The 57,671-nt window shown below is 39.4% G+C and carries 56 protein-coding genes and 1 tRNA gene (1 of these 57 running past the window's edge); 36 read left to right on the top strand and 21 right to left on the bottom strand.

Going from position 1 to position 57,671, the window contains the following annotated elements; all coding sequences use genetic code 11:
- From B3E92_RS23710 to B3E92_RS23690, 5 genes are all read left to right on the top strand, one after another.
- Nucleotides 1-185, top strand: partial view of a YicC/YloC family endoribonuclease gene (locus B3E92_RS23710; protein ID WP_112375171.1) — the end only. It extends 691 nt beyond the left edge of the window; the window shows 185 of its 876 coding nt (coding positions 692-876); its start codon lies beyond the left edge, outside the window; it ends in the stop codon at nucleotides 183-185.
- Between the two features lie 2 nt (nucleotides 186-187).
- Nucleotides 188-757, top strand: coding sequence for a guanylate kinase (gene gmk / locus B3E92_RS23705; RefSeq protein ID WP_070562620.1), 570 nt, complete (start codon nucleotides 188-190; stop codon nucleotides 755-757).
- 4 nt (nucleotides 758-761) lie between these two features.
- A complete protein-coding gene (gene nadD / locus B3E92_RS23700; protein WP_070562618.1) occupies nucleotides 762-1,337 on the top strand; it encodes a nicotinate (nicotinamide) nucleotide adenylyltransferase in 576 nt (191 codons plus the stop codon).
- Between the two features lie 301 nt (nucleotides 1,338-1,638).
- Nucleotides 1,639-2,394 carry a hypothetical protein gene (locus B3E92_RS23695; RefSeq protein WP_286898474.1) on the top strand — a complete coding sequence of 252 codons (756 nt, stop codon included), beginning with the start codon at nucleotides 1,639-1,641 and terminating at the stop codon, nucleotides 2,392-2,394.
- Nucleotides 2,395-2,454: 60 nt separating this feature from the next.
- A complete protein-coding gene (locus B3E92_RS23690; RefSeq protein ID WP_083295818.1) occupies nucleotides 2,455-3,294 on the top strand; it encodes an SUMF1/EgtB/PvdO family nonheme iron enzyme in 840 nt (279 codons plus the stop codon).
- 26 nt (nucleotides 3,295-3,320) lie between these two features.
- Here the strand turns inward: B3E92_RS23690 and B3E92_RS23685 are convergent, their stop codons facing one another.
- From B3E92_RS23685 to kduI, 3 genes are read right to left on the bottom strand one after another with little or no spacing between them, the layout of a single operon-like run.
- Nucleotides 3,321-4,085: an SDR family oxidoreductase gene (locus B3E92_RS23685; RefSeq protein ID WP_172462444.1), complete on the bottom strand. Its 765-nt coding sequence runs from the start codon at nucleotides 4,083-4,085 to the stop codon at nucleotides 3,321-3,323.
- 5 nt (nucleotides 4,086-4,090) lie between these two features.
- Nucleotides 4,091-5,212, bottom strand: coding sequence for a DUF4861 family protein (locus B3E92_RS23680; RefSeq protein WP_112375174.1), 1,122 nt, complete (start codon nucleotides 5,210-5,212; stop codon nucleotides 4,091-4,093).
- Between the two features lies 1 nt (nucleotide 5,213).
- Nucleotides 5,214-6,059, bottom strand: a complete 846-nt coding sequence (gene kduI, locus B3E92_RS23675) for a 5-dehydro-4-deoxy-D-glucuronate isomerase (protein WP_070562607.1) — start codon at nucleotides 6,057-6,059, stop codon at nucleotides 5,214-5,216.
- Nucleotides 6,060-6,644: 585 nt separating this feature from the next.
- Here kduI and surE point away from each other — a divergent pair.
- The 8 genes from surE (at nucleotide 6,645) to B3E92_RS23635 (ending at nucleotide 14,912) form a co-directional block, all read left to right on the top strand.
- Nucleotides 6,645-7,445, top strand: coding sequence for a 5'/3'-nucleotidase SurE (gene surE, locus B3E92_RS23670; protein WP_046672576.1), 801 nt, complete (start codon nucleotides 6,645-6,647; stop codon nucleotides 7,443-7,445).
- Nucleotides 7,435-7,695: a hypothetical protein gene (locus tag B3E92_RS23665; RefSeq protein WP_046672577.1), complete on the top strand. Its 261-nt coding sequence runs from the start codon at nucleotides 7,435-7,437 to the stop codon at nucleotides 7,693-7,695. Before surE ends, B3E92_RS23665 begins: the two co-directional genes overlap by 11 nt.
- Before the next feature lie 48 nt (nucleotides 7,696-7,743).
- Nucleotides 7,744-8,613, top strand: coding sequence for a menaquinone biosynthesis family protein (locus tag B3E92_RS23660; protein WP_070562601.1), 870 nt, complete (start codon nucleotides 7,744-7,746; stop codon nucleotides 8,611-8,613).
- Between the two features lie 257 nt (nucleotides 8,614-8,870).
- Nucleotides 8,871-12,158 (top strand): preprotein translocase subunit SecA, encoded by a 3,288-nt coding sequence (secA, locus tag B3E92_RS23655; RefSeq protein ID WP_286898472.1) that lies wholly within the window; start codon nucleotides 8,871-8,873, stop codon nucleotides 12,156-12,158.
- A gap of 20 nt (nucleotides 12,159-12,178) precedes the next feature.
- Nucleotides 12,179-12,637, top strand: a complete 459-nt coding sequence (locus B3E92_RS23650) for an SPOR domain-containing protein (protein WP_088159759.1) — start codon at nucleotides 12,179-12,181, stop codon at nucleotides 12,635-12,637.
- A gap of 13 nt (nucleotides 12,638-12,650) precedes the next feature.
- Entirely contained in the window at nucleotides 12,651-13,841 is a 1,191-nt protein-coding gene (locus B3E92_RS23645) for a M20 metallopeptidase family protein (protein ID WP_112375450.1), read from the top strand.
- A 7-nt stretch (nucleotides 13,842-13,848) separates the two neighbouring features.
- On the top strand, nucleotides 13,849-14,427 hold the full coding sequence (locus B3E92_RS23640; RefSeq protein ID WP_070562597.1) for a hypothetical protein: 579 nt from the start codon (nucleotides 13,849-13,851) through the stop codon (nucleotides 14,425-14,427).
- The gene (locus tag B3E92_RS23635) at nucleotides 14,424-14,912 is read left to right on the top strand and encodes a GNAT family N-acetyltransferase (protein WP_070562594.1); all 489 of its coding nucleotides are present in this window, start codon (nucleotides 14,424-14,426) and stop codon (nucleotides 14,910-14,912) included. Before B3E92_RS23640 ends, B3E92_RS23635 begins: the two co-directional genes overlap by 4 nt.
- A 9-nt stretch (nucleotides 14,913-14,921) precedes the next feature.
- Here B3E92_RS23635 and B3E92_RS23630 read toward each other — a convergent pair whose 3' ends face one another.
- On the bottom strand, nucleotides 14,922-16,226 hold the full coding sequence (locus tag B3E92_RS23630) for a M20/M25/M40 family metallo-hydrolase (RefSeq protein WP_286779524.1): 1,305 nt from the start codon (nucleotides 16,224-16,226) through the stop codon (nucleotides 14,922-14,924).
- Between the two features lie 247 nt (nucleotides 16,227-16,473).
- Here B3E92_RS23630 and B3E92_RS23625 point away from each other — a divergent pair, with 247 nt between their 5' ends.
- The 3 genes from B3E92_RS23625 to B3E92_RS23615 are packed head-to-tail and all read left to right on the top strand — an operon-like array spanning nucleotide 16,474 to nucleotide 17,321.
- Nucleotides 16,474-16,788: a rhodanese-like domain-containing protein gene (locus B3E92_RS23625; RefSeq protein WP_070562591.1), complete on the top strand. Its 315-nt coding sequence runs from the start codon at nucleotides 16,474-16,476 to the stop codon at nucleotides 16,786-16,788.
- 1 nt (nucleotide 16,789) lies between these two features.
- Complete coding sequence (locus B3E92_RS23620; protein WP_046672585.1) at nucleotides 16,790-17,089, top strand: hypothetical protein; 300 nt, start codon at nucleotides 16,790-16,792, stop codon at nucleotides 17,087-17,089.
- Nucleotide 17,090: 1 nt separating this feature from the next.
- The gene (locus B3E92_RS23615) at nucleotides 17,091-17,321 is read left to right on the top strand and encodes a DUF6358 family protein (RefSeq protein ID WP_070562589.1); all 231 of its coding nucleotides are present in this window, start codon (nucleotides 17,091-17,093) and stop codon (nucleotides 17,319-17,321) included.
- Between the two features lie 33 nt (nucleotides 17,322-17,354).
- On the opposite strand, the gene gcvT is transcribed toward B3E92_RS23615, so the two are convergent.
- From gcvT to B3E92_RS23585, 6 genes are all read right to left on the bottom strand, one after another.
- Nucleotides 17,355-18,437 (bottom strand): glycine cleavage system aminomethyltransferase GcvT, encoded by a 1,083-nt coding sequence (gene gcvT, locus B3E92_RS23610; RefSeq protein WP_070562585.1) that lies wholly within the window; start codon nucleotides 18,435-18,437, stop codon nucleotides 17,355-17,357.
- An 80-nt stretch (nucleotides 18,438-18,517) separates the two neighbouring features.
- The gene (locus B3E92_RS23605) at nucleotides 18,518-19,336 is read right to left on the bottom strand and encodes a DUF6929 family protein (RefSeq protein ID WP_046672588.1); all 819 of its coding nucleotides are present in this window, start codon (nucleotides 19,334-19,336) and stop codon (nucleotides 18,518-18,520) included.
- Nucleotides 19,330-20,022, bottom strand: coding sequence for a pseudouridine synthase (locus tag B3E92_RS23600; RefSeq protein ID WP_070562582.1), 693 nt, complete (start codon nucleotides 20,020-20,022; stop codon nucleotides 19,330-19,332). Before B3E92_RS23600 ends, B3E92_RS23605 begins: the two co-directional genes overlap by 7 nt.
- Nucleotide 20,023: 1 nt before the next feature.
- Nucleotides 20,024-20,392 carry a DUF4359 domain-containing protein gene (locus tag B3E92_RS23595; protein ID WP_070562579.1) on the bottom strand — a complete coding sequence of 123 codons (369 nt, stop codon included), beginning with the start codon at nucleotides 20,390-20,392 and terminating at the stop codon, nucleotides 20,024-20,026.
- Nucleotides 20,393-20,532: 140 nt separating this feature from the next.
- Nucleotides 20,533-21,030: a DUF4112 domain-containing protein gene (locus B3E92_RS23590; protein ID WP_070562577.1), complete on the bottom strand. Its 498-nt coding sequence runs from the start codon at nucleotides 21,028-21,030 to the stop codon at nucleotides 20,533-20,535.
- Between the two features lie 2 nt (nucleotides 21,031-21,032).
- Nucleotides 21,033-21,749 (bottom strand): SIMPL domain-containing protein, encoded by a 717-nt coding sequence (locus B3E92_RS23585; protein ID WP_046672592.1) that lies wholly within the window; start codon nucleotides 21,747-21,749, stop codon nucleotides 21,033-21,035.
- Between the two features lie 162 nt (nucleotides 21,750-21,911).
- Between B3E92_RS23585 and B3E92_RS23580 the strand changes: the two genes are divergently transcribed.
- Together B3E92_RS23580 and B3E92_RS23575 are read left to right on the top strand one after the other, a co-directional pair.
- Entirely contained in the window at nucleotides 21,912-22,103 is a 192-nt protein-coding gene (locus B3E92_RS23580) for a cold-shock protein (protein WP_046672593.1), read from the top strand.
- Nucleotides 22,104-22,278: 175 nt separating this feature from the next.
- Nucleotides 22,279-22,473, top strand: a complete 195-nt coding sequence (locus B3E92_RS23575) for a hypothetical protein (protein ID WP_046672594.1) — start codon at nucleotides 22,279-22,281, stop codon at nucleotides 22,471-22,473.
- 151 nt (nucleotides 22,474-22,624) lie between these two features.
- Here the strand turns inward: B3E92_RS23575 and B3E92_RS23570 are convergent, their stop codons facing one another.
- The 3 genes from B3E92_RS23570 to B3E92_RS23560 all read right to left on the bottom strand — a co-directional run bounded on the left by B3E92_RS23570 (nucleotide 22,625) and on the right by B3E92_RS23560 (nucleotide 24,303).
- Entirely contained in the window at nucleotides 22,625-23,113 is a 489-nt protein-coding gene (locus tag B3E92_RS23570; protein ID WP_070562574.1) for a DUF805 domain-containing protein, read from the bottom strand.
- Nucleotides 23,114-23,345: 232 nt separating this feature from the next.
- The gene (gene recO / locus B3E92_RS23565; protein ID WP_070562569.1) at nucleotides 23,346-24,068 is read right to left on the bottom strand and encodes a DNA repair protein RecO; all 723 of its coding nucleotides are present in this window, start codon (nucleotides 24,066-24,068) and stop codon (nucleotides 23,346-23,348) included.
- Nucleotides 24,052-24,303, bottom strand: coding sequence for a hypothetical protein (locus B3E92_RS23560; RefSeq protein ID WP_046672596.1), 252 nt, complete (start codon nucleotides 24,301-24,303; stop codon nucleotides 24,052-24,054). The genes recO and B3E92_RS23560 overlap by 17 nt, the downstream gene beginning before the upstream one ends.
- Nucleotides 24,304-24,520: 217 nt before the next feature.
- On the opposite strand from B3E92_RS23560, the gene rpmB reads away from it, so the two are divergent.
- From rpmB to B3E92_RS23520, 8 genes are all read left to right on the top strand, one after another.
- A complete protein-coding gene (gene rpmB / locus B3E92_RS23555; RefSeq protein ID WP_046672597.1) occupies nucleotides 24,521-24,754 on the top strand; it encodes a 50S ribosomal protein L28 in 234 nt (77 codons plus the stop codon).
- 76 nt (nucleotides 24,755-24,830) lie between these two features.
- Nucleotides 24,831-25,013, top strand: a complete 183-nt coding sequence (gene rpmG / locus B3E92_RS23550; protein ID WP_002998409.1) for a 50S ribosomal protein L33 — start codon at nucleotides 24,831-24,833, stop codon at nucleotides 25,011-25,013.
- Nucleotides 25,014-25,064: 51 nt separating this feature from the next.
- A complete protein-coding gene (locus tag B3E92_RS23545) occupies nucleotides 25,065-25,226 on the top strand; it encodes a DUF4295 domain-containing protein (RefSeq protein ID WP_070562566.1) in 162 nt (53 codons plus the stop codon).
- Between the two features lie 139 nt (nucleotides 25,227-25,365).
- On the top strand, nucleotides 25,366-26,328 hold the full coding sequence (gene ftsY, locus B3E92_RS23540; protein WP_046672598.1) for a signal recognition particle-docking protein FtsY: 963 nt from the start codon (nucleotides 25,366-25,368) through the stop codon (nucleotides 26,326-26,328).
- 18 nt (nucleotides 26,329-26,346) lie between these two features.
- Nucleotides 26,347-27,684, top strand: a complete 1,338-nt coding sequence (gene rimO / locus B3E92_RS23535) for a 30S ribosomal protein S12 methylthiotransferase RimO (RefSeq protein ID WP_070562563.1) — start codon at nucleotides 26,347-26,349, stop codon at nucleotides 27,682-27,684.
- Nucleotides 27,685-28,046: 362 nt separating this feature from the next.
- Nucleotides 28,047-29,636 (top strand): bacillithiol biosynthesis cysteine-adding enzyme BshC, encoded by a 1,590-nt coding sequence (bshC, locus tag B3E92_RS23530; RefSeq protein ID WP_286898469.1) that lies wholly within the window; start codon nucleotides 28,047-28,049, stop codon nucleotides 29,634-29,636.
- A 340-nt stretch (nucleotides 29,637-29,976) separates the two neighbouring features.
- Nucleotides 29,977-30,270 carry a carboxypeptidase-like regulatory domain-containing protein gene (locus tag B3E92_RS23525; protein WP_254667657.1) on the top strand — a complete coding sequence of 98 codons (294 nt, stop codon included), beginning with the start codon at nucleotides 29,977-29,979 and terminating at the stop codon, nucleotides 30,268-30,270.
- A 123-nt stretch (nucleotides 30,271-30,393) separates the two neighbouring features.
- Complete coding sequence (locus B3E92_RS23520) at nucleotides 30,394-33,114, top strand: TonB-dependent receptor (RefSeq protein WP_236586145.1); 2,721 nt, start codon at nucleotides 30,394-30,396, stop codon at nucleotides 33,112-33,114.
- A gap of 151 nt (nucleotides 33,115-33,265) precedes the next feature.
- Here the strand turns inward: B3E92_RS23520 and ctlX are convergent, their stop codons facing one another.
- Nucleotides 33,266-34,216, bottom strand: a complete 951-nt coding sequence (gene ctlX, locus B3E92_RS23515; protein ID WP_286898468.1) for a citrulline utilization hydrolase CtlX — start codon at nucleotides 34,214-34,216, stop codon at nucleotides 33,266-33,268.
- Nucleotides 34,217-34,791: 575 nt separating this feature from the next.
- Here ctlX and gcvP point away from each other — a divergent pair.
- From gcvP to B3E92_RS23500, 3 genes are all read left to right on the top strand, one after another.
- Nucleotides 34,792-37,665 (top strand): aminomethyl-transferring glycine dehydrogenase, encoded by a 2,874-nt coding sequence (gcvP, locus tag B3E92_RS23510; protein WP_286898467.1) that lies wholly within the window; start codon nucleotides 34,792-34,794, stop codon nucleotides 37,663-37,665.
- Between the two features lie 205 nt (nucleotides 37,666-37,870).
- Nucleotides 37,871-38,359, top strand: coding sequence for a hypothetical protein (locus tag B3E92_RS23505; RefSeq protein WP_286898465.1), 489 nt, complete (start codon nucleotides 37,871-37,873; stop codon nucleotides 38,357-38,359).
- Between the two features lie 394 nt (nucleotides 38,360-38,753).
- A complete protein-coding gene (locus tag B3E92_RS23500) occupies nucleotides 38,754-39,581 on the top strand; it encodes an N-acetylmuramoyl-L-alanine amidase (protein WP_286709764.1) in 828 nt (275 codons plus the stop codon).
- Between the two features lie 72 nt (nucleotides 39,582-39,653).
- On the opposite strand, the gene idi is transcribed toward B3E92_RS23500, so the two are convergent.
- The 7 genes from idi to B3E92_RS23465 form a co-directional block, all read right to left on the bottom strand.
- Complete coding sequence (idi, locus tag B3E92_RS23495) at nucleotides 39,654-40,193, bottom strand: isopentenyl-diphosphate Delta-isomerase (protein ID WP_286709763.1); 540 nt, start codon at nucleotides 40,191-40,193, stop codon at nucleotides 39,654-39,656.
- A gap of 76 nt (nucleotides 40,194-40,269) precedes the next feature.
- The gene (locus B3E92_RS23490) at nucleotides 40,270-41,583 is read right to left on the bottom strand and encodes a nicotinamide mononucleotide adenylyltransferase (RefSeq protein ID WP_201639933.1); all 1,314 of its coding nucleotides are present in this window, start codon (nucleotides 41,581-41,583) and stop codon (nucleotides 40,270-40,272) included.
- Between the two features lie 79 nt (nucleotides 41,584-41,662).
- The gene (locus B3E92_RS23485) at nucleotides 41,663-42,205 is read right to left on the bottom strand and encodes an NUDIX hydrolase (RefSeq protein ID WP_201639932.1); all 543 of its coding nucleotides are present in this window, start codon (nucleotides 42,203-42,205) and stop codon (nucleotides 41,663-41,665) included.
- On the bottom strand, nucleotides 42,205-43,941 hold the full coding sequence (locus B3E92_RS23480; RefSeq protein WP_286803597.1) for a phospho-sugar mutase: 1,737 nt from the start codon (nucleotides 43,939-43,941) through the stop codon (nucleotides 42,205-42,207). The genes B3E92_RS23485 and B3E92_RS23480 overlap by 1 nt, the downstream gene beginning before the upstream one ends.
- 32 nt (nucleotides 43,942-43,973) lie before the next feature.
- Complete coding sequence (locus B3E92_RS23475) at nucleotides 43,974-44,657, bottom strand: hypothetical protein (RefSeq protein ID WP_286767693.1); 684 nt, start codon at nucleotides 44,655-44,657, stop codon at nucleotides 43,974-43,976.
- Nucleotides 44,658-44,674: 17 nt separating this feature from the next.
- Nucleotides 44,675-45,439 carry an enoyl-CoA hydratase/isomerase family protein gene (locus B3E92_RS23470; protein ID WP_286803595.1) on the bottom strand — a complete coding sequence of 255 codons (765 nt, stop codon included), beginning with the start codon at nucleotides 45,437-45,439 and terminating at the stop codon, nucleotides 44,675-44,677.
- A gap of 36 nt (nucleotides 45,440-45,475) precedes the next feature.
- Entirely contained in the window at nucleotides 45,476-48,148 is a 2,673-nt protein-coding gene (locus tag B3E92_RS23465; protein WP_286803593.1) for a carboxypeptidase-like regulatory domain-containing protein, read from the bottom strand.
- 124 nt (nucleotides 48,149-48,272) lie between these two features.
- Between B3E92_RS23465 and purD the strand changes: the two genes are divergently transcribed.
- The 7 genes from purD to B3E92_RS23430 all read left to right on the top strand — a co-directional run bounded on the left by purD (nucleotide 48,273) and on the right by B3E92_RS23430 (nucleotide 57,029).
- Nucleotides 48,273-49,547, top strand: a complete 1,275-nt coding sequence (purD, locus tag B3E92_RS23460) for a phosphoribosylamine--glycine ligase (protein ID WP_286898464.1) — start codon at nucleotides 48,273-48,275, stop codon at nucleotides 49,545-49,547.
- 88 nt (nucleotides 49,548-49,635) lie between these two features.
- Nucleotides 49,636-49,707 (top strand) — tRNA-Glu (locus tag B3E92_RS23455).
- Between the two features lie 247 nt (nucleotides 49,708-49,954).
- Entirely contained in the window at nucleotides 49,955-51,217 is a 1,263-nt protein-coding gene (locus B3E92_RS23450; RefSeq protein ID WP_286898463.1) for a site-specific integrase, read from the top strand.
- Nucleotides 51,218-51,477: 260 nt separating this feature from the next.
- Nucleotides 51,478-52,251 (top strand): hypothetical protein, encoded by a 774-nt coding sequence (locus tag B3E92_RS23445; protein ID WP_286898462.1) that lies wholly within the window; start codon nucleotides 51,478-51,480, stop codon nucleotides 52,249-52,251.
- Nucleotides 52,252-52,361: 110 nt separating this feature from the next.
- On the top strand, nucleotides 52,362-53,249 hold the full coding sequence (locus tag B3E92_RS23440) for a type I restriction enzyme HsdR N-terminal domain-containing protein (RefSeq protein ID WP_286898461.1): 888 nt from the start codon (nucleotides 52,362-52,364) through the stop codon (nucleotides 53,247-53,249).
- Between the two features lie 123 nt (nucleotides 53,250-53,372).
- On the top strand, nucleotides 53,373-54,326 hold the full coding sequence (locus tag B3E92_RS23435) for an AAA family ATPase (protein WP_286898460.1): 954 nt from the start codon (nucleotides 53,373-53,375) through the stop codon (nucleotides 54,324-54,326).
- A gap of 9 nt (nucleotides 54,327-54,335) precedes the next feature.
- Nucleotides 54,336-57,029, top strand: coding sequence for a S8 family peptidase (locus tag B3E92_RS23430; RefSeq protein ID WP_286898459.1), 2,694 nt, complete (start codon nucleotides 54,336-54,338; stop codon nucleotides 57,027-57,029).
- Nucleotides 57,030-57,671 lie beyond the last annotated feature (642 nt).

The following is a 57,671-nucleotide window of genomic DNA, read 5'->3' as shown; positions in this document are numbered from 1 at the left end:
ACTTTTTAAAGGCATTTGATTCTGCGGATTCAAACGGGAAAAAATTGGGATTTATTTCACAAGAAATGGGGCGGGAGATCAATACCTTAGGTTCCAAAGCTAACCATGCCGGCATTCAACAGATCGTGGTCAGAATGAAAGAAGAATTGGAAAAAATAAAAGAGCAATTGCTCAACGTATTATAAGAATGAGCGGTAAATTAATTATATTCTCGGCACCATCGGGAGCTGGAAAAACGACAATAGTAAGAGATCTTTTAAGTAAACACGGTGATAAGATTGAATTTTCCATTTCAGCAAGTACACGTGATCCAAGAGGGCAGGAGGTAAATGGAAAGGACTACTATTTTATGTCGAAAGAAGAATTTTTGCATAAGGTAGCAAAACAGGAGTTTATCGAATTTGAGGAAGTATATTCAGGGACTTTCTATGGTACTTTGCGTTCAGAAATTGAGCGTATTTGGAAAGAAGGTAAACATGTTATTTTTGATATCGACGTTGTCGGTGGATTACGTTTGAAATCAAAATTCCCAGAACAGGCAATTTCTATTTTCGTACAACCGCCATCATTGGAGGTGCTTAAGGAGCGTTTGACAGGACGTGGAACGGATTCGGAAGAAAAGCTGAAAGAGCGTTTTGCGAAAGCAGAATTGGAACTTACCTATGCCAATAAATTTGATGTCATATTGAACAATTTTGATTTAGCTACAGCATGTGCCGATGCGGAAGAAATTGTCATGGGATTTATCAATAAATAAGTTCATGCGAAAGATTGGTTTGTTTTTTGGTTCTTTTAATCCGGTGCATATAGGGCATTTGATTATAGCTAACTATATGGCCAATTTTACTGGACTTGACGAAGTTTGGTTTGTGGTCTCTCCACAGAATCCATTTAAAAAGAAGTCCACCTTAGCAGACCCTTATGACCGTTTGGAAATGCTAAATCTGGCTTTGGAAGACTGTGATCATTTGAAAGTAAGTGACATTGAATTCCATTTGCCAATACCATCGTATACCATCGATACCTTAACGCATCTTAGCGAGAAATATCCAAACCGGGAATTTGTGCTACTTATGGGACAAGACAATTTGGAATCGCTGGAAAAGTGGAAGAATGCGGATATTATCTTGCGTGATTACCAGATTTATGTTTATCCTAGACCAGGGTTCGATAATGAAAAATTTAAAGATCATCCCGCTATCACGATGACCGACACCCCACTAATGGAATTATCCTCTACCTTTTTGCGAAATGCAATCAAGGAAAACAAGAATATTCAATTCTTTACACCTAAAAAGGTGATTGAATTTATTGATAAGAAAGGTTTATATTCTTGATATAAATGGAAGTAAATGAAGCATGATATCCCCGGGTTTTATTAAATCCGGGGATTTTTGTTTGTAGCTATCTCAAGAAAATATTAAGGAATAATTTTTGCAGGAATAATATTTCACTTTTAAGCTCAGATAAGACGATCTTTAATGAATAATTAAAATAGCCTGGAAATAAAAGCAATCATTCGTGAGAACCTGTTTTTTTACCTATCAGGCTTGTTTAGTTAGCGGTATGAGTCTCAAGTTTAATTCTGGGCTTTTTGGGGAGGTTTATGATAGAGAAAAATATATTAATTCGTATGCTATGAGAAAAATCGTTTTATTGTTTATGTGTTTCGTGTATTGGGGGACCGGTTTGGCACAGACGGATAGTGCGGATGACAATAGTCTTTTTATAGATCCTGCTGCTATTGAGCTGCGGAGCAAAATGACCATACCGCCTTACGGTTTGGACAAAGTAAAAGCATTAATTTCAACAATAATCCCCGAAGAAGATAAGGAAACAACAGATGCGGGAATAAATGCGATTTCAGCCGTTGATTTTAAAAAGCTAACGCTGCGTGAAAAGTTCACCTATACCATGATTCATGCCGAGCAATATGCGCAAAATTGTGCTATACCCGAGTACCAGACACAGATCGACAAAAAAATATTTGCTACATTATTGGACGGCTTTAATGAATCCTCTTGGTCGCAAAGACAGACTGATTTTTTGCAGGAAAATAGGGATTCGGTGATGAAGCTTATTCAGGAATCTGTTGTCCGGAGCAAACGGATGGGGGTAAATTATAAGCATGCCATAGTGGAGATTAATGGCTGGCAGATGATCCCTTTTATTGTTGATTATGCCAAGAAAACACCAAAGGATAAAGATGCATTGACGTTGCTGTTATTACTGATGAAACGTGGTGAATACAGTGAATTTATAAAATCCAGTTCATTTAAAAAGTTGTATGGAGAGGACAGTAATTATTATTCGTATCTAAATTACAACAAAGAAAATGAGGCGCTGATCTTTAGTCGGGCGCTTAAATATTACGATGAGAAAAAAAGCAAGTAGTGCAGTTGGATTTTTAGTATTCGAAACGTCAAATTTGTATTATAACAAACGGCAAGGAGAATGAGGAAATTATTCTATTTGATAGGATTGATTGTTTTACATCTCCAATGTGAAGCCCAAGCTGGAAACTATATCCAAATTCCAGCTGGAGACTATCATTTGGGCGATACAGCAAGCTTAGATAATCCCAAAAGAACAGTGCATATCGAATCGTTCTGGATCTCGAAATTTGAGCTGACGAATGCCGAATTTGAAAAATTCGTTCAGGCAACGGGTTACAAGACATTAGCAGAACGCTACCATAATGCCATGGTCTTTGAGCCTGGCCTGGCGGAGTTTCGCTGGTTGCAGGATAGTACGGCCTATTGGCGCTTTCCGAATGGTGTAATTCGTGGCGGAATTGCGGCCAAGATGGATCACCCAGTTACCTGTATCTCTTATAAAGATGTGCTGGCCTATTGTACATGGGCAAATTGTAGATTGCCATCTTTTGATGAGTGGGAGGTGGCAGCTAGAGCCGGAAGCGAAGACTATTATTTTGAAGGTTTCAGTAAAGAGAATATGGGCGATTATGCAAATGTATGGCATGGTAGAGATCATTTGAAAGCTGATTATTCCGATGGTTATCTCTATACTTCTCCGGTCGGAAAATTCAAACCCAATCCATGGGGACTTTATGATATCTTTGGTAATGTATTTGAATTTTGCACCGGAAAGCTCGAAAGAGATGGCGACCGCTCTATTGCACATGCCCGTGGAGGGTCCTGGTGGTGTAGTAAAAATAGCTGTGCCGCTTTTAATACCGTATATATAGGTTCAGTTAGTCCCAATGCATCTTTTAGTAATCTGGGATTTAGAATTGTAAAAAAAGCCTTTACTCCTGAGAATAAAGACTTTTAAAACAAACTCATCGTAAAGATTGACTTTTATCTTCCCATCCAGCCACCATCGACTGTTAGGATGGTTCCATGAACATAATCGGAAGCTTTTGAAGCGAGGAATACAGCTGGCCCCTTAAAATCTTCTGGAGTTCCCCAACGTCCTGCAGGTATACGGTCCAAAATGGACTTTGAGCGTTCGGGATCGTCTCTCAGAGCCTCGGTATTATCCGTGGCGATATACCCCGGAGCAAACCCGTTTACGTTGACACCTTTGGAAGCCCACTCATTTGCAAAAGCCTTTACCATGGATCCTACGGCACCTTTTGAAGCGGCATATCCTGGAACATTGATGCCACCTTGGAAAGTTAATAAAGAGGCTGTAAATACGATTTTTCCAGTTCCACGTGAAATCATGTCCTTTCCAATCTCGCGCGTCAATATAAACTGTGCATTTTGATTGATTTCGATGATTTCATCCCAGTATTCATCAGGATGCTCAGCGGCAGGTTTTCGAAGTATATTTCCGGCATTATTAAAAAGGATATCAATCGCAGGATGCGCTGATTTTACCTTTTCAATAAACGCGTAAAGCGCTGTCCGTTTGGCGAAATCACACTGGTAGGCATAGAAATTTCTGCCTAATGCTTTTACGGATTTTTCTACTGCGGAGCCTTCAATTTCCAATGACGCCGAAACGCCTATAATATCTGCCCCAGCTTCAGCCAATGCTTCGGCAATTGCCTTGCCAATTCCCCTTTTGCAGCCTGTTACCAAGGCTACTTTCCCACTTAAGTCAAAAGATTGCAGTATGGACATTATTTAGAATATTTTATTGTTAATGGTTGATCTAAATTGTTTTTGAATGTTTTTACATAAGACTGCCATTGCTCAAAATTCCCTATTTTGCCAGCTTTATTGAACGCAGCACCCGCAAAATAAACTAAGGGTTTATCATTTTTGACGGTGGTTGCCAGTAAAAATTGTTTTGGGCTATCTTTGAACACATACTTTACTTTTGGTAAAATAACGGCTGTTCCTGTAATTTTATCTCCTTCTGCAGGCTCCCAATAGGCTAAAATGCCATTCTTTACATCATTTAGAATTTGAGGTTTTTCCTCTTTTCTTTTAGCGATCCCCACAACAATTGGCGTAGCGGCAGCGGTTGTGTTTTTGATGGAATAGCTTATCTTGTTCAATTGACTCCCAGCGTCTAAAGAAACTGTTTTTTCGACTTGTAGCTGTTGACCCTTTACATTTTCCGGTTCATAAATAAGTTTGAATGTGGATCGTAGCGGACCATTGTCCAAGACCTCGTATTGACGATAATGCTTATGGTAAACGACCTGTTCGTCAATGAATGGCGTTGCATCGCCGACACCTAAGGTTTGTCCGACGGAATAATAATCTAATCCTTTGCCATGATCGGCATGATAGTCCCCAGTTTTATACCATTCGTCAACAATAAGATCATTGCTACGTTTTGCCCAGAAATCAAAACCTTGTGCATCCTCAGAGCTGCCTTCTAAAGCTTTTCCATAGGCTCTAAACGCTGCAATATCGTTTTCCCATGCAAAGTCATCTTTTCGTTCAGGGACGTATCTCGCATAAGTCTTTGGAGTGACAGTTGCGGGTTTATTTCCATTAACCCCAAAGGTTGTTGAGCTTCTAGGAGCAACGGTTATTTGAATCAAAATATTTTGTGCCGTCGGTTTTCCTAGTTTTTCAAGCTGATAGGCCAGTTCCTTTTTATCCTTGTCCACAATAGTAAATACACTGTTTTTTAATGCGAAGTGTTTTTCAAATGTGGTATAAGGGATACTGATCAACTCTGTTCTTGCGCTAGCGGAAGAGTTGTTTACAGTAATGGTTTTGTTGTTCTGCGCAAAAGCAACCGTTGAAAGCCCTAGCGCTAAACTCAATACGAGTGTTTTTTTCATATTACTTCAATTCTGTGATGGCACATTTGTCCATATCATCATAATCTAAATTTTCACCTGCCATTCCCCATATAAATGTATAATTGGACGTTCCAGCTCCTGAGTGAATTGACCATGGCGGTGAAATTACAGCCTGATCGTTGTGTATCCAAATATGGCGGGTTTCATCGATAGGTCCCATAAAATGTGATACAGCCTGACCTTCAGGTAATTCAAAGTAGAAATAGACTTCCATACGACGATCGTGGGTGTGGGATGGCATTGTATTCCATACAGATCCGGGTTTTAACTCAGTCATGCCCATCTGTAATTGGCAGGTTTGTACCACTTTGTTCAATAACATCTGGTTGATCGTACGGTGGTTGGCAGTTTCCAATGAACCCAATTCTAGTTTATTCGCATCTTCTTTCGTTACCTTTTTAGTTGGATAGCTGCAATGTGCAGGTGTAGAGTTTAAATAGAATTTTGCTGGTTTTGCAGCATCCTGGCTTGAAAAATAAACTTCCTGAGCACCTTGACCGATATAAAGGGCTTCTTTGGTATTGAGATCATAAATAATGCCGTCAACTTCGACTTGACCGTTCCCACCGACATTGATAATACCCAACTCTCTTCTAGAAAGGAAGTAAGGTTCTTTTAATAATGCGGGAATGGTGTCTAATTTGATTTTTGAGCTTACAGGCATTGCTCCACCGGCCATATAGCGATCGTAGTGGGTATAGACAAAATTAATTTTGTCTGCTTCAAAAACTGTTTCAATTAGAAAATTCTCCCTTAATCCTTGTGTATCTAAAGTTTTGTATTCCTTTGGCCCTATTGCATAGCGGGATTCAAAATTAATGCTCATAACTGAATTATTATTTTTGTTTGAATGCTAAATTTAGGGCTAATATTTGTCAATTGCGATACAATCTTACGCAAACGATGTCGTAGTGATCGGTTGGTTTTCCGAAAGCGGTAGCAACTTTAAGATAATCGACATGGCTATTATGACTGCAATATACTTCGACCAAATTCTACTTAATAACAGTTTTTAACCAATTTTTAAACAGTAATCAGTCAGTATTCCTTCAGTGTTCACTGAATGATCACTGAACAAGCACTGAACGAGCACTGAACAAGCACTGTCAAAACATCGAATTTGGTCACCATCTGATCCTCATTTGATGCGCCCAAATCTCATCGCTCTTTTCCGACTTCCATGTGTTCGTTTGAACCGCTGTTTTCCACAGTTGCTTTTACTGTTTGGCGTCCTAATGTGCGGCCTTTGCAGATAATAATTACCTGTTGTGTCAATATTATTTACATCTCGGTTTCAGATTTACTAACTTCGTGTATGGTAAAGAAGAAATTCCCATATTCTAAACGCATAAACACGGACCGAGAGGACTGGGGGTCCCTTATGACCATCTAAAAAGCAAATTATTTACATATGAAACCCAATATTTTAGTTGTTAACGATGACGGTATTACAGCGCCAGGTATTAAGGTGCTGTTGGAAGAGATGCAGAAAATCGGAAATGTAGTTGTCGTTGCTCCTGATTCGGCACAATCTGGAATGGGGCATGCCATTACACTTGGTAGGCCACTACGTTTGGATAAAATCAATTTATATGAAGGGGTTGAAATGTACCAGTGTTCAGGAACGCCAGTAGATTGTGTAAAACTTGCTGTAAATAAAGTTTTTAAAGGGCAAAAGCCTGATATATGTGTATCGGGGATCAATCATGGGCTCAACAATTCAATCAATGTTTTATATTCCGGTACGATGTCTGCTGCGGTAGAGGGGGCCATTGAAGGGATTCCTTCTGTGGGGTTTTCGCTTGATAATTTTTCTCACGATGCGGATTTTAGCTATTGCAGACCCTACGTGATTTCTATTGCCGAGCAGGTGCTGGCTAACGGTCTCCCTAAAAATACATTGCTGAATGTTAATTTTCCCCAAACAGCAGGTTTTAAAGGTATTAAAATTTGCCGACAGGCAGGAGGACATTGGGTAGAAGAATTTGATGAACGTATTGATCCACACAATCGTGATTATTATTGGACAACGGGTAAATTTGTCTTGCAGGACAGAGGAGAAGATACCGATAGTTTTGCATTGGCCAATGGTTATGTATCTGTCGTTCCGACACAGTTCGATATGACGGCACATCACGCCATTCCAGAATTGAATTCATGGAGCTTTGATCATTTGGGAAATACAAGGGGAGGCGATAAACGTGAAAAATAATAGCTGGATCGGATTGGGTATCGGTACTGTATCTCCAGTATTGGCTTATATTTTAGTACGTTTTACGGATCTTGAACTTCATTTTTTACCCGAGAAGCCTATGGCCATCTACACTATAGCTGTATTGGTTAATTTAGTGCTTTTACGTTTTGCGTATCGATCGGGGAAAGATCACCTGGGAAAAGGAATTATTGCAAGTACTTTTTTGGCTATGATACTATACCTGATCACGCATAGAATTACAGTTTGATTAAAATTCATAAACCCCATCTGACCGACGGGAAAAATTTTGTACAACATGAAATTAACATTAGGATTTTCTCCATGTCCAAACGATACATTTATTTTTGATGCATTGATTCATCATAAGATAGATACCAAAGGACTGGATTTTGAGGTGGAATATCAAGATGTGGAGACCTTGAACCTGAAAGCTTTTCAAGGCGATCTTGACATTACCAAGCTGAGCTATCATGCCTTTGCCTACGCTGTTGAAGATTATGAGTTGCTCGATGCAGGGAGTGCTTTAGGATTTGGTGTAGGGCCTATGCTGATTACGAAGGATCCGAAATTAGCAAAATTGCTGCAGCAAAAATTAGATCGGGCCGAAAGTTTAGATGGGTTTGATCAATTGAAAGTAGGGTATCCAGGGAAATATACCACGGCTAATTTTTTGTTAAGCCTGGCATTCCCCGAATTAAAAAATAAAGTAGAACTTGTTTTTTCGGATATTGAAGGAGCTTTACTGGATGGATCCATCGACTTAGGGTTGATTATTCATGAAAATAGGTTCACCTATGCCGAAAAAGGACTGCATAAGGTGGTGGATCTGGGTGAGTATTGGGAGAAGACGACAAAATTTCCGATTCCTCTTGGAGGAATTGTCGTAAAACGTAGTCTGCCACAAGAAGTGAAGGAGACGTTGAATACGATTTTGAAAGAAAGTGTAGAATTTGCATTTGCCAATCCGAAATCTGGGCTTGAATTCATTCGTGCACATGCACAGGAAATGAGTGAAGAGGTGATGTACAAGCATATTGAACTTTATGTCAATAAATATTCAGTAGCATTGGGGCTTGAAGGACGTGATGCAATTACGAAGATGTTTGAAAAGGCACAGGAACTGGGATTCATTCCGCATTCAGACCGTAAGTTGTTTTTATCATAAATTGACTGTCGGTTTAAAGCTCATATTGCTCAGAAAAACTTCACGTCAAGATGGCGTAAAAGGGGATAAATAGGTAGAGGATTCTTGCAGGCTGTAAGGAACTGACATTTTCAATAAAAATAACGTAAAAAAAATGGATGTAAGCTGTTAGATATCATATCTAATAACTAAATTTGCCCGATTAGTGTCAAATTGTCTGCAATTTTACTTTGGAGTCATTATTGTACAAAATCTTAAGTTGAGATAGAAAAAAAATTATGTTAAAGTTTTTAAGTAAATTATTTGGAAGTAAATCCGAGAGAGATATCAAGGGAATTCAGCCTGTGGTAGACCAAATCAAAGCTGAATATGAGAAGCTTTCAAATCTAACCAATGACGAGTTACGTGCCAAGACCGTTGATTTCAAAGAAAGAATTAAAAATTACCTAGCCGATATTGACCAAGAAATTGACACGCTTAAAAAAGAAGCGGATCAAGACGAGGACGATATGGCAAAGAAAACTTCTATTTACGAGCAAGTGGACAAATTGTCCAAAGACCGTGACAAGAAGTTGGAAGAGGTATTGAAGGATATTTTGCCGGAGGCATTTGCCGTGGTAAAAGAAACTTCAAGACGTTTGACAGAAAACGAAGAATTAGAAGTTACTGCCAACGATTTTGACAGAGAATTGGCTGTTTACAAATCAAACGTTATCATCAATGGTGATAAGGCGATTTGGAAAAACAAATGGATGGCTGCAGGTACTGAGGTCACTTGGAACATGGTACACTATGATGTCCAATTAATCGGTGGTATTGTATTGCACAGTGGTAAAATTGCCGAGATGGCAACCGGTGAGGGTAAAACGTTGGTAGGAACATTACCGACCTATCTAAATGCTCTTTCTGGTCAAGGCGTACACATTGTAACGGTGAATGATTACCTTGCTCGTCGTGACTCGGAGTGGAATGCTCCGTTATTTGAGTTCCATGGGCTATCTGTTGACTGTATTGATAAACATCAGCCGAATTCCCCGCAACGTCGTAAAGCTTATCAATCGGATATCGTATATGGTACGAATAACGAGTTTGGTTTCGATTATCTACGTGATAATATGGTTCAGACTCCGGACGCATTGGTGCAAGGAAAATTACACTTTGCCATGGTCGATGAGGTTGACTCCGTATTGATTGATGATGCCCGTACACCATTGATTATCTCAGGTCCGATTCCTCGTGGCGATCAACACGAATTCTACCAATTAAAACCACGTATCGAGCGTTTGGTGCATGTACAGAAAGCGTACATCAATACCGTCTTGAATGATGCTAAAAAAGCGCTGGCGGCAGGTGATTCTGACGTTGAAGGCGGCGGTTTGGCATTATTAAGAGCGTACAGAGGTTTGCCTAAAAATAAAGCATTAATCAAGTTCTTAAGCGAAGGCGCTAATCGTTCGATCTTACAAAAAGTAGAAAACTACTATATGCAAGAGCAAAATAAAAATATGCCTAAAGTAGATGCAGAACTTTATTTTGTGATTGATGAAAAGAACAACCAAGTAGAATTGACAGAAAAAGGTATCGAGTTGATTACAGCAACAGGCGAAGATCCTTCATTCTTTATTTTACCGGATGTTGGTACTGAGATTGCCGAAATTGAAAAGTCTTCGTTGACTTTGGAAGAAAAGGCAGCTCAGAAAGAAGATATGTTGCGCGATTATTCGATTAAAGCAGAGCGTATCCACTCGATCAACCAGTTGTTAAAAGCATATACCTTGTTTGAAAATGATGTTGAATATATCGTTGATGAAGGTAAAGTGAAAATTGTCGATGAGCAAACAGGTCGTATCATGGATGGCCGTCGTTACTCAGATGGTCTGCACCAGGCGATCGAAGCAAAGGAGAATGTGAAAGTAGAAGATGCGACACAAACTTACGCAACGATTACATTGCAAAATTACTTCCGCATGTACCACAAACTTTCGGGTATGACGGGTACAGCGTCGACAGAGGCCGGTGAGCTTTGGGAAATTTACAAATTGGATGTGGTAGAAATTCCGACAAATCGTGGAATCCAACGTGATGATCGTCAAGATTTGATCTATCGTACGGCCCGTGAAAAATACAATGCTGTAGCTGAAGAAATCCAACGATTGACAGAGCAGGGACGGCCAGTATTGGTCGGTACCACATCGGTTGAAATTTCGGAGTTATTGAGCCGTATGCTTCAATTACGTAAGATCAAGCATAACGTATTAAATGCGAAGTTACACCAAAAAGAAGCTGATATCGTCGCTGAAGCTGGACGCCCAGGACAAGTAACCATTGCGACGAACATGGCTGGTCGTGGTACGGATATTAAATTGACCGAAGAAGTTAAAAAAGCTGGTGGTCTTGCCATTATCGGTACCGAAAGACACGAATCTCGTCGTGTTGACCGTCAGTTACGTGGTCGTGCCGGTCGTCAGGGAGATCCAGGTTCTTCGCAATTCTTCGTTTCTTTGGAAGATAACTTGATGCGCTTATTCGCTTCAGAGAGAATCTCTAACGTCATGGTGAAAATGGGTGTTGAAGAGGGCGAGGTGATGCAACATAGTATGTTGACCAAATCCATCGAACGCGCACAGCGTAAAGTGGAGGAGAATAACTTCGGTATCCGTAAACGTCTATTGGAATACGATGATGTAATGAACTCCCAACGTACCGTAATTTATTCGAAACGTAAAAATGCTTTGTTTGGAGAACGTTTAGACGTGGATTTGAACAACATGATTTTTGATGTAGCAGAAGAAATTGTCGTTGAAGCAAAAGAGCAAGGTAATTACGAAGATTTCCAAATCGAAGTAATCCGTATTTTTGCGATCACACCAGAAATTACAGCAGAAGAATTTGCACAGGGTAAAATTGAAGGCTTGACTGATCGTCTTTTTGAGCATGCAATTAACGCTTACCACCATAAAATTGAGGCCGTTGGTGCTTTGACAGTTCCTGTATTGAATAATGTATATGCGGAAAGAGGTCAGATCGTCGAAAATGTCGTTATTCCATTTACGGATGGTATCCGTGGCATTCAAGTTTCGGCGAATTTGAAAAAAGCCATCGAAAGCAACGGTAAAGAAGTTTTCAAATCTTTTGAAAAAGGAATCGTATTGGCATTAATCGATGAGGCTTGGAAAGAGCACCTGCGTGAAATGGATGATTTGAAACAATCGGTTCAAAATGCTGTTTATGAACAAAAGGATCCGATTATCATTTATAAAATGGAGGCATTTGATTTGTTTAAATCGATGTTGGCTTCAATGAATAAGGATGTCGTTAGCTTTATTTTCAAAGGAGAGATCCCTGGTCAAGAACCGACTTCTATGCAAGCGAGACAAGTACAGCAGGCTCCAGTAAAAACGATTGAAACGAAAGCTGAATTGGCTTCGCCTACAGGTGTGAGTGAGGAGGATGTGAATGAAGGTCCAAAAGAACCTGTTCGTAACGAGAATACTGTTGGACGCAATGACGAATGTCCTTGTGGTTCAGGAAAAAAATATAAAAATTGCCACGGCGCAAATAACTAATCGATAAGAAAGGTTAAACTATGCTGAAGAGAGGATTGATTTTCATACATGCACTTGTGTTGTTTGCGCTAGTTCAGGTAAACGCACAAGAAAAAGGTGGAGTAATTGTAACCAAAGATTCATTGATTACACAGCTTCAAAATTTCAGGGCAGCTATGGGGATCAATCCTGTCGAAAGCAAAGCGACAGTAGTTCCTGCTAAACCCGTTGTCCGCTCAGCGGCGACGCGGGTCAAAGTAAGGGGATTCCGTGTACAGATCTTTGCTGGATCGAATCGGAATCAGGCATTTTCGGAGCAGACACGTTTCCGAAGTATGTATAAAGATATTGATACCTATATCACCTATGATGAACCCAATTATCGCGTCAAGGTAGGTGATTTTAGAAGTCGCTCTGAAGCAAATGCCTTCATGCGCGAGTTACGTCAATATTTTAGCAACGTCTTTGTTTTTTCAGAGAACGTTTTTGTATATCAATAAATCAATCAACCTTATGGCAAGTACGAAAGAAAAAGTCCTGGCCTTAGCTCATCAATATTTTGAAGATACGGTTTCCAACCGTAGACATCTTCATCAGAATCCTGAACTTTCCTTCGAAGAATACAATACCTCGGCATTTGTAAAAAAGCAATTGGATGAATTGGGAATTCCTTATGAGGCTAAAGCTGATACGGGGATTGTCGCTTTAATCAAAGGTGACCTACCCTCAGATGAAGTTATCGCGTTGCGCGCAGATATGGATGCTTTACCAATTCAAGAAGTGGAGGGGCGTTCATATGGTTCCAACACCCCAGGAGTGATGCATGCCTGTGGCCATGATGTACATACCTCCTCACTTTTGGGGACAGCTAAAATATTGAATAGCCTAAAAGCCGAATTTGGAGGAACGATCAAATTGATCTTCCAGCCTGGCGAAGAGCGCTTGCCAGGAGGAGCTTCCTTAATGATCAAAGAGGGCGCTTTGCAGAATCCTGCCCCCTCAGCCATAATAGGTCAGCATGTGATGCCCTTTATTGAGGTAGGCAAGGTTGGTTTCCGTGAGGGAAAATATATGGCTTCCTGCGATGAACTGTTTATGACAGTCAAAGGCAGGGGCGGGCATGGTGCGCACCCGCATCAAAATATTGATCCAATTGTTATTACAGCACAGATCATTACCGCTTTGCAGCAGATTGCTAGTCGTTTTGCAGATCCACGTACACCGACTGTGCTATCTTTTGGAAAGATTATGGCCAACGGAGCTACAAATATTATTCCTGACCAGGTTTATCTGGAAGGTACATTTCGCACATTTGATGAGGAGTGGCGTGCTGAAGCACATGCGCGCATGGTAAAGATTGCTGTGAGCATTGCTGAAAGTATGGGAGCGACTTGTGAATTTGAAGTCCGTAAGGGCTATCCTTTTCTAATCAATGAGCCCCAATTGACTAAAAGTGCACGGACATTTGCAGAAGAGTATCTCGGTAAGGAAAATGTGGTAGACTTAGATCTATGGCCTGCCGCGGAGGATTTTTCCTATTATTCACAAGAAATTAATGCTTGTTTCTATCGTTTGGGTACAGGTAATGCAGCACGTGGTATCTCTTCAGCTGTCCATACGCCGACCTTTGACGTGGATGAGACTTCTTTGGAGATTAGTACGGGGTTGATGGCATACATTACCTTGCGTAGGCTCGGTTATTAAATTATATATGTCATCTCATCACATTGTTCGAGAGAATCAGGAACCTGCATTACTGATTGAAGACCTTTTCCTCATCGACGAAGAGGGCTTGGGGCAGCTGCTGGAATGGAGCCCCACAATTGTCATTGAGGCGGAAACCATCGATTTATTGGATGCGCGTGGTTATAAGTTCGATATCGTTTTTACAAAAAAATCCATTAACGATTCACAGGAAAATTTAAAGATCATTTCCTATGATAATGATTTTCTAAAGACGGCTATAGAATACCTGATAGCACATCAATACAAAGCGGTGAATATCCTGACTGATCAGCTTGATGTGGCTTATTACCAGCCCTATCTGGAGCAGATTAATATTGTGCTTATCTCTAAAGGAGTTCGCTATTGTTTTGTGACAACAGGCTTCACCAAATGGAAGCCTACAGGGGAAAGAATCCGAATTGAGGGGCTTGATGCTGATGAAAAAAACACGCACGAAGGCTTGATTAAGATCAATGACAACGAATACGAAATGGAAAAAGACGGCTTATTTGTCCTTAAATTTTCCCATATAAAATACATTTTAATAGGAGAAAAGATTGCATGATAACAATAGAATTGGCAGAACAAAGCGATATCAGAAGCATTTCAAATATGGCGCATAGTATTTGGCCTGTTACTTATGGAGAGATACTTTCACAAGATCAAATTGACTTTATGCTCGAAAAAAGCTATACCGTTGAGGGACTTGCAGAAAGTATGGTTAATGGCCAATTTTTTTATGTCTTGAAAGAAGATGGTATCGGTCAGGGATTTATTGCCTTGCGAACTCTTGAGGATCGTGTACGTATTGAAAAGCTCTATTTGATGCCCAATGTGCAAGGAAAAGGCTTCGGAAAGGCGCTGATAGACTTCGCTTCAGAAAAAACCATCTTAAAGGGTAAAGGGATTCTTGAATTGAACGTAAATAGAAATAACCCTGCTTACCATTTCTATTTGAAGCAGGGCTTTGAGATCATTGAAACGATTGATATTCCTTATTATGATTATGTTCTAAACGATTATGTCATGCAAAAAGAAGTAAAAGCTTAGGCCTGTCGCCTAATCTTTTAGTTTTTCGACCCGTGAAGGTGTTTGTTTGCCTGTTACAATTCCGGAGGTGCCTATGGCGATCGCTTCTATACTGGAAATGATATTCTGAACATTCAATGTAGACACTTCATCTTTTACGGTATGGTAATATTCATCCTTATCCATTTGGGATGTTGAAAATGAATGCGCAGGCACACCTTTGGCTGCCAATACCGCATTATCGCTTCGATAAAAGAGATTTTGTTTGGTATATGGATCAGGATAGAATCGGAAATTTGTATTTTTTAAATTTTCCTGCATTAATTCACCAAGATTCGACTGATCGTATCCTGTAATATACACTGTATTGGGACCGAATTTGGAATCTTTTCCGATCATTTCCATATTGATCATAGCGACTACCTGGTCAGCATTGATGTGGTTGGAAAAATATTTTGAGCCATACATGCCCAGTTCTTCTGCCGTAAAAGCGACGAAAATAAGGGTCCTTTCATTATTATTTTGTTTTTTGTAGTAATCTGCCAGGGTTAACATTGCGGTCACACCTGAGGCATCGTCATCGGCGCCATTGGCAATAGAATCTTGGCCTACTGCCTGAAGGATGCCAATATGATCGTAATGTCCCGAAAAGATAACGTATTCGTTCGGTTTACTTTTCCCGGGGATTATTCCTGCCACGTTAAACAAGGGGAAATTTTGAAGCTTCCGTTCAATATGAATTTGAAAAGTTTGGGGTTTCTCCGCTGTTAAAAGGTAGACAATTGATGGTTTTTGTTTGGAGGGGTCCTCTATAAATTTAGGAGAGTTGAGCATTTGACCAAAACGCACAAAATAGCTTTCAAAGGAGGGGTCTACCAATACAAGTGTATTTTCTTTGGCTAGAGAATGTTCTCTAAATACTTTCGCAAAATCATCGCCCGATTTTATTTCGACGATGTTAAGGCTACTTCGATTATCCCACTGTAAATCAACGTGGTTTCCAAGTGAAATAACATGGTCAGCTGGGATCAGCTGCTTATTGATGGTTGCGGATTTGCTTACCGGAGAGATTTTATCCAATTGGAATGTTTGCCTGTAATTTTGTTCTGCGTAGGGGCTAAGGCCTATTCTCTTCATTTCGGCAGCGATAAAATCTGCAGCTGGTTCGATGTCTTTTGTCAAAGCCGATCTCCCACGCATATCGTCAGCGGCTAGGGTATTGAGTATGCGGCTCACATCTTGGCGTTCCTGCTCGGAAATAACTTGCTGTCCATAGCTTACTGCCGAGAGTGCAAGTAAAGATATAGACAGTATAATTTTAGGTATTGAATTCATATAAAGCTTAGTAAAGTCTGGGTGAAGATAAGGAAAATTCTACAAGCGAATTGTGCAGACAATAAACTTCCTAAAATGATCCATTTCAAATGATCCGATGACAGGCAAAACCCATCTAAGATTTCTAATGCCGTTAATACACTAAAAATTGAGGCTACTCTTAGCAACATCGACTGATTTTGAGCATCCAGGAAAGCGAACACTTTCGGAAAAAATGTAGTATATTTGACTATTAAATTGTTTGAAAATGAAAGAAGTATCTGTACAAGAATTAAAGAATAAAATCGATAACAACGAAGATTTTCAGTTGATAGACGTTCGTGAATCCTTTGAGTATGAAGTATCCAATTTAAATGGATTGAATATTCCACTTTCAGGTATACTGATCGAAGCTGATAAGATTGCGAAAGATAAACCTGTTATCGTACAATGCCGTTCTGGAAAACGTTCTGCACAGGCGATTATGTTATTGGAACAACAGGGTTTTGACAATCTTGCAAATTTAAAAGGCGGAATTTTAGCTTGGAAAGAGGAAATCGATCCAGAGTTAGACGTTTATTAAGATGAAAAATTTGGAGCATCAGACTAAGCAAGCTTTCTTGTTTAGTCTTGCTTTTTATAGCGTAGCTATTTTAGCGCGATTATTTAACCTTGGTATATTCCCCATATTAGGTAGCCTTTCCATTCTATTGTCTCTCCTATGGGTAATATTGGTTCTACGGGAAATCATGCTTTCGAGGACAATTTCTAACACAGAAAGGATGCTGATGGCTTTGACGATTGTTTTATTAAACATTGTTGGTGGAGCATTCTATTTCTTTGGCGGATGGAGACAGCGGGTATTGGGATTAATAAAAAAGTGATATGTTAAAGTATTTTTTTCTAAATATAGTGTTGAGTTTGGCTATTGTATTTTTAGTTTACAGTGGTTTTGAAGGGTATAAGGCCGGCAACATGCTGGTAACGGGATTATCCATCGCCTTTTTGGTGGTTTTGATCTATCTCCGTGTTGTTTTAAGCAAACGGGTTCGATCACTTATTCAGCAAAAAGAAAGCGGTAAACAACAACTTATTACAAAACAAAAGAAGAAGTAATAAAAAAAGCCTGCTTTAAGCAGGCTTTTTTTATTACTTCACAAATGGTGGTTTTGTTACTTTTGCTTTTATTTTTTGATTACGGATCAGAATGAAGATCTCGGTGCCGTCTTTTGAAAAGGCTGTGTCCACATAACCTAAACCGATTGATTTTTTCAATGTTGGTGATTGTGTACCTGAAGTCACACGTCCAATTACATTTCCATCAGCATCAACAATTTCGTAATCATGACGAGGAATGCCTCTGTCAATCATTTCGAAACCAACGAGCTTTTTCTTTAGACCAGCTTCTTTTTCCGCTTTAAGCGCCGCAGAATTCACAAAGTCTTTTGTAAACTTCGTTACCCAGCCTAAACCGCCTTCTAAAGGAGAGGTATTATCGTCGATGTCATTTCCGTATAGGCAGAAACCCATTTCTAGACGTAAAGTATCACGGGCACCTAAACCAATAGGTTTGATTCCATAAGCTTTACCGGCTTCGAAAATAGCATCCCATACTTTTTGGGCATCTTCATTGGCCACATAGATTTCAAAACCTCCAGCTCCCGTATATCCTGTTGCAGAAACCAACACATTCTCTACGCCCGCAAATGTACCTTTTGCAAAGGTATAGTATTCCATTGGAGCTAATTCGATGTCGGTAAGCGATTGAAGTGCATCTGCAGCCTTAGGACCTTGTACCGCGAATAAGGAGGTTTGATCAGAGATATTCTTCATCTCCACACCAGCTGTATTGTATTTGGAGATCCAGTTCCAGTCTTTCTCAATATTTGACGCATTCACAACCAAAAAATATGTCTTATCGTCTATACGGTATGTTAGGAAGTCATCAACTACACCGCCAGTTTCATTGGGGATATAAGCATATTGAACTTTGCCATCGTATAATTTTGACACATCATTGGAAGAGATTTTTTGAAGTAGATCCAGGGCTTTTTCCCCTTTTAGGATGAATTCACCCATGTGGCTTACATCAAAAACTCCTACACCTGTGCGAACTGTTTCGTGCTCATCATTGATGCCTGTGTATTGTACGGGCATGTTGAAGCCTGCAAAGGGAACCATTTTTGCTCCTAAAGCAATGTGCGTCTCCGAAAGGGCAGTATTTTTTAACATAAAAATTAAGTTTTAATCAGCTACAAATTTAATAAAATATACGTGATTCCTCACTGTGAATCCATTTTAGAACAATCGATTTAATTGCTTACCCGGAGCGAATAGATGGTCATATAATCATCTTCGCTATCGGTATCTTCACATAGCAGGAACATTAGGCCTTGGGCCGTTTCCTCTTTCAATGTGATTCCTTCAAATTTATGCTTTTCGGGAATTTCGAATGTCTCGGGTTTGCCGGAAAGATCGGAAGGTATTTTTCCAAGAAGAGAACCACTGATCTCTCCATCCAGATAAGTCGATTTTGCATTTTCGGCGGTAGCAATAAAATAGATTTCATTTCCAACCAGGGTGGCATCTGAGAAACCTGTCGAGATGCCATTGAGCTTGGGTAGTTCAATCGGGATACAGCGGGATTGTTCGGCAGCAAGCGGATGATACTCTAAAATGGCATTTATGCCTTTAGGGCCATTTCCCCGGTTAAAAAATAAGATCTTATCTTTTAAATGAACTACGCCTTCAATATTGAAGTCTTCTTTGGAAATATTGAATTTTTCCATTAAGGAAGAATAGATGTTACTGTAGTCTTCCTGAAGGACTGTTTTGCCGTCCCAAATAAAACGAGTGTTTCTGTTTGGGGTAGAACCAGAGCCATAAAGATAATAGCGGCTTCCATCGAAAGTGATCGATTCCAAATCCATTTTAGCTGCTTTAGCCCTATTTTCCATCGGATCAGACTGCCGTAGTGCCGTTTTAGACAACTTTTGGTCTGTGATACTATAGCTGTAGATATAATTGCTATTGTCAGAAACGATATGGATTTGCCTATCCTGATAGACAATACCAGAAGCTGCGGTAATACCGGATATGCTGATAAAGGCTTCGAGAATCAATTTTAACATATCGCGTTGAGGTTTAATATTTCCAATACCCGGATGAAATCGGGTTGTAGGGGTGCTTTGATATGAACGTCTTCGCCCGATAAAGGATGTTTAAAGGTCAGTTCCGAGGCATGCAATAGCATGGTATCCATTTGGTAGGCTTCTTTCCAGAACTTGTTTTGTTTGTTGCATCCGTGCGGACGATCGCCGATAATGGGATGAAAGATATGCGCAAAATGGCGACGTAACTGATGCATACGACCCGTAATTGGGTTGGCTTCGACGAGACTGTATCGTGCTGTCGGAAATTTTCCGAAGGGAACGGCCAACTCGCCTTGAGCAAGTAAGCGAAAAGATGTTTGTGCTTCCTGAACGGTGCCATCGTCCCTTTTTAAGGGATAGTCAATCAGGCCTTCTGCTGGCGCGAAGCCCCTCAGAACAGCGAGGTATTTTTTGTCGATCTTACGCTCCTGAAAACTTTTTTGTAAGTATTGGTCCGTCTCCTTATTTAATGAAAATAACAGAATGCCTCCGGTCTTCCTGTCCAAACGATGTGCGGGATAAACGGTTTTTCCTAATTGGTCCCGAAGGAGCTGTAGGGCAAACGCTGAAGCATCGCGCGCAATAGCAGATCGGTGCACCAATAGTCCATGTGGTTTATTGATTGCAACGATGGATTCGTCTTGATAAAGTATTTCTAAAGGCATGTTAAATCTTTTTCAATGCAGCAATAATTTCGTCGGCCTTTTCATCAATTTTTGGGCTCAGCCAGATGTATTTAAAAGCTCCGCCACCGATAATCTGTTCTGTACCCTGCCATTTTATTTTGGTTAGCGAAAACAAATAGTAGTTGTCGACCACAACGGAACTTTGGATAAATTTATCGACGATGTCATTTCCGAAGAGCTGCATCCCCAATCCGAAAAACTCTTGATCTTTCGCATGAAGCTGGCTTTTCAATAGCTGTTCAGCTTTCGCGCGTACAACCTTTTCGTGTTCCTCTTTGCTTGGGTTAGTCAAAATTGCGGCCAGCATGATGACGATCAAAATCAGTGCAAATATTCTTTTTTTGCTCATTTTAAATTTGAGATTAAGTTCTGGATGTCATAACACGATGACTATCGCGATCAAAATTATTAAATAGATATTAGATATGGGCAACTGTTTTAAGAGAAATGCGAAGGATTCTGCCCTATAGGTGAAGCAAGGAGGTTTATTTAGGATCCGAGGGTATTCAATAGCGAGAATGCCCAAGAGAACAACGTCCAGATAAGATAAAATGTAACACCGATGAATAAGAAGAAGACCGTTAGAATACTGATGATTATACCGATACCCGAGCCTGAATGCTTGCCTTCGTAGTAATGTTGTCGTAATAATTTGATGTTCTTTTCATTGGCCTTGCTAAAAAAATCAAAAAAGTTTCCGAGGAAAGGAATGCTACCCAAAACAGCATCAATCGAGATATTGAGTAACATGCGTATGACTAATTTTGGACTGGCGCCGTTACGCCACATGGCTATGACAAGAACCAGAGAGGTTCCGAAGCCCGCTATCGCGCCACCTAAGGGGATGAGATTCAAGACTGGATCAAGTCCGAAGCGAAAGTTTCCAATCTTGAATTGATTATCCATTAACCAAGATATTCGGTCAATCCAACCGAAATCTTGGTCAATTTGTTTTAATTTATCTGCTGGAGTTTTTTCCCTATGCATGATTACAATAACTCAAATGAAGCGCTGATTTCACTCGTAACTTTCATCGGTCTGATATTTAAATCTAACCCACTGTCACCAGCGCTGTCTGCTGCTTCGGCCATAGCACCTTTATACATGGCATTACGCATCATCGGTTGTACGCCAAATATAATTTGTTGTGGTGTTTCAGATAATACGATCGCTTTACCAATTTTTTGGCCTGCGGCTTCTGCCAAAATTTGAGCATTGACTTTTGCATCCAATACCGCCTTGGTTTTTAAACTTTTTTCCAACTCCTTTTTCTTTGAATAATCATATTCGCTAATATAGGTGCTTTGGATACCGGCTTTGTCAACACCGTCTAATAGTTGGCCCAAATTGTTCAAGTTGGTTACCTTAATACGGTATTGTCTGGAGAGCAAGATATCGGTGTCTTTTTTCTTTTTATCCGGAACATTATAGCTCCAGATATTCTGGATGGTAAAATCTTCTTTTTTTACACCCGCTTTTGTCGCCGAATCGAACAGATCTTTTTCTAGCTTTTCTATTGCGGCCTTTTTCTTCGTGTTACCGTTCTCATAAAACTCTTTTAGGGTAACATCAATATAGATAATATCTGGTGTTACTTCTTCTTCTGCACGGCCTACCGTAGATACAAATTCTTTATTAACCATTTGTTGCGCGTTTACTTGGGTCATCAAACCTAAAAAGGCTAGTCCTAATAGTATTTTTTTCATATTTTTCGTCTTTAACTTTTTATAATAATACGATTGCCATTATCGCATTGCTACAAGATTGGAGCCAAAGTTTATGAAAAAGTTTAACGGATAAAAAAAATAAAAAGGTTAAGATTTTTGATTTTATTTCTCTACCTTTAGGGAAATTAATAATATAGTGCCATGCAAGAAGGTAAAGTAAAATTCTTTAATGAGACCAAAGGTTTCGGTTTCATCATCCCTAACTCAGGCGAGAGCGAAATTTTTGTTCACGTTTCTGGATTAGTAGACAAAGTTCGTGAGAATGACAATGTATCTTACGAAGTTGAACAAGGCCGTAAAGGTCTTAATGCGGTAAATGTAAGAGTTATCTAATTAGATTCAAGATATATTTATTGTGAAAAGGCCTATGCGAACAGCATGGGCTTTTTTATTTTATGGGAAATCTGGCTCTTAGAAAAGGATATTCTGCGACAGGGCGTGTTTACTTGCTTGAGTAAATAATTTGGACTGATAATTGTAATAGGGTATTTAAAAATAGTTAGTGAAGATGAAACGTATTCTAGTATTGGGGCTGTCTGTTGTTATTGCGCTATCCATGTCGGCCTGTTATTCTGCCCATCATCACCATGGTCATGGCCGTGGTCCGAAAAGAATGCCTCCTGGGCATGCTAAAAAATACTATGGTGAGCAGTCGGCACGTGATTTTGCTCCGGGACAACAAAAGAAAAAACACAGACATTAATTTTTTATTGGATTGCATTCGACGAGCGTATACATGTTTGTAGGCTATCGAATATTTTCTTTTGACGACCATTGATGTGGTATAGAGAAGAAGCAAAATAATATAAAAAAAGCTTTCACAATTGTGAAAGCTTTTTTTATGCTGTTAGCATCTAAGCAAAAGGATCTTTATCAGGTGCTGGTGGCGTAGGATTTGATGGTTGTGAACTTCCAAATGGGTCCTGTGGCCGAGAAGAACCGAAGGGATCTTGGCTTTGAGTAAAAGGATGATTTGTTACGTTTTCCATCCCTTTGGGATCTGGACCATATTGATTTGAAGCCTTGTCGCCTTCCAGTACCAATAAGTAAAGCAGGTAGATCCAACCAATAAATGGAATCAATGCAACTAATATAAACCAGCCTGATTTATTGGTGTCATGTAATCTTCGGACCGTAACGGCTATTCCAGGAATTATTAAAGCTAAACTTACTAAACCTGAGACATACGTAAATAAGCTTGCAATTTGTCCAAGTATTGCAAATATTGCGCTAATGATGAGATTTGCAAGGAAAAACATCCAATATTCCTTACGGCGAGCCCTTCCTTCAAAGTTGGCATAGTTGTCTCGAACAACCTTTAAAAAGTTTTCTTTAAGTTCCATATTTTAAGACTTTTTTAGGTGAAAATGATTCTAGTAAATCAAAATGTTATTTCAATTTTTTTACAATAAATGTACCAAGAATTTATCCGAGAGATCAATTATTATAAAAGGGTAAGTGTTTGGAAGAGCTACAGTTGCTGCGCTTGCGCAAAAGAATAGCCGCGTTCATCCGCCTGTTTTGGATCTAAAGGCAGCATAGAATTCGCTTTCAAAGGAGAAAGCTGTGCGTAGCTTATCTAAATATTTCTTCGAGTATATAGAGCGATTTTATTTCTTTAAAATTTGTGCGGTGGAGACGATAGAAGTCGAGCACTTTTTCCAGCAGGAATTGTCGATCAGAAGCGGTCATTTTTATGCGGTCACAATTCGAATATTCGGATTCGATTAAATTTCTGAAAATTGACGTATGTGGTTCCTGTAATACAAGCGGGTGTTCAGGAAGGCTATCGGAGAAGGTAGCTTCATGAAGATTAAAATAAGGGTGGGCCTGTTTTGATTCAGCGGGATAAAACCCGAGAAAGCGGGTTAGCTTGATTAAAAAAACAAGATGGAAATTGGCCAGATTTAAATGCGTTTCATCTAGCCAACGTACAGACTGATGGATGAATTCAAAAAGATAATCGTCATTTTCTTGTTCCTTCAGAATTTTATAGAGTATTTCATTCAGAAAAAGTGCGAGCGAGCTTTTAACAATATCATAAGGTATTTCTTGCAAGACAGGGACTTGACGCGCTTCGGAGATCCGCTGTAAAGAACCATTATCTTTATGTGTAGCGACAATTTCCAGTAAATGTAAGGGTTGAAGAATATTGGCCTTGATCTTTGCTTTAGGCTTCCTTGCGCCCGTGATGAGATAGGATTGCATACCAAACTGTTCGGTGTATATCTGCGCAACAAGGCTACTCTCCGAATAGTTGGTTGTTTTTAGGACAATACCCCTAGTTTTGATCAGCATCTCCTTCTTTCTCTTTTTTATGCGATTCTTCGCGCATCTCCATAATGGCATTTCGGTCTACTTTACGAATCATGCGATAGATCAAAGTCAGGACACCGATACTAAATACAATAACTCCGACAAGCATAGCAAGTTTATACCAGTTGGAGCGTTGTTCCATGAGGTAATATCCTAAGATTACAAGTACGACACCAATGATTATTTCCCTTAAGCCCTTGCGAAGATATTTGTTCATAAATGTGAATTGTTGAAAACTATTTTTCTTTACAGAGCAAATATAATACAATAAAATCCTTTATTTTTGCCCTTACCCTTCCTGTGTAGAACTATTTTTAAAAATAATTCCAATTATCTTGTTGCTTATCCAAAAAAAAATATAGATATTTGCAAACTCTTTGCAGAGAGTGCAAAGGATTAACATATTGTAATAAAGACAACAAAAAAATAATATCATGTCAAGAATTTGTGATTTAACAGGCAAAGCGGCGTTAACAGGAAATAACGTTTCTCACTCAAACGTTAAAACTAAACGTAAATTCTATCCAAATTTACAAACGAAACGTTTTTACATTCCAGAAGAAGATCGTTGGATTACGTTGAAAGTATCTACTTCTGCTATCAAGACTATCAATAAGAACGGGATTACAGCAGCGATCAATAAATTTATCGTTAAAGGGTCAATCTAATTGATTGTCGCGCCTGTTACATTAAGATTATTCATGAATTTCAATCCTATAATAGGATTCAAAATAAAGTAAAACAATGGCTAAAAAAGGAAATAGAGTACAAGTTATCTTAGAATGTACTGAACACAAAGAAAGTGGTCTTCCGGGAATGTCTCGTTACATCACTACTAAAAACAAAAAGAACACAACTGAGCGTTTGGAATTGAAAAAATTCAACCCAGTATTGAGAAAAGTTACTGTTCATAAAGAAATTAAGTAAGTCACACATCTTAGCACTTGAAAGAGAGGCTAAGTAAAATATTAATATACCATGGCAAAGAAAGCAGTTGCATCGTTACAAAAAGGTGGCGGTAAAGAATTTACAAAGGTTATTATTACTACTAAATCTGCAAAAACTGGCGCGTATACTTTCAAAGAAGGTATGGTTCACAACGATAAAGTGAAAGACGTCGTTGCTGCAGCTCAAAAATAACGAGTAGCATTTTCCTTTTTTAAAGTTTTTCTTTAAAAAGAATTCGATAAAAATAGCCGTTTTGGTATCCTACCGAAAGGGCTTTTTTTGTTGAGGACATTTGTTTATATTTGAACATCAATTTTCACTACTACACTCCATGGGATTATTTGATTTTTTTAAGAAAAAACCACAAACACAAGAAGAAGAACAGGCCTTAGACAAAGGTTTGGAAAAAACAAAAGAAGGCTTTCTTTCCAAGATTACAAAAGCTGTCGTTGGTAAATCAACAGTAGATGACGATGTGCTGGATAATCTGGAAGAGGTTTTGGTTACTTCTGATGTTGGGGTTACGACTACCTTAAAAATCATTGATCGCATACAGGCCCGTGTTGCCCGAGATAAGTACGTTTCTACTTCTGAGCTCAACAATCTCCTGAAAGAAGAAATTCAAACGCTACTGGCAGAGAACAATAGTGCTGATTTCGAGAATTTCAATTATGGCGATCATAAACCATACGTTATTATGGTTGTAGGTGTCAATGGGGTTGGCAAGACAACGACTATTGGCAAACTGGCTCATCAGCTGAAACAAGCTGGAAGCAAAGTTGTATTGGGGGCAGCGGATACCTTTCGGGCGGCTGCTGTTGATCAACTTAAATTATGGGGTGAGCGTGTTGGCGTGCGTGTTGTCGCTCAGGCCATGGGCTCGGATCCTGCTTCAGTGGCTTATGATACCGTGAAATCGGCAGTAGCAAATGGCGAAGATGTGTGTATCATTGATACCGCAGGCCGTTTGCACAATAAGGTTGGGCTAATGAATGAGCTCACGAAGATTAAGAATGTTATGCAAAAGGTTGTTCCAGGTGCACCACATGAAATCTTGTTGGTCTTGGACGCATCAACAGGGCAAAACGCCATTGAGCAATGTACGCAATTTACACAGGCAACCGATGTGAACGCTTTAGCATTGACGAAACTCGATGGAACGGCGAAGGGCGGGGTGGTTATTGGTATATCTGATCAATTTAAGATCCCGGTGAAATATATTGGTGTAGGAGAGAAAATTGGTGATCTTCAGTTGTTTAACAAAAAGGAATTTGTCGACTCCCTTTTCAAATAGAGTCTACCGTCTAATCATATGAAGACAAAATACGCGAAACCAGCCCCTTTGATAAATAAACCACGTGTCAATGTGGTAACCTTGGGCTGTTCGAAAAATATTCACGATAGTGAAGTCCTGATGGGCCAGTTAAAGGGCAATCAGATGGAAGTCGTGCATGAAGCATCCAATATACAAGCGAATGATATTGTCGTAATCAATACCTGCGGTTTTATTGATAATGCCAAACAAGAATCAATTGATGCGATCTTACAATATTCGGATCTAAAAGATCAGGGTAAAATCAACAAAGTGATCGTTACAGGTTGTCTTTCTGAGCGATATAAGCCGGAGTTACAGGCTGAAATCCCCAATGTTGATGCCTTTTTCGGTACGAACGATTTACCGGAGCTATTGTCATCCATTGGTGCTGATTATCGACACGAGTTATTGGGTGAGCGCTTATTGACAACACCTTCGCATTTTTCTTACTTTAAGATCGCTGAAGGTTGTAACCGACCATGTTCTTTTTGTGCAATTCCCCTGATGCGTGGTAAACACGTTTCTAAATCCATTGACGATCTTGTCAAAGAGGCAAAATTTCTTGCGTCGAACGGCACGAAAGAATTGATTCTGATTGCACAAGACCTGACCTATTATGGCTTAGATATTTATGGAAAGCGCAATCTTTCTGATTTAATGCGCCATTTGTCAGATGTTGATGGTATCGAATGGATCAGACTGCAGTATGCCTATCCTTCGGGTTTCCCAATGGATATTTTGGACGCAATGAACGAACGTTCGAATATCTGTAATTACTTGGATATGCCACTACAACATATATCTGATCCGATGTTGAAGTCTATGCGAAGAGGTACAACAAAACAGAAACAGATTGATCTTGTCAACGCAATACGTGACAAAGTTCCAGATATCGCTTTGCGTACAACATTAATTTGTGGTTATCCAGGTGAAACTGAACAGGATTTTCAGGAGATGTTGGATTGGGTTGAAGAAACCCGTTTTGACAGATTAGGGTGTTTTACCTATTCTCACGAAGAAAAGACGCACGCACATTCTCTGGAGGACGATGTGCCACAGGAAGTAAAAGAAGGACGGGTGGAAGCCATCATGGAAATACAGCAAGGTATTTCGTACGATATCAATCAGTCTAAAGTCGGTAATACCTATAAAGTACTGGTTGATCGGGTAGACGGCGATTACTTTATTGGCCGGACAGAATACGATTCTCCGGAGGTCGACAATGAGGTCTTGATTCCCGCGGTAGATTCTTATGCACGCATTGGTGATTTTGTTCAGGTAAAAATCGACCGAGCTGAAGATTTCGATCTATATGGTGAGATTGTAAGGAAATAAGTATAAAAGCTTATAGATGATAATATAAACAAACGGGCCTCCCTTAGTCAAAGGAGGCCCGTTTGTTTATAGGCAATTGTCAGTAAAATGATATAATTTAAAAGCGGGACAAGCTTTTTGTGAAAATTCACTATTTTGTCGGGGCAAACTAGATACATTTGTAAACGTACAATCCCCATTTTAAACAATCTATAGCCGTTTAAAATCAGATTCAAGAAAGCCTGTAGTTTCAGGATGAATCAGCCTTCTGATTGAAATTGAAAATAGGTTCTATTAACGGAAAAGATTCACTGCCATGTCAGGTTGCTTTGGGGGATTTTCGTTATCAATTAAGAATAGAGAATAATTAATAAAATTTGCAGATGAAGGCAACTTATATTGAATATAGTGAAACAAATAGCTTCTCCAAGACTTTATTAGCCTATTTGGCACATGATGAAGCCTTAAAACCTTTTGTTGGGAATTGGTCTACCTGGGCTGGTTTTGAAAAGCAATTGAACGAAAAGAAGAAATTTGAACACAGGGAAATTCTTGTTGAGCGTCTTAAAAAACAATATGGCGAACTATTAAAGGATTCTCCTGCTGTAGCGGCCAATATAGAACTGTTGCTCGACCAAAATTCCTATACCATTACAACTGGGCATCAGCTCAATATTTTTACGGGGCCTTTATATTTTATTTTTAAAATCATGACGGCAATACGTTTGTCTGAAGATTTACATGCCAAGCATCCTGATAAAACGTTTATTCCAGTATATTGGATGGCAACTGAAGATCATGATTTTGAAGAGATCAACCACACCAGAGTCTTCGGTAAGAAAATTGCTTGGGATACTCCTGCTGTTTCTGCTACGGGGCGAATGGATACCGCAACAATCGTTGATGCTGTGAAGCAGTATACCAATATTTTAGGGCTTTCCGAAAATTCGACCAGGCTGACACGCATTGTAGAAGAAGCCTATTTGAACCATGATCGATTAGCAGATGCAACACGGTATATGGTCAATGAGTTGTTTAAGTCTTACGGTCTTTTGATCGTCGATGCAGATGACCGGGAATTGAAGGAACTGTTCAAGCCAATTATTAAGGAAGATATCTTCTCTGAAAAAAGCTTTAAGGCAATAACAGCGCGATCGGAAGAGTTGGAATCAAATGGTTTCTCTACCCAAGTGCATGCCCGTGAGATTAATTTCTTTTATTTGACGGACGAATTTAGAGAGCGTTTAGTACTGACTGCTGACGGCCGATACGAAGTATTGCACCAGCATATTTATTTTACCAAAGCAGAGCTGGAGCAGGAGATCGAGTGTTATCCAGAGCGTTTCAGTCCAAATGTGGTCATGCGGCCGATGTATCAGGAAATTATACTTCCCAACCTTGCTTATATTGGCGGTGGCGCCGAAATGGTCTATTGGATGCAGTTAAAATCCAACTTTGACCAATATCAGGTAGATTTTCCAATTTTGATCCCTCGTAACTCAGCAATGATTACCGAGGACAACGTTGCAGCTAAGTTGTTTCGTGTTGATCTTACATTTAAGAGTATTTTTCGGCCGGCAGAAGTGCTGAAAAAAGAGTATGTTCGACGTCATACCAAAGAACGACTGAATCTCAATGACGAATGGATGGAGCTGAACGCCATTTTTGGTAAGATAAGGTTAAGAACTCATAAAATAGATCCAAGTTTGGGTCCTAGCACTGAAGCCGTAAAAGCACGGTTAAAGAAAGCGATCAATAATTTGGAGAAAAAGCTGATGAAAGCTGAGAAGCGGAACCATCAGCATGCTTTAACGGATATTGATAACGTGAAGGAAAAGCTTTTTCCGGGTGGAGGACTGCAGGAGCGCTCTGAAAATTTCGCTTTGCTTTATGTCAAATATGGTGATAGCCTCTTTAGGGACCTTTACAAGTACTTTAATCCATTGGATTTTAAGTTTACAATTTTATATTAGAAAGTCAGCTTCGGCTGACTTTTTTGTGATATTATTGGGCAGAAAGAATTTTCAGTTTGCGTTCTTTTTGTTACTGTCTGCTAAATCATGATGTTTGCAGTATCGGGATATTTCTATCCCTATCTTAAAATACTTTTGTTGCCTTTTCCGGTATTGTCTTTTTTTCCTAAAGAAGTTTCATTTTGTTTATATACACGTTGAAATGCTTTGTTTATAATTTCATAATATTTCGTTTAGCTCCTGTTAACAGTTCCGATGTAGTTTTGCTTTCATTATCACAACCAACAACTAAATGAAAGAATTTCTTCTTACAACGTGTGCCATCGCACTTTGAACAGGGTTGTACGCACAAACGACCCAAGCGGGGTTTTCCGGAAAGATTACGGACGAGAACAACAAAGGGGTTCATGGTGCTTCCATCGAAGTACGGAATGAATCGACCGGTTTCACAACGAAGACCTCAACCAATGCAAATGGTGATTTCAACTTTAAGGAGTTGCCTTTAGGTGGTCCCTATACCGTCAAAGTAACTTATATAGGTTATGGCGAACAAGTTCGTTCGGGATTTAATTTAAATCAGGGTGATATTGTACGCTTGACCATTCCTATTCAAAACACGTCGAATGTATTGTAAACTGTTGAATTAACAGGAATAAGTACGCTGAAGAATAAAATAGAAAATCTAGGTGCCGCTACCGCGGTTACAGCCAAGGATATCGCGAAGTTGCCTGTCAACGGCCGGAATTTTACGTCGCTAATGGATTTGTCTCCTTTGAGTAAGGGCGATAATATCGGTGGCCAGTTGGGCTCTTCTACCAATTTTACCATCGATGGTATGAATGCCAAAAATCCGACTTCTGCAGGTTCGACAACCAGCCGTAGCGGCGCACCTTTCTCCATTTCGATAGAAGCAGTCCGGGAATTTAAAGTGGTCACCAACCAGTATGATGTGACCTACGGAAGAGCGGGCGGTGGAACCGTTAGTGCGGTGACCAAACAGGGAACAAATCAAACGCACGGAAGCGCTTGGCTTTATTCAAGGGCCGATTGGTTGTCCAGTCCCTACGATATCAGAGGAAACAAACGAAGCAATGATTTTTCTACCTATCAATATGGATTTACATTGGGCGGTCCGATCATTAAAGACAAATTACATTATTTTGTTGCATGGGATCATCAACGGGATGCCCGCCCACTGATTATTGCGGATATCAATTCTCCCGCAGATGAAAAACGTTTTAATGTTACTCAATCTACCTTAGATGAGTATATTCGGATAGGTCGTGAAAAATATGGATTGAGTAATGATAGGCAATATGGTTCTTTCGATAAAAAACGTAATTCTGACGCTGTTTTTGGTCGTATAGACTGGCAGATCAATGAAAAGAACTTATTGACAATACGCAATAACTTTACAAGTGACCTCAATAAACTTGGTCTGGAGGATAATACCGCTATCAATTTATATGAATCATACGGAAATGACAAGAATATTGATAACAGTTTTTTAGCAACTTTACGGACTTCCATTTCCCCCAAGCTTACTAATGAACTGAAATTGCAACACCTGTATACTTTTCAAAAAAGTAGTCCTGGCGACATGTTGCCTAGTCAAAACATTCCCCGTGCCATTGTTGAGAATGTGGTGTCTACCATTGATGGAAGTAATCTGTCGACCAACATCCAATTAGGCGGTCACCGGTTTGCCCAGGAGTCCTTTAAGAATAATGTCGTACAGTTGGTCAATAACTTGTATTATAGCACAGACAATATCAATTATACTTTTGGTGTGGATTTGATGTATACACATGCAAATTCGATTTACGGAAGTGAAGTCAACGGACGTTTTCATTTTAGGGACGATGCGACCAATACGGCATTGCAAAATTTTGCAAACTTAAAACCTTACGCATTTTACCGGGAAGTTCCCTTAGTGGCAGATCCAACTGTTATTGGAAAGATATTTAATGCTGGGGCGTATGGACAGTTGCAGACTAAATTGGCAAAAGGATTGGATTTGGTTGCGGGACTACGATTGGATTATGGTCATTACCCAACCTCTCCACTGAATGAAGAATTATTGAAAGAAGTGGGGGTGCGTACAGATCACAAGTTGAAATCCTTTGTAGTACAGCCGCGTTTCCAGATGACTTGGGATGTGAATGAAGAAAGAAAAGATTTTTTCCGTGTAGGGGCAGGTATCTTTGCATCTGATATTAATAATTATATGACCATCAATAATTTAACTTTTGATGGGAAGCATTTCGCAACGGTAGATGTTCGCGGTAACGATGTACCTACGCCTAATTTTGTGGGGTACAGACAAGATCCGTCAAAAACGCCAACCTTGGCTCAATTTCAAGTGCCAACGATCAATACCTACGGAGCTGATGCGAAAATACCAGTGGTGTACAAGGCCAATGTTTCTTACACGCACTTCTTTACCGAAAAATTAAAAGCAAGTCTTTCAGGATATATGAATCTAGGACGCAACAACTACATGTATGTTGATCGTAATATGGTTCAAGATCCGTTCTTTAGATTGGCGAATGAAGATAATCGTGGGGTATTCGTACCGGCGACGGCTATTGTCAATGGTGTTCCAGATTGGAAACAGGGAAGGATTTCCAATAAGTTTGGACGCGTGTTAGAACTGAACTCTGAGGGAAAAGTAAATCAGTTTGCAGTTGTATTGGATGCAAGTTATCAGTACTACAAAGATGGATCGATTTCTGTAAGCTACACGTGGAACGATGCGAAAGATAACACATCCTACAATGGAAATGTTGCCAATACAGCGACCTTATCGCTGGCGGTAAAAGATGATCCAAGAGATTTGAGTAAGATGAGCTATTCGAATAATCAATTCCGAAACAAAATTGTTATTTATGGTACACTACCTACATTTTATGGTGTCAGTGTAGGGGTTCGTTATTCGGGAATTGGTGGAACACGCTACAGCTTACTTGCTGGAGGTAACATCAATGGCGATTTTGTATCCAATTCGAATGACTTGGCCTTTATTTTCGATCCCAATAGTACAAACACACCAAAAGCTTTGGCTGATGCCATGAATGCCTTGTTGGCGAATGGTGAAGCCAGTCAAAGTCTGAAAGATTATATTAAAAAGTATGAAGGTAAGATGGCGGAAAGAAATGGTGGTATTAATGGTTTTTACGGTTTGATTGATTTAAGAATAGCTAAAAAATTCAACCTCTACAAAACGCATGCTTTGGAGCTTTCTGCAGACGTATTCAATGTCGCGAATCTCTTTAAGAAAACCTGGGGAGTCAATGAATCTTTAGGTAACCAATCGTTGTACGCTGTATCAAAAACCGCGGCAGCAAATGGTAATCCCGAAATTCCTGCATTTGACCCGGTTAAGCAACAGTTCAATTATAGATTGAACAACTCTGGTATTGTGTCACCTTCAGGAAATCCGTACCAATTCCAATTGGGATTGAGGTATTCGTTCTAAATTGGCTGGAGAAATTAGATTGTTTTAGAAAAGGTAATGCCCCTTTGAGCAATGGCTTCAAGGGGCATTTTATTTGTTTATTCGTAAGCCTAAAGTGGTAGAGTAGACCTGCTAAAAGGATGTTTTCCGCTAGCATCGTGATATTTGATGGTTAGCTCAGTATTTTTTCTTTCGGAAGAAAAACTTCGGCCATCATGTGACGCACACTTCCGCCACCACAGGTCTCGATAACATGTAGATCCTGATGGATGATTTTACCATGCTTTTCTAATTGCGCTGTTTGGTATAAAGTCAATGAGGATAAAGCCTGATTGCTCAGGACAATAAACCGATTCCCATATTTGTTTCTCACTTGGAGGCAGTTTGCCGCAAAAGATTCGAGTTGGTTCTCGTTGATTTCAATGATCTCCTTGCCTGTATCTTTCAAACTTTTCAGTAGGGTTTTGAGCTCGGCGGGATCGTCAATTGCCTGCGGACATAAGATGGCAAAGTCTTCGCCTACGGCTAGCACCACATTGGTGTGATAGATAGGTCTCCGCTCTCCATGGACAGTTTGGAAGGCGTGAAATACAACAGGTGTATAGTTTTCAGTTCTGCAATATTCATCGAGCATACTTCTGTCCGCCCTTTCGGATAAGGCACAGTAGGCTATACGGTGAGCTCGGTCCAAAACGAGTGCGCCAGTGCCCTCCAAATATTGTTTATTGTTTTCGGCTTCACTGAGATCTTTAGTTAGTTTTACATAATAACCGTTTTGCTTCAACGGACCTTCGAAATCCAATAAATGTTCTTTTCGACGATTGGGAGCAAACATAGGATAAAAAATTATTTTTCCATCCTGATGAAAGGAGACAATATTATTGGGGAATATACTGTCGGGGCTTTCTGATTTCTCGTCGTCCTGAATGACAGTCACCAAAATTCCATGTGACTTCAATTCATTTACTAGCGCGTCGAACTCTCCTTGCGCTTCTTTGTTGACTTCTTCTATACTGAGATTTTCGATATCCTTTTGGAAGAAATTGTTGACCGCAGTCTGTTCATTTTTACGGAAGACAGAGGGTCTTACTAAAAGAACGCTGTCTGTTACCTGTTTTCTCATGGTTTATAATCGTTACTTCGCTGTTTTATATTCGTTAAAAAGAAATGATATTCGTTTTTTGTGATAATTTACATTTGTCAAAAGAGATCCTTCCCTAGCTGGATAATGTTTTCTTTGTTAAGATTCCTGATAGCAAAATACCCTTGATATCAGTTGTTCTTTGCAAAAAAGTGTATATCGTTATTTCGAAGTCACTTTACAATTGGTACATATACTAATTTATTGAAAATTCATTGGCATTGCAAAAAAGAATAGTGAAGTAATGAAAGAAATGCGTAGGTGAAATAACAGATAACCCGGTGTTTTTTTTAAATTGTAGCAAGCGATTGTTGTATTGTTTGTTATATTTATAATGAACAATCTGTATGTTTGAGGTTATTCCAAAAATTAATTGACAAAGACAATCGATTGCATTTCAGTAGCTCAGTAAAACTGACTTTTTATCCACTTTTTTGCTTCGTTTTCAGTCATTTATTTTGCTATCTTTGCTCATCCAAAAAACGACTGTTTATAAGAGAGTTAATTGCCTAATTATTATGTCGCTAACTATCTATAAGCGTTAACTTTTTGCACACATGAGCAATATACACTTCCAAGAAAAATTCGAAAGTCGCCACAATGGCCCAAGTCCAGTTGAAGCGAATGAAATGTTGGCTAAATTAGGCGTTTCGTCAATTGACCAACTTATTGACCAAACGGTCCCTTCTCAAATTCGTGCTCCAAAACCTTTAAATCTTCCTAAAGCATTGTCTGAGGTAGCCTATTTAAAGCGTATTGCGGAAATCGCTGAGAAAAATAAAGTTTTTAAATCTTTTATTGGTCAAGGTTACTACGATGTGATCCTTCCGGGCGTCATTCAACGAAATGTATTTGAAAACCCAGGATGGTATACGCAGTATACTCCTTATCAGGCGGAGATCGCACAAGGTAGGTTACAAGCTTTATTGAACTTCCAGACTGTAATTTGTGACTTTACTGGTTTAGAAATAGCAAATGCTTCTTTGTTGGATGAAGCTACGGCTGCAGCTGAAGCCATGTTTATGCTTTATTCAGCTCGGAAAAATAAAGATGCTAATGTATTCTTGGTGTCGGACAATGCCTATCCGCAGACGGTTGATGTTTTGAAGACCCGTGCCTTGTCTTTTGGTATTGAACTTAAAATTGCGGCTATTGCTGAATCAGAATTAACAGATGATGTATTTGCTGCATTTGTTCAATATCCTGCAGCGGATGGTTCAATTGTTGATTATAAATCATTTGCAGCTACAGCTCACAGTAAGAATATTACCGTATGTGCTGCGGCAGATTTGATGAGTTTAGCATTGTTAACGCCTCCTGGAGAATGGGGTGCAGATGTTGTTGTTGGTAATTCGCAACGTTTTGGCGTACCGATGGGCTTTGGTGGTCCTCATGCAGCATATTTTGCGACACGCGACAGCTTTAAACGTAATATCCCTGGTCGTATTATCGGTGTTACTTCCGATTCAAATGGAAAGTATGCATTGCGTATGGCTTTGCAGACTCGTGAACAACACATCCGCCGTGATAAAGCTTCTTCAAATATTTGTACTGCACAAGCTCTTTTAGCGATTATGGCTTCTTTCTATGCCGTGTACCATGGCCCAGAAGGAATCAAAAATATAGCATCACGTATCAATGCTTTGGCCAATCTGTTGGATCAAGCATTACAGTCGTTGGGTTATACGCAATTGAATGCGGCTTATTTTGATACTTTACGTGTAGACTTAGGTGCACATGCTGGTGCTTTGAAATCTGAAGCATTAAATAACGAATTAAACTTCTATTATAATGGTTCGGAAGTTTCAATTGCTATCGACGAAACAACCACATACGAAGATATTAAGACGATCGTCAAAGTATTTGCTAAAATTCAAGGTAAAACATTGAATGACGTAGATTTCGATGCATTAGAAGAGAATTTAGGTTCTTCAATTCCTGCCGATTTAGTACGTACTTCTGCCTACTTAACACATCCAAATTTTAATAGCTATCATTCTGAACATGAGATGTTGCGCTATATCAAATCGTTGGAAGCAAAAGATTTATCGCTTTGCCACTCGATGATTCCATTGGGCTCATGTACGATGAAATTGAATGCTACAGCTGAAATGGTGCCAGTTACATGGGCGAGATTTGGTGGTTTGCATCCATTTGCTCCTGCAGATCAAACGTCTGGATATATGCAAATGATTGGCGAATTGAACGATTGGTTGTCTGAGATCACTGGTTTTGCGAAGATGAGTTTCCAGCCAAATTCAGGAGCACAAGGCGAGTATGCTGGTCTGATGGTTATCCGTGCTTACCATGAGAGCCGTGGTGATCATGGACGTAATATCTGTTTGATCCCTGCTTCTGCACACGGAACCAACCCTGCTTCTGCTTCTATGGCAGGCTTAAAAGTGGTCGTTGTGAAATGTGATGAATTAGGAAATATCGATATTCCAGATTTAAGAGCAAAAGCGACTGAACATGCTGCAAACTTGAACTCACTGATGGTGACTTACCCTTCTACACACGGTGTATTTGAAGAGTCGATCATTGAAGTCTGTGAAATTGTTCATGCAAATGGCGGTCAGGTTTATATGGACGGTGCGAACATGAATGCACAGGTTGGATTGACAAGCCCAGGGCATATTGGTGCCGATGTTTGTCACTTGAACCTCCATAAAACATTCTGTATTCCTCACGGTGGTGGAGGTCCAGGTATGGGACCTATCGGTGTTGCAAAACACTTAGTTCCTTTCTTACCTAACCACGAAGTGGTTTCGACTTCTTGTGAAGAGGGTATCTCTGCTGTTTCTGCAGCTCCATTTGGTTCAGCATCAATCTTGCTTATTTCCCATGCTTATATTTCAATGATGGGTGGTGAAGGCTTGACAAATGCGACAAGAACCGCAATATTAAATGCAAACTATATTAAGGCACGTTTAGAAAATGCGTATCCAGTACTTTATTCAGGTACTAACGGACGTTGTGCACACGAAATGATCTTAGATTGCCGTGGATTCAAAAACTTTGGTATCGAGGTTGCAGATATTGCAAAACGTTTAATGGATTATGGTTTCCACGCACCGACTGTTTCTTTCCCTGTTGCAGGAACATTGATGGTTGAGCCTACTGAATCTGAGTCTAAGGCTGAATTGGATCGTTTCTGTGATGCATTAGTTGCTATCCGTGAAGAGATCGCTGCGGTTGAAGCAGGAGACGTAGACCAAGCTAACAACGTACTGAAACATGCACCACATACAGCTTCGGTTGTAACCGCAGATGAGTGGGACAGACCCTACAGCCGTCAAACAGCCGCATACCCCTTGGAGTATGTAAGAGAACGTAAATTCTGGCCTTCGGTAGGTCGTGTAAACGACTCTCAAGGTGACCGTACATTGATTTGTTCGTGTCCATCTATTGAAGAGTACGCCGAAGCATAGTCTCGGTAGCTATAATATAATGAAGGCCTCTATATTCGTATAGGGGCCTTTTTTGTGCAATCTGTTCAGGTGCATGAGTAAAAGAAAAATAGAACGGTACTCTGGTTAAACTTTACCGTCGAAGGATCGTATACAAACAGATTTTAAAATTTAGATTAATTATATTATTTTGTTCTTTTTGGCGTTTTAATTAAAACTGATAATCATGAAAAGACAATGGAAAGTAATGCCTGTTCTCTTAGGACTGGGCCTTTTGGTCGCGAGCTGCGGCAACAGCAAATCCAGTGAAGGGAGTGAAGATGCTAAGGAGAAAGAGGCTGGGATTTCGGATGTAGTTAAAGGAGTATCCAACTTGGATAACCTGAGTGATGGAGCAAAAAAATTGGAAGACCTTCAAGCCAAACTTAAATCCGAAAAACCATTAAGTTCGGAAGAGTTGAAGGCTTTTTTACCGGAAAGCTTAGATGGTTTAAAAAGAACTTCCTATTCTGGCGGATCCATGTATGGGGCAGAGGTTGTATCTGGAGAGGCGACATATACTGTAGATAACCAAAAGGAAATTAAAGTCAATATTATTGATGGGGCGGGCGAGACAGCTTCGGCAATCGTGGGCTTAGCGCAAATGGGCTTCATGGTAGATTCAGAGAAAATTACAGATACTGAAATAGAAAAAACTGGCGAGTTTGAAGGCTAACGGGCAAAAACAACGGATAGCAAAGGAGTGGAAGGCTCAACGGCGAAAAATTCCGAAATAAGTTATCTCGAGAAAGATCGCTATTTAATTACCCTTCGGGGAAATGGGTATAGCCTGGACGAGCTAAAAGGTTTTTTGCCAAAATTAAACCTCAGCGCACTAAAATAATAAAAACGTAATTATTCTATAAAGAAGAAATGCATAGTTGATAGGGAAAAGCTCAAACATTGGTTTGGGCTTTTTTTAAAACTGTATTGTCCCAGTTTAACAACCAACATTGTCCCACATATGCATGAGAAAAGAGCGTTTGGAAAATATCCCGGACAATAAGATGGACTTAATAAATTTGCTTTTGTTGGCAAATTTGCTTTAGTTTGCGTTGAAACATTTCGTTATGAAAATTGTAAAATTATCAATCAATCTTCTTGTCGCGACAGCATTGCTTGCGTCCTGTGCGGGGGGGAAATACGCAAAGACTGAAAAGGTATATAAGAAGCAAGCAAAAGAATTGTCAAAACTCTATAAACAATCGCCTGTTACCGGTCAATTGGAGAAGGTGAATGTCAAAGATCAACAATGGATCGCCTCGATTAATTTCGGTATCCGTAAGCCCAATTTTGTTGTTATTCATCATACAGCACAGGATTCCTTGGGACAGACCATCCGTACATTTCATTCCGCGAAAGCAGGTGTAAGCTCCCATTATGTGGTCGGTCGGGATGGGAAAGTAGTGCAGATGGTCAATGACCTCTATCGTGCGCATCATGCAGGGTTGGGGAAATGGGGCAATGATACGGACCTCAATTCTTCTTCTATTGGCATTGAGCTAGACAATAATGGGACCACTGACCCTTGGACTGATGCACAGATAAATGCCTTGACGCAGTTGCTGGCCTATTTAAAAACGACTTATAGAATTCCGCAGGCAAATTTTATTGGACATATGGATCTGGCACCAACTCGAAAAAACGATCCATCACGTTTTCCTTGGAAAAAACTGGCTGATCAAGGATTCGGTTTTTGGTATGAGGACTATTTAGAGACGCCGCCAGCAGACTTTAATCCGAAAATGGCATTACGTATCATCGGATACGATGTGAGTAACCTGGATGCAGCAATAAAAGCATTTAAGATTCACTACATTCAGCAGGACGTAAATACAGCGTTCATGGGAGAGAATGACCTTAAGATTCTTTATTCCATCTATAAAAAATTCTTATAGTGCTTCACCAAACGAAAGAAAAAAGATCCTGCTTTTTAAAAGGCAGGATCTTTTTTGTATGGTATATGACCGTTATAATTTGTTTTTATATATACTGAAATACGTATCAAAAGCACGTTCATAGATGAGTTTGAACCAGGGCGTAAACTGCTGGGGTGCCTGTTGTATTGCATCTTGAATTTCCTGCCGATTCAAGTATTTTGTTTCGGCAACTTCTTCTTCGTTAAATTCTGGAGTTCCATTAAATTTTCCAAATAAGACATAATCGAATTCATGCTCCGTAAGTCCGTTGTCAAATTGAGCCTTATAAACGAACGAGAAGGTATCTTGAAGGTCCATTGCTGTAATGCCCAGTTCTTCCATTAAGCGCCTTTTGGCGGCCTCTACGTTAGTTTCTCCCAGACGCTGATGCGAGCAACAGCTATTGGTCCAAAGTCCGCCACAGTGGTATTTACTTAAAGCTCTTTGTTGCAGCAGTAATTCATCTTGATCATTGAACAAAAATACACTAAAAGCACGGTGCAATAGCCCTTTTTCATGGGCTTCATATTTCTCCATGCTACCAATCATATTGTCATTGCTGTCAACCAGGATTACATTTTCTTGCGTCATAAGGCATAAAAATAAAGATAGCCCAATTTAAGAAAATTGGGCTAGATAATGAATTTAAATTTTGCAGACGATTTGCTTATACGGTTTTTACAAATTTCTCGTCGTAATTTTCAATATCGATGATATAGCCGTTTTTAATTAAGAATTCAAACAAAGGTTTGGCTTCTTCAGAAACGGGCATATTGTGCGTCGTAATAATCTTATTTTCTTTTTTCAAGAGATAAGGATATGCATAGAGTTTCACATTTTTGTTGAACATTCCAGAGATATAGGAAAGGAGTTCATTTGTGTATAGCTCTTTATTATAATTATCTGAATTGAAAATGTTCTTTAAATTGTAAACGTTGGTTGCAATTCCAATGTTTTTGGGCTTAAAGTTGCTTATAAACTCTGCTAAATGATTATTTCTTCTAAAGTTGCTCACGATAATATTATTGCCTGTTGCACATAATTCGTCAGCTCTAGAAGCAAATTCTTGAAGGTCCTCACCTGTAATTTCATGCGTGTCTTCCAGGACATTTCCCATCAGCACCTCAATTAATACAATGGTGTCTGCGTCAGTTGCACCCGTATTTTTTTTGAACTGTTCAACGGCAAGATTGAAGAGATCAAAGTTTGGAAGGGATTTCTGACGGTATTTGGTACGAAGTAAAATAATGTTCTTTTTGTACAGATAATCTTTGATTTGTACTGCTTTGCCATCAGGCTGGAATATTGCGGCTTTAGCAAATCCCTTTGCGATCAGGTATAAGTTGATGAGACGTTGGTTGACGTTTTCAAACAGCGGTCCGTTTAATTTAACCAGGTCAATCTCAACGGAACCAACAGAAAGGTTATCGACCAATGATTCGATCATGGTCTGCACATTGTCTGTATAATAATAAGCTGCAAATAACAGGTTAACACCAATGATACCTAAAACTTTTTGTTGTAATTGGTTGTCGCTGTCTAGCAGTCTTACATGGACAATAATATCATTTGTAGGGCCTCCCACTTCATGCTGGAAGCGAAGTCCGATCCAGCCATGAGGTTCATTTGTCTTCGTGAAATTGAGCGTTGTTACGGTATCTGCAAAGGCAAAGAATTTTTTGTTGCAGTATTTATCGCCATGAAGCCGTTGAGTAAGAAGATCGAATTCATGGGAGAGCATTTTCTTTAAACGTGTTCTGCTGACGTAACGACCATCAGCCTCTTCACCATAAATCGCATCACTGAAAGCCATGTCGTAAGCCGACATTGTTTTAGCAATTGTGCCTGATGCTGCTCCTGCGTTGAAAAAGTTACGTGCGACTTCCTGTCCAGCACCGATTTCTGCAAAGGTTCCATAAATCTCTGGGTTCAGATTTATTTTCAGGGCCTTTCGTTTGGTTTCAAAAATTTCTCTTGCCATGACGCAAAGGTACAAAAATCAGCATGCTAGTGAAAATTAAAAGTATGAATGAAAAAAACAGAATAAAATTAGGCTTGTTTTATAACAAGCCTAATTTATTAAAAGCATAGAATAGTGCACTCGCATGGAGTGCCTGGTTGAATTTGTTGTCCAGTAGCATCCTTTTCGCTTCTTCAAGCGGTATACGATAGACTTCGATTTCTTCATGTTCATCTAAGTCCTGTTCCTGAACTTTTTTGCCGCCTGTCATCAGATAAGTATAAGTGATATTGCCACTTGTCGCCGGATTGGCATAAAGTGTGGCGATCTCTTCAATCTGATCAAATTGATAGCCTGTTTCTTCAAGCATTTCACGCACAGCGGCATTTTTAGGATCTTCTCCCGCTTCTGTTGTCCCTGCGGGAATCTCCAATGCAATAATGCCGGCTCCATGGCGGTATTGCTTAATGACCAAAAGCTCGTTCTGCTCAGTGATTCCGATCATATTGACCCAATCGGGATACTCCAGTACGTAATAATGATCATTGATCCGTCCATCCGGAAGCTCACAAGTATCTCTGCGCAGCGTGGCCCAAGGCTCTTTACAGATATATGCAGAGGATAATAGTTTCCACTTGTCCATTAGCCTACAATATCTTTCATCATACGGTCAACCTTCTCTTCCAAAACAGTTTGCACATCGACATAATCTGCCGTATCCGTTAAGTTTTCTTTTACAGAACAGTAAAATTTAATCTTGGGTTCTGTTCCTGAGGGTCTGGCAGAGATCACATCGCCATCTACTGTAATAAATTGCAACACATCAGACTTTGGTAACGAGATTGCTCTTCGCTCCCCTGTACTCATATCTGTGGTTTGGGAAAGTTGGTAGTCCCTGATTTCTTTGACTTTTATTCCTCCCAGTATCGTTGGTAGATTGTGACGTAGGCCATTCATCATGGCTTGAATTTCTTCGGCACCAGCTTTTCCTTTTTTTGTAAGAGAAATGAGCTTTTCTTGATAACAGCCAAATTCTTTGTAGATATCTAACAGGACTTCGTAAACTGTTTTTCCTTTTGTTTTGAAATAGGCGGTCATTTCGGCTAGGAAAGCACAAGAGTTTGGAGCGTCCTTGTCACGCACTAAATCGCCTACTAAGAAACCATAACTTTCTTCTCCGCCCACAAGATATTGTGCTGAATCACCTAAATTGGTAATCAATTCACCGATATATTTGAAGCCAGTAAGGGTTTCATAGTGTTTTACACCATAGTGATCTGCAATATCGGCTTGTAAGTTGCTGGTGACGATGGTTTTTACAATATATGGATTCGATCCGAGTTGTTTTAGCTCATTTTTTGCGCTTAAGACATAATATATCAGTAGACTTCCGATCTGATTACCATTGAGCAGTTGGAATTCGCCCTTACTATTTTTTACGGCAATACCTACACGATCGGCATCAGGGTCTGTTGCTAATACAAGATCAGCATCAATTTCTTCTCCTTTTTTCTTTGCTAAGGCCATCGCATCTTCCTCTTCGGGGTTTGGATAGATTACTGTTGGAAAGTTGCCATCAGGGGTGGCTTGTTCAGCAACGACTGAAACATTTTCAAATCCCCAGGCTTCCAGCATTTTAGGGACAATAGTAATTCCGGTTCCATGTATCGGCGAAAAAACAATTTTCAAGTTTTTTTGAGCGAGTACCGCTTCAGGATGAATACTTAATTTTTTATTGGCGTCAATATAGAGCTGATCAATTTCATCGCCGACGGGAATGATATTGTGTGTGTTCCCTTCAAATTTAATGTCGTTCACAGCATTGATTGCGTTTACTTCATCGATTACATTTTTATCATGTGGCGCAGTCAGCTGGCATCCATCATTCCAATAAGCCTTATAACCATTGTATTCCTTTGGGTTGTGCGAAGCCGTTAGCATAACACCACTTTGACAGCCGAAATGGCGGATGGCGAACGACAGCATTGGGGTCGGGCGCAATGCCGTGAACAGATGTACCTTGATGCCGTTGGCTGCAAACACGTTGGCAACCAGCTGGCCAAAAGCCTGCGAATTGTTACGGCTGTCATAAGATACCGCTACTTTAATCTCCTGATCTGGGAACTGTTTCTTTAGATAGTTGGCTAATCCTTGCGTGGCTTTGCCGATCGTATACTTATTCATACGATTAGAGCCAACGCCCATAATGCCTCTTAAACCTCCGGTTCCAAATTCAAGATCCTTGTAAAAAGAATCCGTAAGTTCCGTCTCCTCATTATTGTCGATTAAATCCTGAACTGCTTTTCGAGTTCCTTCATCATAACTTGGGGTTAACCAATCTTCGATTTTCTTTTGTATGTCCTTATCTAAATTTTTCATTATCGTTAAGTTTGGTTAAAATTTACAAAATACTATGCGTCACATCCGGCATAAGCGCGGTCTATGACTGTAATATACCATTTTTCTCCCTCTTTTGTCACATGAAAAACAAAGGGTTCCTCATGCTCATTGGAGGTCATAATGGCTCTATAACTTCTGGATTCTATGTTCCTTAGTCGCTGTAATTCAGTATTACTAATTTTGGCATCAAGAATTTCATTCATGAACTTTGCCGTCTGAGATAGTTCATTCGGGCGGGATTTTTTATCATAATAGAATCCGGATTTATCCCACTTCATCGTACCACAATCAAAAATAGGTAGTTTTCCGGACTTCAAAGGGCCCTTGTACGTTAACTTTTCATAAGAATGATATTCTGGCACAGGTTTAGAAAAATTAAAACTGTTTTGGTGTACATAAGAGTCAAGTGCGCCGGGACGGTAGATCATATAAATTCCCAATTTGGGATGTACATAGGAATTTATTGTTTTACTGTCCTGTTCTGCATATGCCTTGGCAAGTTTCTCCAATACCTCCTCCAGCGTTTCGGAGTTCTCTTTCTTTACTTCCTTTTCAGTCGTGTCAGGTTTTTGTAGGGTATCCACAGGAATTGAATCCTGAATGATTTTTACAGCCTTATCCTCTTTTTTGCTATTTCTACAGGAGATCGTGCTAGCAGTGAGACAAATAAGAATAAAGAAAAAGAGATTTCTCATGATGATTTTGTTTAATATTACTTCTTTGAAGTCAAGTTTTCAATGATTGACTTTAAAATAGAGCGCGTTGACGGAAGCCACCATTGTTCGAGGATGTGCTGGATTGTCTCTTCTCTATTCTCGCGCAATTTAAGGATTATTTCCTTTCGGAAGTTCAATTTGGATGTCTGCCATGTCTTTTGGTTGAACTGCGTGATCTGTTTTAATTTTTTTGCTGCGGTATTGAAGAGTATATTAGCGGGAACAATGTCATCAATAAGACCCTGTGTTTTTGCTTCTACAGGAGAAAGCAATTTAGCTTCGAGCAAATTCTGATACGCATTCCGTTTTCCAATCCAAAACGCATAAAGCTGAAATATACTTTCAGGGACGATTAGTCCGACAGGAATCTCGTTAAGACCGATCACGAAATTCCCTTCGGCCATAATCCGATAATCACAGCAGAGCGCCAGTACGCAGCCCCCAGCGGGGCTATGACCAGATATTGCAGCAACTATTGGTTTTGGAAAAGCGGCGAGTAGCGATGTCGCTTCCAGAAATAAATTCCAGAATTCGCGAATTTGTTCTTCATCATATTGGAATAGGGTAATTAGATCAAGTCCTGCGCTAAAGAAGTTTTCCTTGCCAATCAATATTGCACCATAAATAGCTTCATTTTGCTGGGAAGATTCCAAGGTATCTATCAGTTCCTTCAATAGCTGTGTGTCTATGGCGTTTGACTTTCCCCTGTCGAGGAAAATGCTTAAGATATGATCTTCTATTTTGGTTTTAATATGTTCCATAACCTTGTTTCTAAATTTAACGATTTGTTTGCTCTGCTATTGTGGTTTTACCGCTATTAAATATTCGAGATGAGCAATTTTGCCATCCATACTTATTCCCTCAACGGTTAGTTTGTAGGTTCCGGGTTCGTCAGAAGTGAAGAATTCGAAATGTGTTTTCCCATCTTTTGGCGTGATCAGATTCGGTTCCCAGGCGATTGTTGTCCTTAGGTCGCGTGTAAGCTTATTTTGGATTGTTGCATCGTATTGGGGTTTGAAAAATGTTCGAGGCACATATAACCCTTTTGGCGTGATGGTTACAATGCCTGTGGGGGTATACGATGAGGAGATGGCATCTCCCGATTTACTGGTAATCACGATAACACCGTTGCCCCCATACATGCCATAAATTGCCGTGTTTCCAATACTACGCAAGACTTCAACACTCGCAATGTCGGCCGTGTTGATCATATCTATTTGTTCGGGTTCAATATACATTCCATCGAGAACAACTTGCATCGGACTATTCATCGATCTTGTGCTATAAGGGATACCATTTCGAAAAATAACACCATTTAGCCGTCCATTGAGGCATTGAGCAAATGTAGCACAGCCGGATAATTCGTCTGCAGAGATGACTTGATCGGCGTTTCCTGGCCCATTCAGGTTTCTGGAGTTTTTGTCGGCTTTAGTTGTTCTTACCCTGTTGACCTGTACCTCTTCCAATCGGATACTTTTTTCTATAATACCAGCCGCTTCCAATTCGCCAAGAAACTGTTGACTATTTTTCAGTTGTGTAAGCAAGGTGCTATTGATGTCGTTAAGCAACAAGGGTTGATCTTTACTTGCATTAGGTGGTGGGGTGAGCGGGTTGTCGATAACAATATCAACTCTTTTTTTCTCTTTAGGGCCATCACCTGTCACAATAAACTTGACACTGTCTGCAAATAAAAGTTCGTCAAATGAAAATCGGCCATTATTATCGGTCAGTGTATCTATACTCAGCAACATGTTGCTCGTCGGTATAATTGTTACTTTGGCATTTGGAACGACAGCCTTGCGGGCCGTTTTCTTGATGGTCCCAGCTATGGTAAGCCCTTTTTCAGGAAGGAACGCAGCGGTTGCTGTACTTGTATAATTCTTCCAGTCCAACTTGCGCCAACCTTGGATCAACATAAGATTGTCCAGCTCTGTCAGTCTAATGTTCGTTAAATCCTCAAAGTAATAATTGGGACGTTCAATAAAGCCACGAAGATCAGATTTCAATAGGAGCTCCGAGACAATAGATGAATAATAACGGTTTGTCGTGGAATCAACCTTGCTGAGGTTTACCACTGATGCGGAAAGCGCGGCAAACCTAGTGGTGTCACTATCATCATATTTAACGGAAAGATTAGCAATCACTTTATCGCGTGTTGTGAAGCTAAGCTTGTTGAGTTCTACGGCGACAGGAAGTAAGGTCGATGTCGTATTGTAGTTAAACACCAATCTTTCCACAATAGGAACCATTTGATCTGTTAAGATGGATAATTGTAAAACTCCAGAAGGCAGGTTTTTTTTGGGGATATTGAATAAGATCTCCGTTCCATTTAATTTCTGCTTAGCGGCATGAAGTACAAGGCCATTGTATTGGGCTACCAGATAAATATCTTTGCCATTGACCAAGTCTGCAGTAGCGGAAAGTTGCGCTGCAATCTTATCCTTTAGTACCGAATTTACGGTTAGAACATATCCGGAATTCTGTACAGGCGGTAATGACGCACTTGTTGACGATCCATCTTCGAAGAGGGCTGTAGCGACGTATTTTTTTCCTGTCTGTAAGACGAGCGGGATACTTCCCATTCCCAGTGAATTTGTTTCAAAATCGGCAACTGTTGTTTGATTTTCCTCCACAACTTTTATTTTTGCTTTTTTTCCTAAACCATTAGGGCTAAGGATTTTGAACCCAGTTTTGGATAATATGTTGTTGACTAGTTCGCCACTTTCGGGGAAAATTTGGATGCTATTTTGGTTGTTTGGATCCGGGATGACAAAACTTTTTAGAATACGTCTTTTATCCAGCGAAAGAAATTGTAAAGACAGTGTCCCGCCTTTAAAATCATCTTTCAATTCCAGCGCTATTGTTCCATTATCGTTTGATTTCAGTCGGCCGGATTTCTCTTTATTGTTGTTCGGTTGTAGGGTATAACTGATGTTGTTATTAATCAGCGGGGCTCCCTGAATGGTTTTCAGATTAATCTGGAACATGTTTTCTGTTCCGTTTTTGACCAGTTCACTTTTCGTTATGATATGATCAGATCGACCATTTGTAATGGGGACGACGCGTTCATAGAAATTGGCTACAGAGTCATTTTGCATCCATCGGGTAAATGATCTAACGCGGTAGGAGCCTTCTTCCAAAGTGTCCGGCAGATTGAAGTCGCCTATACTTAGACCGAGTGTAATAGGAATTTTGATACTCTTAATGATCTTATTGGTGGGAGAAATCAATTCTACATTAGCAATTTTACTGATGTTGCTCAAATAATTAAAAGGGGCGGTGGTACAGTAAAGTTTAAACCACATGGTTTCGCCAGCCGAATAATCATTTTTGTCCAAATGGAGATAAATCTTTTCCTTGATGTGCCGTTCATGGTAAGTATCCAGTTTCTGCAAGGTCTGATCGATCTGGGCCGACGCCAGCGAAGTGAATAGCAGGCAGCTTACTAACAGCAGTAATTTAGCGTACATATGACTAATGTTTTATGAAAATTAGAAAATATTTTTCCTTTAATCAATTTATAAATCAAAATATTAGTCTCATTTTAAACGATCTGATACCTTAAAATTAGCATAAAAAAAATATCTTTGTGTTATGAATATCCTAATAATCGGTTCAGGAGGTCGTGAATCCGCCTTCGCCTATAAGTTGTCGAAAAGTCCACGTTTAGATCAATTGTTTATTGCTCCAGGAAATGCTGGAACAGGTGCGTATGGTCAGAATGTAAATATTAAAGTTACTGACTTTGCTACTATTGCTTCCTTCGTTTTGGAGAATAACGTGCAAATGGTGCTCGTCGGTCCAGAAGAGCCTTTGGTAAAAGGTATTCATGATTACTTTTTAAATCGGGAAGATTTAAAAAATATCCCGGTAATAGGGCCGCAACAGGAGGGGGCTCAATTGGAGGGCTCAAAAGATTTTTCGAAGCAATTTATGGATCGCCATGGCGTACCTACTGCCGCTTCAAGATCGTTTGATGCAACATCATTGGAAGATGGATTGGCTTACCTTGAAACGCAAAAATTGCCGATTGTGCTTAAGGCTGATGGTTTAGCTGCAGGCAAAGGAGTGTTGATCTGTGAGACGCTGGAAGATGCTAAAGCAGAGTTAAAGGCGATGATCGCAGATTCAAAGTTTGGAGAAGCTAGCCGAGTTGTGGTTGTTGAAGAATTCTTAAAAGGAATTGAATTGTCTGTTTTTGTTTTGACAGATGGGAATTCATATAAAGTGCTTCCTTCTGCAAAAGATTACAAACGTATTGGAGAGGGTGATACAGGCCTAAACACGGGTGGTATGGGATCGATATCTCCGGTTCCTTTTGCAGATGAGACATTTTTAAATAAAGTAGAAGAGCGTATTATCAGACCAACAGTTGAAGGACTTAAAAAAGATGGTATTCCGTATAAAGGATTTATTTTTATAGGTCTGATGAATGTAGAAGGAGAACCTTATGTCATCGAGTATAATGTTCGTATGGGAGATCCAGAGACTGAGTCCGTATTGCCACGTATTGAATCGGATCTATTGGATTTACTGGAAGGTGTTGCACAAGGCAATTTGGATCAACGTTCGTATACGGTATCTTCTAAGACTGCTGTTACTGTCATGTTGGTTGCCGGAGGTTATCCAGGAGATTATGAATCTGGAAAAGAGATCGCCAATATTGAAAACGTGAAAGAATCCATCGTATTTCAAGCAGGTACGAAAGAGGTGGATGGCAAGATCGTTACTGCAGGAGGACGTGTAATTGCTGTTACCACATTGCAAGATACACTGTTTGAAGCCCTTCAACAGGCAACTGCAGATGCTGGAAGGATATATTTTGAAGGGAAATACTTCAGAAGAGATATCGGTTTCGACCTTATTTAAAAAATATTTAATTTTTTTTTGGAATACTGATTTTAAGATCTATATTTGCAACTCCAAAAACAACAATGTTATTGGAGTTGCATAAAAAGGCCCGTTCGTCTAGGGGTTAGGACGCAAGATTTTCATTCTTGAAACAGGGGTTCGATTCCCCTACGGGCTACAGATCTAAAAGTCAAAACATACAAAAGCCTGCAAATTAAACATTTGCAGGCTTTTTTGTTTTTCGGTATCTACAAAACTTACACGAATTCCCAAGAAAAAAGTGAGTCATTCAGTGAGTCATTTTCGCTCATTTGCTTACTCACTGAAATGATGGTAATGCTCTTATAATCAAGATGTTTAAAACTAAAACATCTTGATCCGTTTTAGTTGCAAGGCTACATTTGTTTCACTTAAATGATGTTGTCATGAGTACAAATTATTCCTTGCTCTTCTACTTGAAGAAACCAAAAAATTATGTTGGTGGTCCCAAGCCAATCTACATGCGGATCACTGTCGACGGCCTGCCAAAAGAGATCTCCGCAGGACGTGAATGCGAACCATCGAAATGGAATTCCAAAGCTAACCGCGCAAAGGGTACAACAGAAACTGTAAAAACCTTGAATAGTTACCTTGATACACTCGTAACTAAAGTAAGTACGATCCATACTGCTATGGTAGCGGCTGGGGAGGAAATTACAGCAGAATCCATAAAACTTAGATTTCAGGGAAAGGATATCAAACGCAAAAACTTTTTAGATGTATTTAGGCAACACAACAACCAGATGGAAGCGCTTGTGGGCAATGGATTTAAACCCAATACGCTCAAGGGGTATAAGACCTCTATTTCTCATGTTGGAGGGTACCTGGAAAAAGAATACAGGTCGCAGGATATCGACACAAGAAAGATTGACCATGCTTTCGTTACCGGATACGAGTTCTTTCTGCGTTCTACAATGGGTTGTTCGGCAGTATCGGCTGCAAAGTACATGAAACACCTGCGCAAGATCATCAAGATCTGTATCGCACACCGCTGGATCACAGATGATCCATTTGCATTCTACAAGATCAAAGCGAAGGCCAAAGAGAAGGAGTTTCTAACAGAAGCTGAACTTCATCGGATAGAGGAAAAGGAATTCAAGATACCACGTCTTGCGCATGTGCGTGATATCTTTGTCTTTTGCTGCTACACAGGACTTTCCTATGCGGATGTGAAGAAATTAAAATGGACAGATGTCGCTGAGGGGGTGGACGGAAAACTCTGGATCTTCACGAGCAGGGAAAAAACAGAAACATCATCAAATATTCCGCTATTGCCAAAGGCACTTGAAATTATTGAACGATACCGCGATTATCCGCCCTGCGTAGCTAAAGATATGGTACTTCCCGTTCTCAGTAATCAGAAAATGAACAGCTATCTAAAGGAAATTGCGGATGTGTGTGAGATCACCAAAGAACTCACTTTCCACAAATCACGCCATACGTTCGCGACTTCTGTTACATTGGCAAATAGCGTCCCTATCGAAACAGTTTCCAAGATGCTTGGTCATACGGACATCAAGACCACACAGCATTATGCGAAGTTATTGGATAATAGAGTTGCAGTGGATATGGACCGACTGGAAAGGAAGATTGAAAGTAGGCCCTTGCAACTAAAAGATACCGTTGTAAAAGCTTTATGTACTCCGTAGGCTTTCGCGCCAATCAATGTAGTCCACCGGAAACAAAATATTGCATAAATTCTTTTGGGAGCGACATATCGTATCGCTCCCAAAATGTCATCTAGCCTGTTGAACAATTGGACATGGTCTAATGGGAGTTGATCGAATAAATTTGGATTTTCATATCTCATCCTCTTTTATCGGTATTGCAAGACACAATTCTGTGTATAAAAATTTTATTAAAAGAATGGGTTATATGGTATATTTGTTATTAAACCATATAGAGGAATATGAATCCATTTTTTGATATTAGTACGGAAAATGTAGTAAACGAAGTCGAGAGTTTTCAACTTAAAAATTTAGGACGGCGAAGAAAATATGCAAGCTTTGGCAAAATAAGCAGGGGTGATTGGGGATATGGCGATCGATATGAAAGCCGACATTTATATACAGATGTAACCGCAGAAGATTATGACCGCCAGTTTGTTTCCAGGTTATTGAAAACACGCCCTTCCTATAAGATTGACAAACTAATTAATCACCATTTACAGTTTTATCTTTCATCGCATCCCGATAATAAGGAAGAGTTTCTTAAACATATGCGCTACGAGATATTCCCATTATTAAAGAAGCGAAGCACTAATTCTGCTTATGTAGAGTTATTTGAAAAATGGATAAACAATCAAAATATGGATTCAGAAAAACATAATCAGGCTCAAACTATCAATAACACCATTAATGTCGGAAATGTTAATGCGCCACTACAATTTCAGCAAGGTTCAGATCATTCTGTTCAGACTCAGCATAATCATCCGGTTTCCAATGATGAATTAAAGTCTTTTTTTGAGATATTACGAAAGGATATCCAACAATTTGATGGAGATATCCGTAAAGATTTCGCAATGGAAATGGATTATGCCTTATCCCAATTAAAACAGGGTAGAGATGTAAAATCACAAATATCAAATATTAGCAGGCTGATAAAAGATGTAGGAATTGGTACATTCAGCAATTTACTTGCAGCGCCAATCTTTGAGGTCGTCAAACCATTGCTAGGTTTATAGGATGGATTTCCTATCTGCAATTTTAGTAAAAAAATACGGCTAGGATAATCCAATGTAGACTTGAAATAAGCTCGACAATTCCAGTTTTTATTTAAATTTCTGTTATAGTTATGAAAGAGCATTTGCATTATAATATCTTGGCCGATTTTGATTTCGGAGAGCTTGATAATCCCGAATTTAAAGAAGATTCTGTTCGGGAAGAAATAATTGTCCCAATTATTAAGGGATTGGGATACTCGGTGAGTCAACCTAACCGGATTATTAGAAGTAGACAGTTACTTCATCCCTATGTTTCCATTGGTTCACAACGAAAGAAGATTTATATCATCCCAGATTACATATTTGAAGTAAATAATAAGCCTGCTTGGATTTTGGATGCTAAAGCTCCAACAGAAAGTATTATTAAATCGCATCACGTTGAGCAGGCGTATTCATATGCTATTCACAATGAGGTTCGTGTAAGTTTTTTTGCACTTTGTAATGGGAAAGAATTTGTCCTGTATAGTGTAGAAAAACTGGAACCAATATTACATTTTCCAATACAGGCTATCCCACTATATTGGGAAGCCCTAAAGAAATATTTAGCTCCTGACAACATACTTTCAAACAATCATTTTAAACCGGCAAAGGACTTGGGCTTACACCTGAAGAGGTTGGGATTTGATACTTATGAAAGTTTGGTTTTCTCAAATGTTCCAATTGTTGATATTGGACAAATAGACCCAGATATGTTCTCTTTATCAGGTGGAATAAAAGAACATGCCTGCAATTATCTTGTAACCTTTGACTTTGGACATGAAATTCTTGAACAGTTAAAAGGTAAAATTCCCGCCGAAGCAATTACAAAGCTATTAATCAGGAATAAAGAATATAGGCAATCCGTGAGATTTGCAGATAGAGCCTATCTAGCTACAATCGATTGCAGAATTGGAAACAAGTTAGAAGAAAATGAGGATGAGATTTTTTTACCTATGATGGTAAATAGGATTATCGACTAAAGTAGACTAATATTCGATTTCAACACAAGAAAAAAAGTCCGGTAATTTAAATAGGAATAAATTTCATATATTATTGTCATTTAATACAATTTATAGATTGAAAAAACAGTAATTTTGTTTTCAATGGCAAAGGCAGACTACATCATATCATTAATCAAATCGCATTACAACAATGAGCTGGAGCGGTTTACTACAGTTGCTTTGCAAATTGCTGCTCATGAAGCTAAGTTGGGGCATACATTTGTAGCCAACGAGATTAAGACTATTATTGATAAAGCAAAGGAAACGAAGCATAAAGCCAAGTCGTTTGTGTCTGATTTTCAAGGCTTGATACAAGAAAATGTGCCAGCAGTCAATCTTGCGGACATAATTGCTTCCAATGATATAAAATTAAAAATAAACCGTATTATCTCAGAGTTCGTTCAACGTGACAAACTTCGTAAACATGATTTGGAAAATCGTAGAAAAATTTTACTTTCTGGCCCTCCAGGCACAGGAAAGACTTTAACTGCTTCCATCATAGCTAACGAACTAAATCTACCTCTTTATACTATCCTCATGGATAAAATGGTAACTAAATATATGGGGGAAACCAGCGCCAAACTTCGTCAGGTATTTGATTTGATTGAACAACGGCAGGGAGTTTATCTCTTTGATGAATTTGATGCTATCGGTGGAGAAAGAAGTCGTAATAATGATGTAGGTGAAATGCGAAGAGTATTAAATTCTTTTCTCCAGTTCATTGAAAGGGATCACTCAGACAGTCTTATTATTGCTATTACTAATAACAAAGAATTACTAGACCAGGCGCTATTCCGTAGATTTGATGATGTTATTTTATACAATCTACCGAATCTTGAAGAAAAAGAAGAATTACTTAAAAACAGACTTGCTCAATTTGCCAAGAAAATCAAATTTAAAGATTTGTTACCGGATATAAATGGTTTAAGTCATGCAGAAATATCACTTGCCTGTGTTGATGCCATTAAAGAGACCATTTTGAATGACAAGCAGCCAATGAATAACGAGTTAATTCTCAGAGCAATCAAAGATCGTAATGCTGCATATCATAAATAATTTGAAAGAATGGTATATAAACACATTTTTATTACAGGAAATGTAAAGGCCGAAAAATACAAAACCAAGGGGACTCCTGTTATTCCTAAACCTCTACCAGTTCGCAATAGAGCGTCACATAGTGCGAAACTATTACAACAATTTGATGCTATTTGGGCTGAAAAAGCACAATTGCAGCAACAACGCGGTGCTGAACAAATTGCTTTTAGAGAGGGTACATATATTTCTTTTGCTAGTGCGGCAGGCCATGATTTAATTACCAAGAGCTTGGAAGATCTTAAACAAGGGATTCGATTATTGAACGTAAAAGAAATTCCAGTTGGTGAAAATCAAAAGCAAATAAGGGCAACAGTTTATATCCCCAATGGCAAAGAGGGACTATTTATACGTAAAATCGAATCCTATCAGTCAAAAAATAACACGAGTATCGCTTTTTCAGACAAGATGGATCATTATTCTATTTCTAATAAGATAGGACAATTTGGAAACGATATCCGTTTACTGAAATTAAAAGACTATAATAAGAATGGTGAAGAGTTAACAAAAGCTACTGTTTTTGTACCCGTTGGACAAGAGGGATTTTTTACAAAAGGGGTTCTTGAAATCGACAAGGAAGCAATTATAAAAATAACTCCCGCAAATTCGGATTTGGTTAGTAGTATCGAGGACGTAAGCATTGCATTATTGGAAGGTTTATGGACGGATAAATTGCAACTTATCCCAGCGGACTCTCCTAAATGGTGTGAAGCTTGGCTGAACGTAAATACAAAAGATAATATAGAGCAAGAACAAATTGCCGAATTTATTACAACGCTTAACAGGAATGGAATAGCATATAGAAATAACAGTATTATATTTCCTGAAAGAGCTGTTTTACTTATCAATGCAAATCGTGAACAGTTAATTGAATTGATGCTCCAAAGCGATCTCCTTGCCGAATTCCGTGCCGGGCAGGAACCCGCAGGTTTTTGGATGACTGAAAGTAATGTGGAACAACAAAATTGGGTTAATGATTTATTAGGCAGAATAGTGCTTGTTGATAGTAACGTAAGAATTTGTTTGTTAGATTCGGGAGTAAACAATGGACATCAACTGCTGCAACCTCTAATTGAGGATGCCAATACACTTACAGTTGATGATACTTGGGGGACGGACGACCACGAATCCGGATCAGGACACGGAACTTTGATGGCCGGCATAGCAGGTTATGGACAGATAGAACAAATGCTTATTTCTCAAAATCAAATTTCCCTTACACATAAACTATGTTCTGTAAAAATTCTTCCGCGCCCCCATCAGCAAGGGACTCCAAAACAATTATGGGGAGATATTACGGCACAAGGAGTCTATACTGCAGAAATTCAAAATCCGGATATTGTTTTGATTTATTGTATGTCTGTCACGTCAACTGAAGATGCAGACATAGGTCGCCCCTCTTCATGGTCAGGAGCAGTTGATAATTTGGCTTACGGTGAAGGGGAAAATCAACGATTGATAATTATTTCAGCTGGTAACATTCGTGATGACGAATTGTGGCAAAATTATCCTAATTCAAATTTCACATCTTCGGTTCAGAATCCGGCTCAATCCTGGAACTCTCTTGTTGCTGGCGCATATACGGAAAAAGTTCAGGTTGACGATCCTAATTTTCAGGACCATTCTCTAGTAGCTAATGAGGGCGAGCTTTCTCCTTATAGTTCGACTTCCTTAGTATGGGAAAGAAAGTGGCCTATAAGACCTGACATCGTTTTTGAAGGGGGAAATCTATTGAGAGCACCTGATAATAGTATTACGTCCCATCCAGATTTGGAATTACTATCAACTTCTAAGTCTATACAACATAAACCATTTGATACTGTCAATGCTACAAGTGCAGCCGCTGCGCAAGCATCCTGGTTTGCTGCAAAAATAGCCTACGAATATCCAAATGCCTGGGCCGAGACCATTAGAGGGTTGATAGTTCATTCTGCATATTGGAATCAAGCAATGTTGAAACAAGTTCAAGTAGAGCAAGGTAATAGAACGAGTTTTAGAAGCTTACTGAAAACTTTCGGATTTGGCGTTCCCAACTTAAATAGGGCTTTGTACAGTCAGGAAAGTGCTTTGACCTTTATAGCACAGGAGACCATCCAGCCTTTTAAATATAAAGACAGAAGTAATGAAGCTGAAACAAACGAAGTTCACTTTTTCAATCTTCCCTGGCCCAAAGATTTACTTTTAGATATGGGGGATGTCCCTGTAACATTAAGAATAACACTTTCATATTTTATTGAACCAGGGGTCGGCGAAATAGGATGGAAAGATAAATATCGGTATCAGTCACACGGCTTACTATTTGATATAAACAATATTGGCGAGGATGAGGTTGAATTCAGGAAACGTGTTAACGTTGCTGCCAGGGGGGAAAATGAAATTATCAATGGAAGTGGAGGAAGTGACCGCTGGGTAATAGGAACTAATAATCGGAACAATGGCTCTATTCATTCAGATTGTTGGCAAGGAACTGGGGCTGAATTATCAACCTGTAATCACATTGCCATTTTCCCGGTAATAGGATGGTGGAGAGAAAGAAAACATTTAGGAAAAGTAGAAACTCAAACCCGATATTCGCTTATTGTTTCTCTTGATACGCCAGTGCAAGATGTTCCGTTATATACTACAGTCAAGAATATGATTAAGATACCTGTTGAAATCCCAATTTAAATAAAAAAGAGAAACAGATTTGTTAATACGAGTATCTCGCTGTCATGTATGGACTGGGAAACAAATCACTTTCGGAAATAGTGGGTTTCATTAAAGATCTTGATAAATAAATGGTTTATATAAACAGTAAATTGATAATGTTTTTTAACTATCATATATAATCCTTAAAATGCTGTCCAAATGGGATGGCCGTTTTATTGGACGCCCGTTTTTCATAAGGTTTCGTTCGAATGCCCCTAAAATCAAAAGTTATGTTTTTGAGCTGTCAAACTTTATTCCTCTTGGTCCCGTCGCCATCGTTTTTCACTGTACATATTGAAGTTTGATTTCTTCCATTTTGTCAGGTGATAGCCCTTGCAATGCGTGCAGTAGTATGCTCGTCTCTGAATAGGCCTGCGCTGTCTGTGTTTGATACGTCGGCCTGCTTCATCCCTTTTATAAAGGTAATTCCACTTCAGGTCGAGCATAACTAGTCTCTCCTTACACCACCTATAATTTACTGATTATTAGTATTTTGGATTTAAAATAGCTTGTTTTTTATTGCAAGAATTTGTATCTTAGAGCTTTAAAACCTTGCAAATATGTTGGGGAAAAATCCAGAAAAGAAGCCAGAATTATTTCGCCCAATGTTGGTGGATTTTA

The sequence above is a fragment of the Sphingobacterium sp. UBA6317 genome (assembly GCF_002440385.1).
Classification (GTDB): domain Bacteria; phylum Bacteroidota; class Bacteroidia; order Sphingobacteriales; family Sphingobacteriaceae; genus Sphingobacterium; species Sphingobacterium multivorum.
The sequence above is the reverse complement of the archived record's forward strand: the minus strand, read 5'-3'. Positions and strand labels throughout refer to the sequence as shown.

Coding starts and splice junctions, on each gene's coding strand:
- gmk (WP_070562620.1), top strand. CDS start 188: ATGAGCGGTAAATTAATTATATTCTCGGCACCATCGGGAGCTGGAAAA.
- nadD (WP_070562618.1), top strand. CDS start 762: ATGCGAAAGATTGGTTTGTTTTTTGGTTCTTTTAATCCGGTGCATATA.
- B3E92_RS23695 (WP_286898474.1), top strand. CDS start 1,639: ATGAGAAAAATCGTTTTATTGTTTATGTGTTTCGTGTATTGGGGGACC.
- B3E92_RS23690 (WP_083295818.1), top strand. CDS start 2,455: ATGAGGAAATTATTCTATTTGATAGGATTGATTGTTTTACATCTCCAA.
- B3E92_RS23680 (WP_112375174.1), bottom strand. CDS start 5,212: ATGAAAAAAACACTCGTATTGAGTTTAGCGCTAGGGCTTTCAACGGTT.
- kduI (WP_070562607.1), bottom strand. CDS start 6,059: ATGAGCATTAATTTTGAATCCCGCTATGCAATAGGGCCAAAGGAATAC.
- surE (WP_046672576.1), top strand. CDS start 6,645: ATGAAACCCAATATTTTAGTTGTTAACGATGACGGTATTACAGCGCCA.
- B3E92_RS23660 (WP_070562601.1), top strand. CDS start 7,744: ATGAAATTAACATTAGGATTTTCTCCATGTCCAAACGATACATTTATT.
- secA (WP_286898472.1), top strand. CDS start 8,871: ATGTTAAAGTTTTTAAGTAAATTATTTGGAAGTAAATCCGAGAGAGAT.
- B3E92_RS23650 (WP_088159759.1), top strand. CDS start 12,179: ATGCTGAAGAGAGGATTGATTTTCATACATGCACTTGTGTTGTTTGCG.
- B3E92_RS23645 (WP_112375450.1), top strand. CDS start 12,651: ATGGCAAGTACGAAAGAAAAAGTCCTGGCCTTAGCTCATCAATATTTT.
- B3E92_RS23640 (WP_070562597.1), top strand. CDS start 13,849: ATGTCATCTCATCACATTGTTCGAGAGAATCAGGAACCTGCATTACTG.
- B3E92_RS23635 (WP_070562594.1), top strand. CDS start 14,424: ATGATAACAATAGAATTGGCAGAACAAAGCGATATCAGAAGCATTTCA.
- B3E92_RS23630 (WP_286779524.1), bottom strand. CDS start 16,226: ATGAATTCAATACCTAAAATTATACTGTCTATATCTTTACTTGCACTC.
- B3E92_RS23625 (WP_070562591.1), top strand. CDS start 16,474: ATGAAAGAAGTATCTGTACAAGAATTAAAGAATAAAATCGATAACAAC.
- B3E92_RS23620 (WP_046672585.1), top strand. CDS start 16,790: ATGAAAAATTTGGAGCATCAGACTAAGCAAGCTTTCTTGTTTAGTCTT.
- B3E92_RS23615 (WP_070562589.1), top strand. CDS start 17,091: ATGTTAAAGTATTTTTTTCTAAATATAGTGTTGAGTTTGGCTATTGTA.
- gcvT (WP_070562585.1), bottom strand. CDS start 18,437: ATGTTAAAAAATACTGCCCTTTCGGAGACGCACATTGCTTTAGGAGCA.
- B3E92_RS23605 (WP_046672588.1), bottom strand. CDS start 19,336: ATGTTAAAATTGATTCTCGAAGCCTTTATCAGCATATCCGGTATTACC.
- B3E92_RS23600 (WP_070562582.1), bottom strand. CDS start 20,022: ATGCCTTTAGAAATACTTTATCAAGACGAATCCATCGTTGCAATCAAT.
- B3E92_RS23595 (WP_070562579.1), bottom strand. CDS start 20,392: ATGAGCAAAAAAAGAATATTTGCACTGATTTTGATCGTCATCATGCTG.
- B3E92_RS23590 (WP_070562577.1), bottom strand. CDS start 21,030: ATGCATAGGGAAAAAACTCCAGCAGATAAATTAAAACAAATTGACCAA.
- B3E92_RS23585 (WP_046672592.1), bottom strand. CDS start 21,749: ATGAAAAAAATACTATTAGGACTAGCCTTTTTAGGTTTGATGACCCAA.
- B3E92_RS23580 (WP_046672593.1), top strand. CDS start 21,912: ATGCAAGAAGGTAAAGTAAAATTCTTTAATGAGACCAAAGGTTTCGGT.
- B3E92_RS23575 (WP_046672594.1), top strand. CDS start 22,279: ATGAAACGTATTCTAGTATTGGGGCTGTCTGTTGTTATTGCGCTATCC.
- B3E92_RS23570 (WP_070562574.1), bottom strand. CDS start 23,113: ATGGAACTTAAAGAAAACTTTTTAAAGGTTGTTCGAGACAACTATGCC.
- recO (WP_070562569.1), bottom strand. CDS start 24,068: ATGCTGATCAAAACTAGGGGTATTGTCCTAAAAACAACCAACTATTCG.
- B3E92_RS23560 (WP_046672596.1), bottom strand. CDS start 24,303: ATGAACAAATATCTTCGCAAGGGCTTAAGGGAAATAATCATTGGTGTC.
- rpmB (WP_046672597.1), top strand. CDS start 24,521: ATGTCAAGAATTTGTGATTTAACAGGCAAAGCGGCGTTAACAGGAAAT.
- rpmG (WP_002998409.1), top strand. CDS start 24,831: ATGGCTAAAAAAGGAAATAGAGTACAAGTTATCTTAGAATGTACTGAA.
- B3E92_RS23545 (WP_070562566.1), top strand. CDS start 25,065: ATGGCAAAGAAAGCAGTTGCATCGTTACAAAAAGGTGGCGGTAAAGAA.
- ftsY (WP_046672598.1), top strand. CDS start 25,366: ATGGGATTATTTGATTTTTTTAAGAAAAAACCACAAACACAAGAAGAA.
- rimO (WP_070562563.1), top strand. CDS start 26,347: ATGAAGACAAAATACGCGAAACCAGCCCCTTTGATAAATAAACCACGT.
- bshC (WP_286898469.1), top strand. CDS start 28,047: ATGAAGGCAACTTATATTGAATATAGTGAAACAAATAGCTTCTCCAAG.
- B3E92_RS23520 (WP_236586145.1), top strand. CDS start 30,394: ATGGATTTGTCTCCTTTGAGTAAGGGCGATAATATCGGTGGCCAGTTG.
- ctlX (WP_286898468.1), bottom strand. CDS start 34,216: ATGAGAAAACAGGTAACAGACAGCGTTCTTTTAGTAAGACCCTCTGTC.
- gcvP (WP_286898467.1), top strand. CDS start 34,792: ATGAGCAATATACACTTCCAAGAAAAATTCGAAAGTCGCCACAATGGC.
- B3E92_RS23505 (WP_286898465.1), top strand. CDS start 37,871: ATGAAAAGACAATGGAAAGTAATGCCTGTTCTCTTAGGACTGGGCCTT.
- B3E92_RS23500 (WP_286709764.1), top strand. CDS start 38,754: ATGAAAATTGTAAAATTATCAATCAATCTTCTTGTCGCGACAGCATTG.
- idi (WP_286709763.1), bottom strand. CDS start 40,193: ATGACGCAAGAAAATGTAATCCTGGTTGACAGCAATGACAATATGATT.
- B3E92_RS23490 (WP_201639933.1), bottom strand. CDS start 41,583: ATGGCAAGAGAAATTTTTGAAACCAAACGAAAGGCCCTGAAAATAAAT.
- B3E92_RS23485 (WP_201639932.1), bottom strand. CDS start 42,205: ATGGACAAGTGGAAACTATTATCCTCTGCATATATCTGTAAAGAGCCT.
- B3E92_RS23480 (WP_286803597.1), bottom strand. CDS start 43,941: ATGAAAAATTTAGATAAGGACATACAAAAGAAAATCGAAGATTGGTTA.
- B3E92_RS23475 (WP_286767693.1), bottom strand. CDS start 44,657: ATGAGAAATCTCTTTTTCTTTATTCTTATTTGTCTCACTGCTAGCACG.
- B3E92_RS23470 (WP_286803595.1), bottom strand. CDS start 45,439: ATGGAACATATTAAAACCAAAATAGAAGATCATATCTTAAGCATTTTC.
- B3E92_RS23465 (WP_286803593.1), bottom strand. CDS start 48,148: ATGTACGCTAAATTACTGCTGTTAGTAAGCTGCCTGCTATTCACTTCG.
- purD (WP_286898464.1), top strand. CDS start 48,273: ATGAATATCCTAATAATCGGTTCAGGAGGTCGTGAATCCGCCTTCGCC.
- B3E92_RS23450 (WP_286898463.1), top strand. CDS start 49,955: ATGAGTACAAATTATTCCTTGCTCTTCTACTTGAAGAAACCAAAAAAT.
- B3E92_RS23445 (WP_286898462.1), top strand. CDS start 51,478: ATGAATCCATTTTTTGATATTAGTACGGAAAATGTAGTAAACGAAGTC.
- B3E92_RS23440 (WP_286898461.1), top strand. CDS start 52,362: ATGAAAGAGCATTTGCATTATAATATCTTGGCCGATTTTGATTTCGGA.
- B3E92_RS23435 (WP_286898460.1), top strand. CDS start 53,373: ATGGCAAAGGCAGACTACATCATATCATTAATCAAATCGCATTACAAC.
- B3E92_RS23430 (WP_286898459.1), top strand. CDS start 54,336: ATGGTATATAAACACATTTTTATTACAGGAAATGTAAAGGCCGAAAAA.